The 56169-nt window shown below is 72.2% G+C and carries 52 protein-coding genes (1 of these 52 only partly in view); 24 read left to right on the forward strand and 28 right to left on the reverse strand.

Annotation, left to right across the window (positions count from 1 at the left end; genetic code table 11):
- Positions 1-113: 113 nt before the first annotated feature.
- On the forward strand, positions 114-1349 hold the full coding sequence (locus ACE3QY_RS07520) for an FRG domain-containing protein (RefSeq protein WP_374455387.1): 1236 nt from the start codon (positions 114-116) through the stop codon (positions 1347-1349).
- Positions 1350-1522: 173 nt separating this feature from the next.
- On the opposite strand, the gene ACE3QY_RS07525 is transcribed toward ACE3QY_RS07520, so the two are convergent.
- Positions 1523-3253, reverse strand: a complete 1731-nt coding sequence (locus tag ACE3QY_RS07525) for a hypothetical protein (RefSeq protein WP_374455388.1) — start codon at positions 3251-3253, stop codon at positions 1523-1525.
- A 177-nt stretch (positions 3254-3430) separates the two neighbouring features.
- On the opposite strand from ACE3QY_RS07525, the gene ACE3QY_RS07530 reads away from it, so the two are divergent.
- On the forward strand, positions 3431-3688 hold the full coding sequence (locus ACE3QY_RS07530) for a hypothetical protein (RefSeq protein WP_374455389.1): 258 nt from the start codon (positions 3431-3433) through the stop codon (positions 3686-3688).
- 78 nt (positions 3689-3766) lie between these two features.
- Here the strand turns inward: ACE3QY_RS07530 and ACE3QY_RS07535 are convergent, their stop codons facing one another.
- Entirely contained in the window at positions 3767-4552 is a 786-nt protein-coding gene (locus ACE3QY_RS07535; RefSeq protein ID WP_374455390.1) for a hypothetical protein, read from the reverse strand.
- Positions 4553-5127: 575 nt separating this feature from the next.
- On the opposite strand from ACE3QY_RS07535, the gene ACE3QY_RS07540 reads away from it, so the two are divergent.
- Complete coding sequence (locus ACE3QY_RS07540) at positions 5128-5622, forward strand: hypothetical protein (RefSeq protein ID WP_374455391.1); 495 nt, start codon at positions 5128-5130, stop codon at positions 5620-5622.
- Positions 5623-5683: 61 nt separating this feature from the next.
- Here the strand turns inward: ACE3QY_RS07540 and ACE3QY_RS07545 are convergent, their stop codons facing one another.
- Complete coding sequence (locus ACE3QY_RS07545) at positions 5684-5929, reverse strand: holin (RefSeq protein ID WP_374455392.1); 246 nt, start codon at positions 5927-5929, stop codon at positions 5684-5686.
- 343 nt (positions 5930-6272) lie between these two features.
- Here ACE3QY_RS07545 and ACE3QY_RS07550 point away from each other — a divergent pair, with 343 nt between their 5' ends.
- Positions 6273-6653, forward strand: a complete 381-nt coding sequence (locus tag ACE3QY_RS07550) for a RidA family protein (protein ID WP_374455393.1) — start codon at positions 6273-6275, stop codon at positions 6651-6653.
- Here ACE3QY_RS07550 and ACE3QY_RS07555 read toward each other — a convergent pair.
- Positions 6650-8932 (reverse strand): family 78 glycoside hydrolase catalytic domain, encoded by a 2283-nt coding sequence (locus ACE3QY_RS07555; protein ID WP_374455394.1) that lies wholly within the window; start codon positions 8930-8932, stop codon positions 6650-6652. The genes ACE3QY_RS07550 and ACE3QY_RS07555 overlap by 4 nt on opposite strands.
- 155 nt (positions 8933-9087) lie before the next feature.
- On the opposite strand from ACE3QY_RS07555, the gene ACE3QY_RS07560 reads away from it, so the two are divergent.
- Positions 9088-9951, forward strand: a complete 864-nt coding sequence (locus ACE3QY_RS07560) for an SDR family oxidoreductase (protein WP_374455395.1) — start codon at positions 9088-9090, stop codon at positions 9949-9951.
- 68 nt (positions 9952-10019) lie between these two features.
- On the forward strand, positions 10020-10460 hold the full coding sequence (locus ACE3QY_RS07565) for a hypothetical protein (protein WP_374455396.1): 441 nt from the start codon (positions 10020-10022) through the stop codon (positions 10458-10460).
- On the opposite strand, the gene ACE3QY_RS07570 is transcribed toward ACE3QY_RS07565, so the two are convergent.
- The 6 genes from ACE3QY_RS07570 to ACE3QY_RS07595 are packed head-to-tail and all read right to left on the reverse strand — an operon-like array spanning position 10450 to position 17029.
- Positions 10450-12246, reverse strand: coding sequence for a bifunctional sugar phosphate isomerase/epimerase/4-hydroxyphenylpyruvate dioxygenase family protein (locus ACE3QY_RS07570; RefSeq protein WP_374455397.1), 1797 nt, complete (start codon positions 12244-12246; stop codon positions 10450-10452). The genes ACE3QY_RS07565 and ACE3QY_RS07570 overlap by 11 nt on opposite strands.
- Complete coding sequence (locus tag ACE3QY_RS07575; protein WP_374455398.1) at positions 12246-13235, reverse strand: phosphotriesterase; 990 nt, start codon at positions 13233-13235, stop codon at positions 12246-12248. Before ACE3QY_RS07575 ends, ACE3QY_RS07570 begins: the two co-directional genes overlap by 1 nt.
- Positions 13236-13255: 20 nt before the next feature.
- Entirely contained in the window at positions 13256-14296 is a 1041-nt protein-coding gene (locus tag ACE3QY_RS07580) for a DctP family TRAP transporter solute-binding subunit (RefSeq protein WP_374455399.1), read from the reverse strand.
- Complete coding sequence (locus tag ACE3QY_RS07585) at positions 14296-15207, reverse strand: shikimate dehydrogenase (RefSeq protein WP_374455400.1); 912 nt, start codon at positions 15205-15207, stop codon at positions 14296-14298. The genes ACE3QY_RS07580 and ACE3QY_RS07585 overlap by 1 nt, the downstream gene beginning before the upstream one ends.
- Positions 15204-16466 carry a TRAP transporter large permease gene (locus ACE3QY_RS07590; RefSeq protein ID WP_374455401.1) on the reverse strand — a complete coding sequence of 421 codons (1263 nt, stop codon included), beginning with the start codon at positions 16464-16466 and terminating at the stop codon, positions 15204-15206. Before ACE3QY_RS07590 ends, ACE3QY_RS07585 begins: the two co-directional genes overlap by 4 nt.
- Positions 16463-17029, reverse strand: coding sequence for a TRAP transporter small permease (locus tag ACE3QY_RS07595; RefSeq protein ID WP_374455402.1), 567 nt, complete (start codon positions 17027-17029; stop codon positions 16463-16465). The genes ACE3QY_RS07590 and ACE3QY_RS07595 overlap by 4 nt, the downstream gene beginning before the upstream one ends.
- A gap of 78 nt (positions 17030-17107) precedes the next feature.
- Here ACE3QY_RS07595 and ACE3QY_RS07600 point away from each other — a divergent pair, with 78 nt between their 5' ends.
- The 8 genes from ACE3QY_RS07600 (at position 17108) to ACE3QY_RS07635 (ending at position 26950) form a co-directional block, all read left to right on the forward strand.
- Positions 17108-18112: a LacI family DNA-binding transcriptional regulator gene (locus ACE3QY_RS07600; RefSeq protein ID WP_374455403.1), complete on the forward strand. Its 1005-nt coding sequence runs from the start codon at positions 17108-17110 to the stop codon at positions 18110-18112.
- A gap of 51 nt (positions 18113-18163) precedes the next feature.
- Entirely contained in the window at positions 18164-18730 is a 567-nt protein-coding gene (locus ACE3QY_RS07605) for a TerD family protein (protein ID WP_374455404.1), read from the forward strand.
- A gap of 160 nt (positions 18731-18890) precedes the next feature.
- On the forward strand, positions 18891-20180 hold the full coding sequence (locus ACE3QY_RS07610) for an ABC transporter substrate-binding protein (protein ID WP_374455405.1): 1290 nt from the start codon (positions 18891-18893) through the stop codon (positions 20178-20180).
- Between the two features lie 10 nt (positions 20181-20190).
- On the forward strand, positions 20191-21186 hold the full coding sequence (locus tag ACE3QY_RS07615) for a carbohydrate ABC transporter permease (protein ID WP_374455406.1): 996 nt from the start codon (positions 20191-20193) through the stop codon (positions 21184-21186).
- Positions 21187-21193: 7 nt separating this feature from the next.
- On the forward strand, positions 21194-22042 hold the full coding sequence (locus tag ACE3QY_RS07620; RefSeq protein WP_374455407.1) for a carbohydrate ABC transporter permease: 849 nt from the start codon (positions 21194-21196) through the stop codon (positions 22040-22042).
- 7 nt (positions 22043-22049) lie between these two features.
- Positions 22050-23078 carry a LacI family DNA-binding transcriptional regulator gene (locus ACE3QY_RS07625; protein ID WP_374455408.1) on the forward strand — a complete coding sequence of 343 codons (1029 nt, stop codon included), beginning with the start codon at positions 22050-22052 and terminating at the stop codon, positions 23076-23078.
- Positions 23075-25393 (forward strand): beta-glucosidase, encoded by a 2319-nt coding sequence (locus tag ACE3QY_RS07630; protein WP_374455409.1) that lies wholly within the window; start codon positions 23075-23077, stop codon positions 25391-25393. The genes ACE3QY_RS07625 and ACE3QY_RS07630 overlap by 4 nt, the downstream gene beginning before the upstream one ends.
- Before the next feature lie 183 nt (positions 25394-25576).
- Complete coding sequence (locus tag ACE3QY_RS07635; protein ID WP_374455410.1) at positions 25577-26950, forward strand: MFS transporter; 1374 nt, start codon at positions 25577-25579, stop codon at positions 26948-26950.
- Positions 26951-27014: 64 nt separating this feature from the next.
- Here ACE3QY_RS07635 and ACE3QY_RS07640 read toward each other — a convergent pair whose 3' ends face one another.
- From ACE3QY_RS07640 to ACE3QY_RS07650, 3 genes are all read right to left on the reverse strand, one after another.
- Positions 27015-28424 (reverse strand): MFS transporter, encoded by a 1410-nt coding sequence (locus ACE3QY_RS07640; protein ID WP_374455554.1) that lies wholly within the window; start codon positions 28422-28424, stop codon positions 27015-27017.
- Between the two features lie 105 nt (positions 28425-28529).
- Positions 28530-29819, reverse strand: coding sequence for an alpha/beta hydrolase (locus ACE3QY_RS07645; protein ID WP_374455411.1), 1290 nt, complete (start codon positions 29817-29819; stop codon positions 28530-28532).
- Positions 29820-29918: 99 nt separating this feature from the next.
- Entirely contained in the window at positions 29919-32639 is a 2721-nt protein-coding gene (locus tag ACE3QY_RS07650; protein WP_374455412.1) for an AAA family ATPase, read from the reverse strand.
- 140 nt (positions 32640-32779) lie between these two features.
- On the opposite strand from ACE3QY_RS07650, the gene ACE3QY_RS07655 reads away from it, so the two are divergent.
- A complete protein-coding gene (locus ACE3QY_RS07655) occupies positions 32780-33775 on the forward strand; it encodes an NAD(P)-dependent alcohol dehydrogenase (RefSeq protein ID WP_374455413.1) in 996 nt (331 codons plus the stop codon).
- Between the two features lie 5 nt (positions 33776-33780).
- Here ACE3QY_RS07655 and pcaC read toward each other — a convergent pair whose 3' ends face one another.
- From pcaC to ACE3QY_RS07710, 11 genes are all read right to left on the reverse strand, one after another.
- On the reverse strand, positions 33781-34152 hold the full coding sequence (gene pcaC / locus ACE3QY_RS07660) for a 4-carboxymuconolactone decarboxylase (RefSeq protein WP_374455414.1): 372 nt from the start codon (positions 34150-34152) through the stop codon (positions 33781-33783).
- A gap of 22 nt (positions 34153-34174) precedes the next feature.
- Positions 34175-35137 carry a lyase family protein gene (locus ACE3QY_RS07665; protein WP_374455415.1) on the reverse strand — a complete coding sequence of 321 codons (963 nt, stop codon included), beginning with the start codon at positions 35135-35137 and terminating at the stop codon, positions 34175-34177.
- Positions 35130-35657 (reverse strand): protocatechuate 3,4-dioxygenase subunit alpha, encoded by a 528-nt coding sequence (gene pcaG / locus ACE3QY_RS07670; protein ID WP_374455416.1) that lies wholly within the window; start codon positions 35655-35657, stop codon positions 35130-35132. The genes ACE3QY_RS07665 and pcaG overlap by 8 nt, the downstream gene beginning before the upstream one ends.
- Positions 35657-36427, reverse strand: a complete 771-nt coding sequence (gene pcaH, locus ACE3QY_RS07675; protein ID WP_374455417.1) for a protocatechuate 3,4-dioxygenase subunit beta — start codon at positions 36425-36427, stop codon at positions 35657-35659. Before pcaH ends, pcaG begins: the two co-directional genes overlap by 1 nt.
- A complete protein-coding gene (locus tag ACE3QY_RS07680) occupies positions 36412-37620 on the reverse strand; it encodes a 4-hydroxybenzoate 3-monooxygenase (RefSeq protein ID WP_374455418.1) in 1209 nt (402 codons plus the stop codon). The genes pcaH and ACE3QY_RS07680 overlap by 16 nt, the downstream gene beginning before the upstream one ends.
- A 77-nt stretch (positions 37621-37697) precedes the next feature.
- Positions 37698-38576, reverse strand: a complete 879-nt coding sequence (locus ACE3QY_RS07685; protein WP_374455419.1) for a universal stress protein — start codon at positions 38574-38576, stop codon at positions 37698-37700.
- Between the two features lie 26 nt (positions 38577-38602).
- The gene (locus tag ACE3QY_RS07690) at positions 38603-39553 is read right to left on the reverse strand and encodes a universal stress protein (protein ID WP_374455420.1); all 951 of its coding nucleotides are present in this window, start codon (positions 39551-39553) and stop codon (positions 38603-38605) included.
- Between the two features lie 122 nt (positions 39554-39675).
- Positions 39676-41043 (reverse strand): MBL fold metallo-hydrolase RNA specificity domain-containing protein, encoded by a 1368-nt coding sequence (locus tag ACE3QY_RS07695; protein ID WP_374455421.1) that lies wholly within the window; start codon positions 41041-41043, stop codon positions 39676-39678.
- A gap of 136 nt (positions 41044-41179) precedes the next feature.
- Positions 41180-42379 carry a glycoside hydrolase family 16 protein gene (locus ACE3QY_RS07700; protein ID WP_374455422.1) on the reverse strand — a complete coding sequence of 400 codons (1200 nt, stop codon included), beginning with the start codon at positions 42377-42379 and terminating at the stop codon, positions 41180-41182.
- Positions 42380-42468: 89 nt separating this feature from the next.
- Positions 42469-43353: a LysR substrate-binding domain-containing protein gene (locus tag ACE3QY_RS07705; protein WP_374455423.1), complete on the reverse strand. Its 885-nt coding sequence runs from the start codon at positions 43351-43353 to the stop codon at positions 42469-42471.
- A gap of 96 nt (positions 43354-43449) precedes the next feature.
- Positions 43450-43980 carry a hypothetical protein gene (locus tag ACE3QY_RS07710; RefSeq protein WP_374455424.1) on the reverse strand — a complete coding sequence of 177 codons (531 nt, stop codon included), beginning with the start codon at positions 43978-43980 and terminating at the stop codon, positions 43450-43452.
- A gap of 115 nt (positions 43981-44095) precedes the next feature.
- Here ACE3QY_RS07710 and ACE3QY_RS07715 point away from each other — a divergent pair, with 115 nt between their 5' ends.
- Both ACE3QY_RS07715 and ACE3QY_RS07720 read left to right on the forward strand, forming a co-directional pair.
- On the forward strand, positions 44096-44527 hold the full coding sequence (locus tag ACE3QY_RS07715; RefSeq protein ID WP_374455425.1) for an adenylyltransferase/cytidyltransferase family protein: 432 nt from the start codon (positions 44096-44098) through the stop codon (positions 44525-44527).
- Positions 44528-44566: 39 nt separating this feature from the next.
- On the forward strand, positions 44567-44725 hold the full coding sequence (locus ACE3QY_RS07720; RefSeq protein ID WP_374455426.1) for a hypothetical protein: 159 nt from the start codon (positions 44567-44569) through the stop codon (positions 44723-44725).
- On the opposite strand, the gene ACE3QY_RS07725 is transcribed toward ACE3QY_RS07720, so the two are convergent.
- Positions 44700-45254 carry an N-acetyltransferase family protein gene (locus ACE3QY_RS07725; RefSeq protein WP_374455427.1) on the reverse strand — a complete coding sequence of 185 codons (555 nt, stop codon included), beginning with the start codon at positions 45252-45254 and terminating at the stop codon, positions 44700-44702. The genes ACE3QY_RS07720 and ACE3QY_RS07725 overlap by 26 nt on opposite strands.
- A 96-nt stretch (positions 45255-45350) precedes the next feature.
- On the opposite strand from ACE3QY_RS07725, the gene ACE3QY_RS07730 reads away from it, so the two are divergent.
- The 7 genes from ACE3QY_RS07730 (at position 45351) to ACE3QY_RS07760 (ending at position 52004) form a co-directional block, all read left to right on the forward strand.
- Positions 45351-46565: an acetyl-CoA C-acetyltransferase gene (locus ACE3QY_RS07730; RefSeq protein ID WP_374455428.1), complete on the forward strand. Its 1215-nt coding sequence runs from the start codon at positions 45351-45353 to the stop codon at positions 46563-46565.
- Complete coding sequence (pcaD, locus tag ACE3QY_RS07735; RefSeq protein ID WP_374455429.1) at positions 46565-47341, forward strand: 3-oxoadipate enol-lactonase; 777 nt, start codon at positions 46565-46567, stop codon at positions 47339-47341. Before ACE3QY_RS07730 ends, pcaD begins: the two co-directional genes overlap by 1 nt.
- A complete protein-coding gene (locus ACE3QY_RS07740; protein WP_374455430.1) occupies positions 47338-48126 on the forward strand; it encodes a CoA transferase subunit A in 789 nt (262 codons plus the stop codon). Before pcaD ends, ACE3QY_RS07740 begins: the two co-directional genes overlap by 4 nt.
- Positions 48123-48764, forward strand: a complete 642-nt coding sequence (locus ACE3QY_RS07745; RefSeq protein WP_374455431.1) for a CoA transferase subunit B — start codon at positions 48123-48125, stop codon at positions 48762-48764. The genes ACE3QY_RS07740 and ACE3QY_RS07745 overlap by 4 nt, the downstream gene beginning before the upstream one ends.
- 1 nt (position 48765) lies before the next feature.
- Positions 48766-49305, forward strand: a complete 540-nt coding sequence (locus ACE3QY_RS07750) for a nuclear transport factor 2 family protein (RefSeq protein ID WP_374455432.1) — start codon at positions 48766-48768, stop codon at positions 49303-49305.
- 106 nt (positions 49306-49411) lie between these two features.
- Positions 49412-50761 (forward strand): MFS transporter, encoded by a 1350-nt coding sequence (locus ACE3QY_RS07755; RefSeq protein ID WP_374455433.1) that lies wholly within the window; start codon positions 49412-49414, stop codon positions 50759-50761.
- Positions 50762-50831: 70 nt separating this feature from the next.
- Positions 50832-52004 (forward strand): endonuclease/exonuclease/phosphatase family protein, encoded by a 1173-nt coding sequence (locus ACE3QY_RS07760; protein ID WP_374455434.1) that lies wholly within the window; start codon positions 50832-50834, stop codon positions 52002-52004.
- A 9-nt stretch (positions 52005-52013) separates the two neighbouring features.
- On the opposite strand, the gene ACE3QY_RS07765 is transcribed toward ACE3QY_RS07760, so the two are convergent.
- The 3 genes in view from ACE3QY_RS07765 to ACE3QY_RS07775 are tightly spaced (at most 41 nt apart) and all read right to left on the reverse strand, a layout consistent with a single transcriptional unit that may run on beyond the window.
- The gene (locus ACE3QY_RS07765; RefSeq protein WP_374455435.1) at positions 52014-52607 is read right to left on the reverse strand and encodes a DUF6529 family protein; all 594 of its coding nucleotides are present in this window, start codon (positions 52605-52607) and stop codon (positions 52014-52016) included.
- 41 nt (positions 52608-52648) lie between these two features.
- On the reverse strand, positions 52649-55354 hold the full coding sequence (locus ACE3QY_RS07770) for a LuxR C-terminal-related transcriptional regulator (protein WP_374455436.1): 2706 nt from the start codon (positions 55352-55354) through the stop codon (positions 52649-52651).
- Positions 55351-56169, reverse strand: the 3' portion of a protein-coding gene (locus ACE3QY_RS07775; RefSeq protein ID WP_374455437.1) for an MFS transporter. It continues 546 nt past the right edge of the window; only the last 819 of its 1365 coding nucleotides appear in the window; its start codon lies beyond the right edge, outside the window; it ends in the stop codon at positions 55351-55353. The genes ACE3QY_RS07770 and ACE3QY_RS07775 overlap by 4 nt, the downstream gene beginning before the upstream one ends.

A 56169-nucleotide genomic window follows, 5' to 3' on the forward strand; every position in this document is an offset into this window, starting at 1 on the left:
CGGTCACCACTCAGCTGCATGGAGTTGTCCAGAGCGCCCTCAGTTCACCGAGCACACGAAGGGCGGTTGACAGAGCGGTCGACTCGCACCTTCACGGTGGGTTCCCTGGGATGATGTCGCCTGCTGTCGACAGGGCTGTTTCGAGCGTGCTTGACGAGGCCGTGAAGGGTGCAGTCCTAACCCCAGAAACCCAGGAATCCATCGCGCGTGCTGTCCGCTATCAGTCGGCTCGGATTGGGGACGAAGCGCCTGACCCGGCGCTGGCAGTGATGCTTCGTCAGCAAGGAATTGCGGCGGTCGAGCGCCCGCAGGGTGTGGTGGCCTCGGACGAGGCGGCACGGGTTGTCGTCACCGAAGGTGAGTACTCGGCTGAGTTCGAGGGACCAGATTCATTCTTCTCCGCGCACGAGGTCGTCATTGACTCCTTTGAGTCCCTCACGACAGAAATCTCGGCCATGGCGGCGAAGAACCCGGGGTTGAGGTTCGTTTGGCGCGGCCATCAGGACGCAGGCTGGGGGCTGCACAGCAGTCTGTACCGGCGGCTGATGAGCGAGCGGGGCATCCGATTGCCAGGTGATGCACTCGGCGGCGAGCGTCAGGCCTTCCCCGACGAAGACGCGATGGTACGCGCTGAGGACGCAATTCTGGCTGAAGCAGCCGAATGGCGGATGTCAGATCGATCAGGTTTGGAACTGTTCGCGAGGCTTCAACATCAGGGTGGCCCTTCGCGCCTGCTGGACGTAACGAGAAGCCCGTTCGTCGCCACCTGGTTCGCCGTCGAGGCCAGCCCAGACACGAACGAGAAGGACGCGCGACTGTTCGCACTAGCGACGACAGCGCCCGGCGGAGATTCTTCGTCCTCAAGTGAACCGGTTCTGAACGAGGTCATGACGGGCCAGCGGTACCCATTCTGGTTCTTTCAAAGTGTGGAGGACCGTCGCGCAGCGGATTGGGGCACTGGCGCGCTTCGACGTGTCTGGGTGCCCCCCGTCTACGATCCACGGATCGCATCTCAGAACGCGGCGTTCCTGCTCGAGGGCGTCCCCATGTTCACTCAACAGACCCTGCGCTTGTTCAAGAACGCAGAGAACCAGCGCTGGAGAATTACAGACATCGCCGCGTCGATGTCGATCTACGCGCGACCTGTCCACCCGAAAAAGCCGCTGCGACGTCTCAAGTCAAACCTCGCTCCGCTCTTCACCTTTAGGATCAAGGCAGCAGCTAAGGCCGACATCAGGGCCCTGCTGGAGAGCGCCTACGGCATGACCACGGCGACCGTGTACCCCGATGTTCAGGGTCTAAGTAAGCGTCTCTCCGGTTCCGAGTGGCTCGCCGACGTACTCACGTGAGCGCGGGGGAGGCAGCCGGCTACGCGTGTCAGTTCAGCAAGAAGTCGACTGCTCGCGGGTGAAATCCTCTGCCAAGACTCCGGCGCAAGCCTCTTACTACGAGGTGGCACTGACCATCTCAATCAAGCCAGCCGGCCCTGTTCTAGTTCTCCCGCCGTTTTCGTGCCGGTGCCTCACCTCATTCGAGGCACGGGCCAGTCGGCGGGTAGGTGTTCGCTCGACACGGGCAGAGCCGCGGGATCGAAGGTGTGCAGCAGGGGCGTGCCGCTAACCGGGCGGAGCAGCCAATCGTCGTGATCGTCGTGCTGCTCCCCGCGCTCGGTCGCGACGTCGGCACCGTAGATGTAGAGCGTGCCAAGGGGGTACGCGACGTCCTCCCAAGTAACTTCGATTTCGGTGGTTGCACTGGCGGGGGCTCTTTCTTCTTGGAGCACCGCTCCGGGGTTCATGCACAGTCGCAGCGGGTTCATGTCTTCGACGACCTGTCCGGCCAACAGCTTGCCGAAGTGGATGTACTGCCGCGCGTGACTCATCGGGACTTCGCTCAAGTCCGGCATCAGGACTTGCGTTGGGATGTGTTCCTGGAGCCGGGCGAGCGCCTCTGCAAAGTCGGCGACGAGGTCGTGGTCAGCGTGGGAGGTGCTGTCGTCAGCGGGCGCATTAAGGCGCGGGAGCACTTTGGGGACCGGACCGTACGCGGGCCCGAGTGCCATGTGAGTTCCTGCATGGAGTGCGGCGCTGAACCGCAGCGTAGGCAGCACCTTGGCCGGTGGCTTGCCCGTCGTATCGTCTGGCGTGAATGAGAAGTTGACGTGTTCGTCTTCTCGGAATTGAAGTTCGAGGTTGAGGATCTCGGCGTCGTCAGTGGCGCGCATCCATCCGCCCTTGCCATCTGAGGAGACGGCTCGTTCGCGGATGTTCATCACAATCGAGGTGACAGGTCCGGTCTCACCGGGCGCGACGAAGATTCTCAGTTGAGTCTCGTCTGTCACCTGTTGGCCGCTGAGGCTCAAGACCCCACTGGACTGTTTCCAGCCGAGCCCGAGGGGGAAGTCTGCGGAGACTTCCACCATGTCGGGACCGGCAGTGAACGGTCGGCCGTACATGCGCCACTTATCAAATTCGACGCGAGCGGGCGTGTCTGGCGGGACGTTAAAGGTCACATTCATGGTTACAGGGCGGAATTGGAGGGCCTCTGCAAATCGGGGGTAGACTCCGATTGAAAACCATTGGTCCAGTTGAGGCTGATGCCAGGTCGCGGTGAAGAGTGCGCCGTTGTCCACGACCTCCGGCTGGTGGGGCCAGAGGTGCAGCGCGTAGCGGAAGTGTGGGTCGCTGTCGGTCAGTGACTGGATGGATTCGAGGGCGTCCTTGAGGTCGTCGATGCCGACGAGGGCTTCCCCGGCGCTCTCGACGTTTCGGAGCAATGCAAGATCGCGGACGGCGGCTTGCAGGCGGTCCTTGCTGTCTCGGAGGTAGTAATCGACGACGTTTGGGTACGCGGCAGCGAGTGAGTCGACGAAAGCCAGGCCCCGCCATTCGCAGTTGAACGGAACCGCCTTGGCAAGTTCGGCTAGCCAGGCAAGGTTCGCCTTCGTGGGATCGAGAGGCAGGGTGAGGTACCAATTTCGTACCTTTATGTCGCCTTCGAGGTGCGTGTTGTGGACGCTGTCGAGCGACTTGCGAATCTGTCGCTTCTGCCCACCGGTGAGAGACTGCGCGAACTTCTTGACTTGATAGACGTCATAGAGGCCGTCAACGGCAGTGGGAACGATGACGTCGAGCCCGCCGTCGCCGCGGGCCGGTCGGACGAGCGTTGCTCTGGGGTTCTGCGAGCAGAGCATGATAGCGACCACCGCTTCCACATCGTCGCCGCTGTACCTGGTCCACGGAATCCGGCTCATAGCTCCCTCCCGCTGGCGTCCGTATAGCCAAAGTACGCGGTGCGAGGGACCGCGAGCGCGCGTTCGCCACTGTGTCGAAGAGATCGCCGGTCCTACGGGAATCGTCTAGTAGCCGCGTTTCGGTGACGGCGAGCCGCCTGCCCATTCGGGGTGGGAGCCGGTCCTACTCTGTCGACCGTGCAGAACGAGAGCTGGGACAACGACCTTGATCAGCTTGGCGACGCGGCGGACCGGGTGGCCACCCTGGCTCGCTGTCTCGCCGTCGGGACTGAACTGCGGAATTGGCGAGACGGCGACGACATTGCTGGCATGTCAGCCGCCGACGCGCTCGACCAAGCGCGAGGCGATCTCGAACGACTTGTCAGTGGTGAAGCGGCCGCGCTCCTTGGGCTTGTCCAGCGAGTGGTGAAGGAACTGCCCGCTCCACTTGAGTAGGCGACCGCCCTGGCCCCGCAGTGCGGCGCGGCCTCTCAGGGCGCGTCATTGCGCCGCAAAGCTTCAAGTGACCGACGGCTACCAGCGTGCCCGCTTGGCGTGCAGCTTCTCGACCTCGTTGATGAGGTGGCTCGCGGTCAGAGTCATCATCACGATGCGCGACAGATCGTTGGTGAATTTCACTGACAGCACATCGGGGTTCGGGGTCGGGAAGGTTTCCCTGAGCGCCCACGACAACGGCGCCCACTGCCTACCGTGCGCGAACCCTGAGCACATCCGCCACATGAGCAGGACCTTGACGTCACTGCGTGTGTTCTGGTCGGCGTACTCAACCATCGCCGTGCTGTTGAGCCCTTTAGATAGGACTCTGGCGTCGACTTCACTACGCCCTGCGGCGACCTCGGCGAGCCGCTTCGTCTGGGCGTCCTTTTTCCGGTCAGCCTCGGGGTTGATGCCAGCGAGGGCGACGTACTCGTCGTGTGCATCTTTGGCTCGCCAATGGAGCGCTCTCGTGACCCGAACAGCGCGATCCTTTGGGTGAAGCATCCAGAAGGCCGCTGCGGCGTTCTCCAATGAGCCGCGCACCAACGACGCGGGTGCCGCGAGGTGCATTGCGCCAGCGTCGGCGACGAGAACCTTGCAGGCATGCAGATGGTCTACGGCCGCGACGAAGCACTGCTTCACCGCGTGCGAGACCTGGAACGGGTCAGCCCACGTATCGTCCTCGCCCAACCACGACTTGGGATGCACCTGGAACTCATCGAGGTCGTCGACTCGTGCCATCAACTTCTCGATGTCTGGACAGAGGTTGCGCTCCCAGATCAACTTGAACTGCGCGTCGGTAGGACCAGTTTCCTCAGCCATAGCGACATTCAACTGGACGGCTCCGACTGAAGCGCCGCCATCACCACGTGCTAGCCGCGCGACCCACCCACAGGCAGGCACGGTCCTCATTGCCGAGACCTACCCAGCGTGCCGTTGCCGCAAGTTGCGCTAGACCATTGCTTCGGGCGACGGCGTCACACCGCCGCGTCCGCAGTTCAGGACTTGTCGAGTCCGCCGCGCAGCAGTTCAATCTCAAGTGCGACCGCGCGTGCCCGGGCAAACGCCTCGTGCTCGGCGCAGACCTGCAACATCGTGTGGGGCGGGTGATAGTCGGGGTGGTCAGATGGGACTTGGGACGGCCGATCTAACGTCGGCACGGCAGCGGCCGCGGTATTGCCGCATCCTGCGAACTCACACTCCGCCATATGGCAAATGGTAGTCCGCGGTCCAGACGAGTCTGCGGATCCAACGCTCAGGGCGTTCGATTCGCCTTAGTCCGGCGCGGCAGGATCAATGGGTTGCGGCGAGCCGCGAGTGTTGGCGTACTTCCGCCGCCAGTCAGCCGCGGTGCGGATCGCGTACTTGCGACGCTCGACGATAGGCACACTGACCGCATGAACCTAGCTGGAATGAGTTCCCGCGTGCTTCTTCAGGCCTACGCGTCCATCCTGACCGAGCTCGCCGATCGAGGTGTGACCCGATCGCGGAACGCGCCCGTCGGCGATATTGCGGAGTTCCTTGTGCGCATCGCCTACGACGGCGAGCTGGCGCCTCCATCGGAGAAGAGTTGGGACGTGCGCGGCTCAGATGGGCGAAAGATTCAGGTGAAGTCGCGGCTGGTCGTCCCCGGCTCGAAGGGTACTCAGCAGTACTCGCCCTTCCGGAGTTGGGACTTCGACGTCTGCGTCTTCATCACATTCGATGCTTACACATACGACGTGACGCATGCGTGGGAAGTGCCTTCAACCGGCGTCCGAGCGCTCGCTGCACCAGTTCCTCACGTTGGCGCTACAGCCGCTCGGGTGCACACCAAGACGGCCTTCGCAGGCATAGCCGGAACTGTCGACGTGACCACACGACTTCAAGCAGTGATGGAACACCTGGACTAGCGCTACGACCCTTGAAACCCGCGGCATTCCGCCGCCATCGAAGGACCTTGCTTCGGTCCGCTCAAGTTGTCTCAACTCCAGTGAACGAGGGCCCGTGCCCGTTGCCCGCAGCCCCGCCTGCGACAGCGAGCAGGACTGAAACAATTGCGGCCATGGCAGCGATTGAGAACTTCTGACCCCAGTCTGTGTCCAGGATGCCCGTACCATCCGCCGTGAGTATCGAAGCCAGCGAGGCAGCGAAAGAACGAATTGCGCGTTCGAGCGTTGCTCCCCAAAATTTGCGGCTCGTAAGTTCAGAAAGTGCCATCTTCTGCTCCTCGGTAGTTGGATTTTAGAATCGGGAACTTGCGCCTGCCGTGTGGTCCACCGAGATGCGATCGCACTACTTTCAGCTACACGCGAATTGGCTCGGCACTTCAGTTCCTCCGTGGTGACCTCGGCCTCTGGAGTCTTGGCGCTTCGGCGCGCGAGGTCTGCGCCTCACGAGGCCTGCGGCTCCTTACCCAAGAGGAGGGAGATGGGCCGCGTCTTGATACCTCACCCTCTGCTTGCCTGTCGACGTGCGTCTCCCCGCCTCGTGGGAGCGGGGGGCGGGCGTGCGCCTTCCCCGGACCGTCCGCCGATGGGACGATCGGGCAGGAGGTCCCGAGATGCCGCGACTGATCATCACGACGCCTAATGCACCGAGCTCACCCCTGTTCAGCCAGGGAGTCAGGGCGGGGTCGCAGGTCTTCGTTTCCGGCACCACCGGGATGGATCCGAGCACTGGCGCGATGGCCGGCGACACCATTCAGGAGCAGACCAGACAGGCGTTGACGAACTGCGAGGCAATCCTGGAGGCGGCCGGCGCGACGCTCGACGACGTCGTCGAGGTGGGGATCCTGCTCACCGATCCGGCGGACTTCGCCGGGATGAACGAGGAGTACGCCCGCTGGTTCCCGACCGATCCCCCGACCCGGTACGCCGCCAAGCTCGGGGCCGAGATCCCGGGGTTGCTGGTCTCGATCCGGATGACGGCGTACCTCGGCTAGAAGGTGTGTGACCCCGGGCCGACGTCGTACGTCGTGCCGTCGGGGAGGACGACCTCGGCAGTGCACCCGTCGGGCACGGTGACCGACAGCGAGAACCCACCGGCAGAGGACCACGCCACCGAGATCTCCCCGTGGACGGAGACGTGCGACGTCGACGCCTGCGTGATCCCGCCACCCGGCCGGGGCGCGACGCGGAAACGGGTCCAGGTCGGCTCGACACGCTGCAGCCCCGCGACGTACCGGTGGAGGAACGAGATCACCGCGCCCTTGGAGTAGTGGTTGAGCGACTCGTGGACCGAGCCGTCGGCGCGGACGCCGTCCCAGCGCTCCCAGACCGTGGTGGCGCCGCGGTCGATCATCGTCAGCCAGCTCGGCTCGGAGTCCTGGAGCAGGAGCTCGTAGGCGAGGTCGAGGTGGCCGTGGTCGGCGAGGACGGGCAGCAGGTCGGGCGTGGAGAGGAAGCCGGTCTGAAGGTGGGTCCCGGCCGCGCGCACCAGGGCGGCGAGGTCGTCGGCCGCCTGCTGACGATGCGCAGGAGGGACGAGACCGAAGGCCAGTGAACGAACCAGGTTGGCCTGGGTCTGCGGAGTCACCCGCCCGTCGGGGGCGACGTACTCCGTCCGCCAGGCGGCGAGCGCACCCGCCGCAAGGGCGTCAAACCGAGAAACGTCCTCACCGATCAACGAAGCGATCCGGGCGGCGTGGGACGCGGTCCAGTGGTAGAACGCCGTCGCCACGTCGGACTTGTCGGCGGCGATGAAGGCGGGGAAGTCGGACGGCTCTCCCCCGGGCTCGAGCCACTCACCCCAGTGGAAGCCGGTGTCCCAGAGGTACTGCTCGTGCGGCTCGGGCTCGGGGTGCTTGGCGACGCGGTCGGGGTGGCGTGAGCCGGACGCCATCTGCTCGACCCGGTCGAGCCAGCGCACCATCGCCGGCCAGACCTCGGCGAGCGTCCCGGTGTCGCCGTACTCGCCGTAGAGCTCCCACGGCACCAGCACGATCGCGTCACCCCAGCCGGCGGAGCCGTTCATCTTCTCCAGAAAGCCGGTTCTCTCCGCGGCGGGCATCGGCGCCATGTTGCCGAGGTTGCCGTCGTCCCACTGCGCGACGGCGAGGTCGCGCAGCCACTTGATCGAGAAGCCCTGCACGTCGTAGAGGTACGACGCCGTCGGCACGTAGAGCTGCCAGTCGCCCGTCCAGCCGGCGCGCTCGCGCGTGGGGCAGTCCGTCGGGATGTCGCAGGCGTTGCCGCGGAAGCTCCACACCGCCGCGTCGTGCAGCTTGTTCAGCCGGTCGACGTCGCAGGAGAACGAGCCGCGCGGCTCCATGTCGGTGTGGACGACGACCCCGGTCACGTCGTCGACCGACAAGGGCCCCGGGTGCCCCTCGACGCGGACGTAGCGGAAGCCGTGGGTCGTGAACCGCGGCTCGAAGACGTCGCCGTCGATGCCGGCCGAGACGACGCTGTCCACCTGGCCGGCGCTCAACGGCTCGGGGAGGAACGGCATCGCCGGCTGGAGGTGCGTCATCGTCACGTCACCGTCCGGGCCGAGGGCCTCGCCGTGCGTCAGGGTCGTCTCGGTGCCCGCGGGGCCGAGGTCGGAGAGGCGCACCCGGCCGTTGATGTTCTGGCCGAGGTCGACGACGAAGACCCCGTCCCGTGGCGAGGTGATCGAGACCGGACGCAGCTCCTCCACCGCGCGCACCGGGGGCGCGACGGGGGCGACGAGGAAGTCGAACCCGCGAGCGGACACCGCGACCGGCGACCACTCCCGGACGTGGACCAGGCGCCGGTCCTCCCGCTGCCCCTCGATCAGGTCGGCGGCGACGACGTGCGAACGCGACCATTCCCAGGACGCGTCGGTGCCGACGACGGTCGACGTGCCGTCCTCGAAGGACAGCTCGAGCTGCCCGAGGAAGGCCGTCTCCGTGCCCCACTGGTCGGTGGCCCGCAGGATCCCGACGGAGCCCCGGTACCACCCGTCTGCGAGCAGCGCGTCCAGCGTGTGCGCGCCCTCGTCGAGCAGGTGGGTGACGTCGTAGGTCTGCACCTGCGTGCGCCGGGCGTACTCCGTGAACCCCGGCGTGAGCTCGTCGGTCGTCACGCGCGAGCCGTCGATCGACAGCTCGTAGATCCCGTGCGCGGTCGCGTGCAGCGTGGCACGTCGCACGGGACGGTCGAGTACGACCTCGCCCCGCAGCACGTACGCCGGTCGTCGCCCGGGGGGCTCCCCCGTGGCGGTGGGTGAGATCCACTGCGCCTGCCACTGCGTCGTCACCGCTCCAGCGAACCGTACGACGAGCTGGTCCGGAATCAGCGATGCGTGATGCCAGCCATCGACGACGGGTCCGCTCACCTGTTCCACGTGGTCGGGCTGTTCCCTCCGCACCGGCCCGGGGCTACCGTCGAAGGACCGTCGCCAGAGGAGGTGCCATGGCAGGGGCACTGCGTGACAAGGTCGTCCTGATCACCGGGGCCGCGCGCGGCATCGGGGCGGAGACGGCGCGACAGCTGCACCGCGAGGGTGCGCGCCTGGTGCTCGTCGACGTCGACGCCGAGGCGCTCAAGGAGCTGGCTGCCGAGCTGGGCGACCCGGTGACCGCGACCGCCGACGTCCGCGACCTCGACGCGGTGCAGCGGGCGGTCGACACGGGTGTCGAGGAACTCGGCGGCATCGACGTCGTCGTGGCCAACGCCGGCATCGCCAGCTACGGCTCGGTGCTGGCCGTCGACCCCGCGACCTTCGCCCGGGTGATCGACGTCAACGTCACGGGCGTGTTCCACACCGTGCGGGCGGCCCTGCCGTCGGTCGTCTCGCGCCGCGGCTACGTCCTGGTGGTCTCGTCGATGGCCGCGTTCGGTGCGATGCCCGGCATGGCGGCGTACAACGCCAGCAAGGCCGGGGTCGAGCACTTCGCCAACGCGCTGCGGCTGGAGGTGCGCCACCTCGGCGTCGACGTCGGCTGCGCCCACATGTCGTGGGTCGACACGCCCCTGGTGCGCGAGGCGCGCGAGGACCTGAGCACCTTCGACGAGGCCATCGCGTCGCTCCCGCCGCCGCTGAACCGGACCGTCACGGTGGAGACCTGCGGCCGGGCCTTCGTCCAGGGCATCGCGGAGCGCAAGCGACACGTCTACGTCCCGGGCTGGGTGGCGGCGGTCGCGCAGGCGCGCAACCTGCTCAACTCCCCGCTGGGCGAGCGCGACGCGCTCAAGCACGCGCCCGAGCGCCTGCCCCGGCACGACGAGGAGGTACGCCGACTCGGCAGGTCCACCAGCGCCCGCAACCTCCGCTGATCTACCCCGAGCGCGGTACGTCCGTGCAGGTGGAGACCGGCACCGCAGGTCGGGTGCACACTCCGGAGATGGCGCACGTGGGGCACGTCGAGGGGTGGATGGCCACCGAGCGCCGGCCGCCGTCGCTGCGGTCGGCGTGGTTCGGGCTGGTCCTCGCCCTCACCTGCGTCGGGACGTACGCCGTCTCGCTCCTGCTCCCCTACTACGCCAACGGGCTGCAGGGCTCGTCGCAGGAGGAGCTCTGGGCCAACGAGCTGGTGCAGCAGTGGCCCTACGACACTGCGTGGGGGACGCCGATCGGCCTCGCCGGCCTGTTCGCGATCTCCGTCGGGCCGTTCCTCGCCGCCGGGCTGCTGTGGTGGTCGCTGCGCACCCTGTGGGTTCACCGCGGTGCGCTCTCCGTCCCGGTGCACGCCGTCGTCGTCGCCACGATGCTCGTCTCGGTCGCGGTCCTGGCCTGGCTGACGACCCCGCTGGCCGGTCAGCTGTTCAGCTGGTTCATGGACTGACCGGGCGACCCCGCACGCCCGCGTCCTGCGCCGCGAGCCGTACTCCGGCGTTGGGGGCGCCGTAGCCGTCGTAGCCGTCGACGCGCTGCACCACCTCGAAGAAGACCTCGCCGACCGTGGCGGTGTAGAAGTGCGTGAAGCTGCCGGACGCGTCCCGGTCGTGCAGGAGCCCGAGCTCGGCCATCTCGCCGACCACGTCAGCCGGGAGGTCGAAGCGGGCGACGAGGTCGTCGTAGTAGTTCTGCGGGATCGCGAGCGGCACCAGGCCGCGCTCCACTGCGCCCCGCGCCACCGCGACGACGTCGTCGGTGGAGAACGCCACGTGCTGCGGGAACCCGGCGGACGTCTCCCACACGAGAGGCGCGACGTTGAGGGCGAGCCGGCAGGCACCGGAGGCGGAGCGGACGACCTGGCTGCGCACGAGCCCGTGGGGCGAGGGCACCTCCTGGCTGACGTCCACCCGCAGTCCCAGCACGCTGCTGTAGAAGAGGACCGCCTCGTCGAAGCACTGCCACGGCTCGGCGAGGTTGACGTGGTCGATCCCGGTCAACAGTCCGGTCCCGGGCTCGTGGCCCCCCTCGAACTCGGGGACCCACGGGGCGTCCTCCCCCGAGACCGGCCCGAGGAAGACCTCCGTGCCGTCCGGAGCGCGGAACGCCGGCAGCTCCTGCTCGCTGGCCAGGGTGCGCCGGTAGACGGTGGGAGCCTGCAGCGCGCGGGCCCGCGACGCCGAGACGGCCGGCTCCTCCACCTGGAAGCCGACGGCGGCGAGCGACGGTGCCCGGTCGCGGGCGTGCTGCTCGTTGCAGACGATCCGGGCCGGCCCGTCGGTCCACAGCCTGGCGTCCTTGCTGCGGTGCCGTCCCCGGAAGGTGAGACCGAGCTGTCCCAGGAGCACGTCGACCTCGCCCGTGTCCTCCCCTCGGACCTCGACGAAGTCGAAGCCGGCCGGCTCGGCGACGTGCGGCAGCGGCCGGCTGCCGACCTGGTCCTCCAGCCAGGTGAGCGAACGCCGCGCCTGCCGCGCCGTCCGCGACACCTCGGTCTGGCGGAAGACGTCGTTGAACACCTCCAGGGACAGCGGCCCGTCGTAGCCGGTCCGCAGCACGTGCCCGAGGAACGTGCCGAGCTCGAAGGCCCCCTCGCCGGGGAACAGCCGGTGGTGGCGCGACCACGACAGCACGTCCATGCTCAGCGCCGGCGCGTCCGCGAGCTGGAGGAAGAACACCTTGTCGCCCGGGATCTCCTCGATCGCGGCGGGGTCGTGGCCGCGCGAGAGGATGTGGAAGCTGTCGAGGCAGACACCGACGGCGTCATGGTCGGCGAGCTCGACGATGCGCCAGGCCCGCCGGTAGTCGTCGACGTACCGGCCCCAGGCGAGCGCCTCGAAGGCGATCCGTACGCCGTGCTCCGCGGCCGCCTCGCCGAGGCGGCGCAGCTGCTCGGCCGACAGGGCGTCGTCGTCGATCGTCGCCGTGCCGACATTGCTGCACACGAGCATCGTCTCGATGCCGAGCCGACCCATCAGGGCGAACTTGGCCTCCGCTCGCCGCAGGACCCGTCGGAACTCGTCCGCACTGACGCCCTCGGCGTCCCGGAACGGCTGGTAGAGGTCCAGCGACAGCCCGAGCCGGTCCGCCAGTGCCGCGACCTCCTCGGGGCCGGCCGCCGCTGCGACCAGGTCGGGCTCGAAGATCTCCACCCCGTCGAAGCCGGCCTCCGCGGCGGCATGGAGCTTCTCCGTCAGGGTGCCGCTGAGGCAGACCGTCGCGATCGACGTACGCATCACTGTTCCTCCGGGGCCGACGGGGTGAGCAGCCGCGCCGGGTTGAGCACCGTCATCTGGTGCAGCTGCTCCTCGGTCGCGCCTCCTTCCCTCAGCAGGGGCAGGATCCGCCGGGAGATGTTCTCGAGGTTCCAGTGCGGCACGTGCGCCGCGCGCCACGACGGCGGCGTCACCCGGCTGAAGTACGCCGCGTCGTGGGACAGCACCATCCGGTCGGCGTACTGCTCTCCGAGCAGCGCGAGGACCGTCGCCACCCGCGCGTCGTCCGGGAGCACGTGCTCCATCCCGAAGCGATCCATCCCGATGGTCGCGCCGGCATCCATGAGCTCGCGCAGGTAGTCCAGGTCCTCGCTGTCGCCGCAGTGGCCGATCACCAGGCGCTCCGGCGCGACCCCGTGCTCACGGAAGAAGGCGAGCTGGTCGCGCCCGTTGCGGGACGCGGCATGGGTGTGCGTGGTGATCGGGACACCGGTGCGCCGCTGCGCGGTCGCCGCGGCCTCCATGACCCGGCGCACGTCCGGGGTGATCCCCGAGCGGTCGGTGACCACCTTGAGCATCCCCGCGCGGACGTCGGTCCCCGCGATGCCGACCTGGATGTCGCGCAGGAAGAGCTCGAGCAGCGGGTCCGGTCCCCCGACCAGGCGCCCGGGGCCGTGGGTCGAGAAGTACGCCGGCAGGACGTCGGCGGCGTAGTAGCCGGTCGACGCGACCAGGTTCATCCGGACCCGCCGGGCCACCCGGGCGACGCGGGGGACGTCGCGACCGATGCCCAGGACGGTGAGGTCGACCACGGTGCGGACCCCGAGGTCCCACAACCGCTCCAGTCCCTGGACCGCCGTCTCGATCGCGGCGCCCTCGTCCCACTCGGGATGGGGGAAGTCGACGTCGAGCTCGGGGTGGCCCACGAACACGTGCTCGTGGATGAGCGTCGTGCCGAGGTCACCCGCGGGCACCGGGCCCCGGAAGGTCTCGACCGTCGGCCCACTCACCGACGTGGCACGGTGGGCCGTCACTCGGCCTCGCCGCGGATGCCCTCGTAGACCGTCAGCTGCTCCTCGCCGAAGTTGTCCCGGAGGTAGCTGTCGGCCTGACTGCGGAAGGCCTCGATGTCGACGTCGTCGACGACCTCGAGGTCACCGCTGTCCTCCCACTCGGCGAGGGTGGCCTCCTCGTCGTCGGCCACGCACTCGGGCACCCTCTCCTCGGCTGCCTCGACCGCCGACGCCAGCGCGTCCTGCTGCTCCGAGCTGAGGCCGGACCACGAGTCGCCGCCGATGATGACCAGGTTGGAGTTCGCCTGGTGGTCGGACATCGAGATGTAGTCCTGGACGTCCTGCAGGCTGCTGGCGGCGATGTTGGTGATCGGGTTCTCCTGCCCGTCGACCGTGCCCTGCTGGAGGGCGAGGAACAGCTCCTCGTAGGCCACCTCGGTCGCGTCCGCCCCCAGCGCCTTGGCGTTCATCAGGAACTGCGGGGAGTTGGGGAAGCGCATCCGCAGGCCGTCGAGGTCACCGGGCTCCCGGATGGGCTGGTTGGCCGTGAACTCCCGCATGCCGGCAGACCACGCGCCGAGGGTGTGCACGCCGGTCTCGTCCTCGAAGCCCTGGAGCAGCTCGCCGGCGGCGTCGCTGTCGAAGTAGCGGGCGAGGTGGTCGCTGTCGTCGAACGCGTACGCCGCGTCGAGCACCGCGACCGGCTCGTAGACGGCGCCCAGCGCGGAGGCGCCCTGGATGTCCATGTCGATGTCGCCCGAGATGACCGAGGCGATCCGGTCGGCGTCCGCCCCGAGCTGGCTCGAGGAGAAGATCTCGATCGTCATCCCGACGTCGGCCTTCTCGACCCCGTCGGCGATCACCTGCGCGCCGCACCTGTGCTGCGGCTGGTCCTCGGTGTAGCTGTGGGCGAGCTGCAGGGTGACGTCGCCGCCGCCCTCCTCGCCCCCGCCGCCTTCCTCGTCGCCACCGCAGGCGGCGAGGACCATCGGCAGGGCGACGACGCAGGCCGCGAGGACCGTGCTCCTTCCCTTCGTGCCCTTCGTGCGAGGTGCCATCATCGGTTCCTTTCCTCAGTGGTGTTCCGAGAGGGGTTCGTCTCGGCCGCGACGAGCTCGTCGAAGTCGCGCAGCATCGCGGCACGGTCGGCCGGCCGCCCGGTGATCAGCTCGAAGGCGTCGGCGGCCTGGTGCACGGCCATCCCAGCGCCGGTCAGGACGGTGCACCCGGCCGCTGCGGCGTCCTCGAGGAGGGTGGTGTGCAGCGGGCGGTAGACGATGTCGGCCACCCAGAGCTCGGGCCGGAGCAGCTCCGGTGGGACCGGCGACCCGGGGTGGGCGGCCATGCCCATGGGGCTGGCGTTGATCAGCCCCGTGGCCATGGCGACCGTCGCCCGCAGCCACCCCGCGGTCGGCTGCACGATCTCGACCTCCGTCCCGCTGCCGCCGACCGACTCCGCCAGCCGAGCAGCACGGAGGGGGTCGAGGTCGACGACGAACAGGCGGCGTACGCCGAGGTCGACGAGCGCGTGTGCGACGGCAGTGCCCGCCCCGCCCGCGCCGAGCAGCACCACCCGATCACGATCGACGTCCGGCAGCCCGTCGGTGAAGGCTCTGGTGAACCCGGTGACGTCGGTGTTGTGCCCGGTGGTGCGTCCGTCCCGGAGGATGATCGTGTTGAGGGCACCGATCGCCCGGACCGCGGGAGCGGTCTCGTCGACGAGCGGCACCATGGCCTGCTTCACCGGGTGCGTGACGTTGAGGCCGTCGTAGCCGAGCTCGATCGCCCCGGCGAGGAGGCGCTCGAGGTGGGCGGGGTCCACCGCTCCGTCGGGTTGCTCGATGACCTTGTAGACGTAGCGCAGGCCCTGGCGCTCGGCTTCCCGCTCGTGCATCTCGGGCGTCAGCGACGGACCCACTCCGTGCCCGATGAGGCCGGTGAGCCAGGACCGCTGTTCCCGCGCGCTCACAGCCCCAGCCTCTGGGGGAGGTAGAGGATCGCGTCCGGCCAGAAGATGATCCCGAGGCAGAGCAGCGACAGCGGCACCAGGAAGGGCAGGGAGCCCCAGAAGACCTCGGCCATCTTGGCCTTGGTGATCGCCTGGAGGACGAAGATGACCGTGCCCACCGGGGGCGTCAGCAGGCCGATCATCTGCGACAGGATCATCAGCACGCCGAGCGCGATCGGGTCCACGTCGTACTGCGCCGCGATCGGTAGCAGGATCGGGACGGTCAGGGTCAGCACGGCGATCGCGTCGAGTGCCGTGCCGAGCACCATGGACAGCGCGAAGACCAGCAGGAGGAACACGGTCGCGTCGCTCGTCAGGCCGAGCATCCACTCCGAGATCTCCTGCGGGACCCGCTCGCGCGCCAGGACGTAGCCCAAGAGGTTGGCCGAGGCGACGATCAGCATGATGCTGCCGGTGGTCAGCGCAGCCTCCACGAGCACGCCCGGCAGGTCCCGCAGGTGCAGCGTGCGCAGGGCGAAGCCCAGGAGGAGCATGTAGAGGGCGCCGACGGCCGCCGCCTCGGTGGGCGTGACGAAGCCGCCGAGGATCCCCCCGAGGATGATCACGGGAGCACCGAGCGGGGCGATGACCCGACGCCCGGTCGTCGCCACGCGGCTCCAGCTGAACTCCGTCCTCGGCAGGTCGGGCATCCGCCGGACCCACAGGAAGACCACGAGGCACAGTCCGAGCGCCATGAGGAACGCAGGCACGACCGAGGCGGCGAAGAGTGCACCGGTCGAGATGCCGGCCAGGCCGGCGTAGATGACCGCCGGGATGCTCGGCGGCATGACCGGTGCGATCAGCGACGACGACCCGACGACCCCGAGCGCGAACGGACGGGAGTAGCCCGCGCGCAGCATCGCCGGGATCTCGACCTTGCCCAGCGCGGCCGCGTCGGCCACGGCGGAGCCGCTCATCCACGAGAAGCCGAGACTGACGTAGCCGAGGCTGCCGCGCACCCGGCCGAGCAGCGCGAGCGCGAAGTCGAACAGCCGGTCGGCGATGCCCGCCCGGTTGGCGATCGAGCCGAGCAGGATGAACAGCGGCACGGCGAGCAGCGGGAAGCTGGCCGTGGAGTTCGACACCAGCCGCAGGGCCAGCCCCACGGACTGGTCGCTCGTCATCATGTAGAGGAAGCACGGCCCGAAGAACGCGAAGGCGACCGGGACGCGCACCAGCAGCAGCGCTGCGATCAGGAGGCAGAGGACGAGGACGCTCATGCTGTGGGCATCTCGTGGTCGGCCAGGTCGTCGTACTCCGGCTCCGGCACCCCGTGCACGGCGTAGTCCACGGCGGCGATCAGCGATCGGACCACCACGCTGACGAAGCCCACCATCGACAGCCCGTAGAGCCACGACATGGGCATGCGCATCGCCGGCGACTTGAGCATGTCCTGGGTCTGCACGAGCTCCCAGGCCTCGGCGCAGAGGCCGACGCCGATCAGGGCGACGATCAGGCAGGAGGCGACGCGGACGACCCGCCGCAGGAGGTCGCCCGGGACGAGGTCGATCATCTCGATGGAGATGTGGGAGTCCCGGGTGACGAGGACGCCGGCGAGGACGAAGGTCAGCCAGACGAGGCAGAACCGGGCGAGCTCGCCGCTCCACGGCCACCCGTCGATCGGCAGGTAGCGCTGGCCCGCCTGGACCAGCACCAGCCCGAAGATCAGCAGCAGCGCGAGGACCCCGAGGGTCAGCTCCACGGCGGTCAGGACCCGACCGACGCGCGTCAACCACGGTGGCGTGCGGCGTCCGGAGCCGTCGGGTGGGGTGATGGTCGTCACAGCCCGGGAAGTTACGGAGTCCGGCAAGCCGACGGCAAGGGGTTGCCAAGTTGTTGCCAGATGGGTTCTGCTGGTGCCGTGGCCCGACCCACCATCTACGACGTCGCCACCGCCGCCGGTGTAGCCACCTCGACCGTCTCGCGCGCCTTCAGCAACCCGGGCCGGGTCTCCGCGGCCACCCGCGAGCGCGTGCTGGCCAGCGCGGCCGAGCTCGGCTACCGGCCCAACCCCCACGCGCGGGCGCTGCTGTCCGGTCGACACCACACCGTGGCGATGGTGGTCTCCGACATCACCAACCCGCACTACTTCGAGCTCATCCGTGGCGCCGAGATGCGGGCCCGGATGTCGGAGTACACCCTGCTCCTGGTCAACGCCGAGGAGTCACCGCGGATGGAGTGGGAGCAGATCCAGCGCCTCGCGCCCGCGGTCGACGGGTTCCTCCTCGCCGCCAGTCGGCTTCCGGACGAGAACCTGCGTCAGATCGCCGACCAGCGTCCCGTCGTCCTGATGAGCCGCGAGGTGCCAGGGCTGGCCAGCGTGGTGCTCGACCACGTCGAGGGCTGTCGCCAGATCGTCGCCCACCTCTCCTCCCTGGGTCACGAGGAGCTCGTCTACCTCGCCGGTCCGCGGAACTCGTGGATGGCGTCGACCCGGTGGGCCGCCCTGGACGCGGCCGCGCGGCAGGCCGGGACCACGGCACGCCGGGTCGGCCCGTTCACCCCGAAGGTCAGCCAGGGAGGAGCTGCCGCCGACGGCGCCCTGAACGACGGGGCGTCAGCCATCGTCGCCCACAACGACCTGCTCGCGATCGGCGTGATCCAGCGACTCACGCAGCGCGGCCTGCGCGTGCCCGCAGACGTCAGCGTCGTGGGCTTCGACAACATCTTCGCGGCCGACGTGTGCACCCCGACGCTGACCACCCTCGGCGGCGCCCACGCAGACCTGGGACGGGTGGCCGTCGAGCTGCTGCTCACCGCCGACGACCGGGCGACCGACGACCAGCCCACCGTCGTCCTGCCCACGGAGCTCGTGCTGCGGGGGTCGACCGGACCGGCCCGACCCGCGCCACGACGTGACGGCTAGGACGATGGCCGCTGTACGTTCGAGGGCATCGCCTGACCGGATGGAGTGACCATGATCGAGCTGACCGCGGGCCAGGAGCTCACCCTCGACGCCGTGGACGGGAAGCCCCTGACCAAGGTGCAGATGGCCGTCGGCTGGGACCACTCGCCGACGGCCGGCTTCATCGGCAGCGGAGCACCACCCATCGACCTCGACGCCTCAGCCGTGCAGTTCGCCGGTGGCCAGTTCTTCGACCTCGCCTTCTTCAACCACCTGGCGACCCGGGACGGCTCGGTGGTCCACCTCGGCGACAACACCACCGGGAAGGGCGAGGGTGACGACGAGGTGATCACGGTGGACCTCGGCCGGGTCTACCCCAGGGTCGAGTCGATCCTGTTCCTGGTCAGCAGCTACCAGGGGCACTCGCTGGAGTTCATCCACAACGCCTACTGCCGCCTCGTCGACGACGACGACACGGAGCTCGCGCGGTTCACCCTCACGCTCGGGGTCCGGGAGACGGGGCTCGTGATGGCGAAGCTGTTCCGCGACGGGACGCACTGGAAGCTCGGCGCGATCGGGACCGGCATCGCCCTGAAGACGCCGACGGACTCGATCGAGGCGCTCCTCCCCTTCGCCTGAGGCCCGCGGACCGACTCGTTCCCGGGCGCCCTCAGCACCCCTCCGATTTTCGAAACGGAAAACGTTATCGATAACGATTGACATTCGGTTGCGACTCGAACGAAAGTGCCGGTGTGTGATCCACGTCATACCGGGATGTGGGCGGAGAGGAACGGTCGAGATGCGGAAGCAAGTACGCGGCGCAGCACTGGCCCTGACCGTCGCGGGGCTCTCGCTCAGTGCCGCGGCGTGCGGTGGCGGCGACGACTCCGAGTCGGGCGGGGACGACAAGACCATCACCTGGTGGCACAACTCGAACAACGAGCCCGGCAAGGGGTTCTACGAGCAGGTCGCTGCCGACTTCGAGGACGACAACCCGGGGATCACCGTCGAGGTCACCGCGATGGCCCACGAGGACATGGTCGACAAGCTGACGGCCGCCTTCCAGAGTGGCGACATGCCCGACGTCTACATGGAGCGCGGCGGCGGCGAGCTCGCCGCGCACGTCGACGCCGGCCTGACCCGGGACCTGACGGACGACGCGGCGGACGTGATCGAGTCGATCGGCGGCTCGGTGGCCGGCTGGCAGGTCGACGACCGGACGTACGGCCTGCCGTTCTCCCTGGGCGTCGTGGGGGTCTGGTACAACACCGCCGACTTCGAGGAGGCGGGCGTGACCCCGCCGACGACCATGCAGGAGTGGGAGGACGCGAACGCCTCGCTGAAGGAGGCGGGGCTCACTCCCCTGTCCCTCGGCGCCGGCGACAAGTGGCCCGCGGCGCACTACTGGTACTACGCCGCCGTCCGCTCGTGCTCCGAGGACGTGCTGACGCAGGCGACCGCCGACCTGGACTTCTCCGACGAGTGCTTCGTCCAGGCCGGCGAGGTCGTCCAGGACTTCGTGGAGACCGAGCCGTTCAACAAGGGCTTCCTCGCCACCCCGGCCCAGGAGGGCGCGACCTCGGCGTCCGGCCTGCTGGCCACCGGCAAGGTCGCCAGCGAGCTCCAGGGCCACTGGGAGCCCGGCGTGATGCAGGGCCTCACCGACGACGGCCAGGGCCTGGGCGACAAGACCGGCTGGTTCCCGTTCCCCGCCGTCGAGGGTGGCGCGGGCGACCCGGCCGCGGCGCTCGGCGGCGGCGACGCGTGGGCGGTCTCGGCGAACGCCCCGGACTCCGCGGTCGACCTGGTGACCTACCTGCTGAGCGAGGACGTCCAGCGCGGCTTCGCCGAGAACGACATGGGCCTGCCCACCGTGCCGGCGGCGACCGACGCCGTGAGCAACCCCGTGCTCGGCGACCTCATCCAGGTGCGCGACGAGGCGCCCTACGTCCAGCTCTACTTCGACACCGCCTTCGGCGAGTCGATCGGTGGTGCGATGAACGACGAGATCGCGCTGCTCTTCGCCGGGAAGGCCACGCCGCAGGACGTCGTCGACGCCATGCAGCAGGCCGCCGACGAGCAGGGCTGACGCACCTGTCGTGAGCCTCTCCTCCATCGCACCCACCGCGGCCGGGCCCGAGCCCGGCGACACGGTGGCAGCTCCACCGGGACCACGGCGCCCCCGCCGCCGTGGTCCCGGCCCGGGCGCCGGCTCGTGGCGCACCCGCCTCGAGATCGCCGTCTTCGTCGCACCCGCGCTGGCGCTGATGGGGCTGTTCATCGCGTGGCCGGTCGTCTCCGCGGTCCGGATGTCGTTCTACCGGTGGCGCGGCTTCGGGCCGATGGACGACTTCGTCGGGCTGCGCAACTACGAGCGGGTGCTCACCGACGACGTCTTCACCCAGGCGGTCGGGCACAACTTCGTCATCGTGGTGCTGAGCATCCTCATCCAGCTGCCCCTCGGCCTGGCCGTGGCGCTCCTGCTCAACCGCCGGATGCGCGGCCGCGGCCTGGTCCGGACCCTCATCTTCGTGCCGTACGTCGTCGCCGAGGTGATCGCGGGTGTCATCTGGTTCCAGCTGCTGCTCCCCGAGACCGGCGTCGCCGACGGGCTGATCCGTGGCGTCGGCCTGACCCCTCCCGACCAGGGCTTCCTCGGCACGCCGAGCCTGGCGCTGTGGGCGGTCTTCGGCGTGCTCACGTGGAAGTACCTCGGGCTCGCCATCCTGCTCTTCCTGGCCGGGCTCCAGTCGGTGCCCGACGAGATCTACGAGGCGGCCGCGCTCGACGGCGCGTCGTGGTGGCAGACGCAGGTGCGCGTCGTCGTACCCCTGCTGGGACCGACGATCCGCACGTGGTGCTTCCTGTCGATGATCGGCTCGATCCAGCAGTTCGACGTCGTGTGGGTGCTCACCGGCGGCGGCCCGGCCAACGCCACCACCACGATGGCCACCTACCTGCTGACCCAGGGCACCCAGCGCGGCAACTACGGCATCGCCGGCGCCGCGTCGGTCGTCCTGTTCGTCATCGGCGTGGTCATGGCCGCGCTCTACCAGCGCTTCGTGCTCCGCCGCGACACCAGGCCGGAGGGGTGAGGGCCGCATGAGCACCCCGACCGCCTCCCGCGACCGCGCCACGCGCTCCTGGAACCCCGCGGTGTACGTCATCGCGCTCGCCGTGGTGGCGCTGAGCGTCGGCCCGGTGGTCTACGGCGCGCTGGGCGGCTTCCGCTCCAACGAGCAGATCGCCCGGGACCCGGCCGGCCTGCCCGACCCGTGGCGGTTCGACAACTACACCTCGGTGTTCGGCAACCCGCAGTTCTGGGACTACGCCGTGAACTCGCTCGTGATCGCCGCGCTGACCACCGCGATCGCGGTCGGCGCCGGGGTGATGGCGGCGTACCCGCTGGCCCGCTACCGCTTCCGCTTCCGGGAGTCGCTCTTCATGGTGTTCGTCCTCGGCCTGCTCTTCCCGCTGGCGACGGCGATCATCCCGCTCTCGATCTTCATCAGCCGGGACCTGCAGATGTCGAACAGCTGGTGGGGCGTCGCGCTCCCCCAGGCCGCGTTCGCCCTGCCGGTCACCGTGGTGATCCTGCGGCCGTTCCTGATGGCGCTGCCCCAGGAGATCGAGGACGCGGCGCTCATCGACGGCGCCTCCCGGATCGGGGTGTTCTGGCGCATCGCGCTGCCGCTGTCCACTCCGGCGCTGGTCACCGTCGGCGTGCTCGCGTTCGTGACCTCGTGGAACTCCTACCTGCTGCCGCTCCTGCTGCTCCAGGACGAGATGAAGACCCTCCCGCTCGGCGTGGCGGACTACTCCACCGAGCACTCGGCCGACACTGCCGGAGTGCTGGCGTTCACCTCGGTCGCGATGATCCCGGCGCTGGTGCTCTTCCTCGCCCTGCAGGGGCGCATCGTGAACGGTCTGCAAGGGGCGGTGAAGGGATGACGGAGCGATGAGCAGGACGACAGGGACGACCCGGGTGACCATGCAGCAGGTCGCCCACGAGGCTGGGGTGTCGGTCTCGACGGTCTCCAAGGTGATCAACGGCCGCTACGGCATCTCCGACATCACCTCGGCGCACGTGAGCGACGTCATCGCCAGGCTCGGCTACGAGACGAGCCTGGTGGCCCGCAGCCTGCGCAACCAGCGGACCAACGTCATCGGCGTGCTGGTCGCCGACTTCGAGCCCTTCAGCACGGAGGTGCTCAAGGGCGCGGCCGACGCCATCCGCGACACCGACTTCGAGCTGGTCGCCTACTCCGCCGGCGGCCGCGTGGGCGAGCACGTCGGGTGGGAGCGCCGCTACCTGTCGCGACTCCTGGGCACGCTGGTCGACGGTGCGGTGCTCGTGACGCCGACCGTCACCGACGTCGAGGCCCACGGTGCCGTCGTCGCGATCGACCCGCACACCGGCAGCACGACCATGCCGACCGTCACCGCGCACAACCTCCAGGGCGCCCGGGCGGGCGTCCAGCACCTCCTCGACCTCGGGCACACCCGCATCGGCATGGTGACCGGTCGCGACGACCTGGTGTCCGCGCAGCTGCGCGAGCGCGGCTTCCGCGAGGCCCTCGACGCGGCCGGCGTGCCGGTCGACGAGTCGCTCATCGTGCCCGGCGACTTCGAGGTCGACGTCGCGCGGGCCTCGGCCCGACGCCTGCTCGACCGTCCCGACCGGCCGACGGCGGTCTTCGCCGCGAGCGACCTGATGGCCCTCGCGGTCGGCGAGGTCGCCGCCGAGCTCGGCCTCGCGGTGCCGACGGACCTCTCGCTGGTCGGCTTCGACAACATCCCCGAGTCGGCGATGGCCGAGCCGCCGCTCACCACCGTCCAGCAGCCCATCCGTGAGATGGGCCGCCACGCCGTCGCGCTCCTGATCGACCTGATCGAGGGCCGCGAGCCCGACGAGCTCCACCACACACTCGGCACCGACCTGGTGCTGCGCCGCTCCACCACGCCTCCCGGGGGTCCCACGCCATGACCGAGCAGCAGCCGTCCGTCTGGCAGGACCCGACCGCGCCGGTCGACGACCGCGTCGACGACCTGGTCGCGCGGATGACGCTCGCCGAGAAGGTCGGCCAGCTCGCCAGCATCTGGCTCGTCCCCGACGGCGCGGGCGAGATGGCTCCGATGCAGGGAGCCGCGGAGTCCGTGCCGTCCTGGGAGGACGCCATCGCGCACGGCCTAGGCCACCTGACCCGGCCGTTCGGCAGCGCCCCGGTCGACGCCGAGGCCGGGCTGCGCAACATCGTCGACCAGCAGGCACAGGTGCGGGCGGCCAACCGCTTCGGCATCCCGGCCCAGGTCCACGAGGAGTGCCTGACCGGGCTCAACGCGTGGGGCGCCACCATCTACCCCACACCCGTGAGCTGGGCGGCGACCTTCGACCCCGGGCTGGTCGAGCGGATGGGACGCCAGATCGGGGACCTGATGGCGCGGCTCGGCATCCACCAGGGGCTGGCACCGGTGCTCGACGTGACCCGCGACCTGCGGTGGGGCCGGGTCGAGGAGACCCTCGGCGAGGACCCGTACGTCGTCGGCACCATGGCCGCCGCCTACGTCCGGGGCCTCCAGGCGAGCGGCGTCGCCGCCACCCTCAAGCACTTCCTCGGCTACTCGGCCTCCCGCGCGGGCCGCAACCTGGCGCCGGTCTCGATGGGCACCCGCGAGCTCGCGGACGTGATGCTGCCGCCGTTCGAGATGGCGCTCCGAGCCGGCGCCCGCTCGGTGATGAACGCCTACACCGACATCGACGGCATCCCTTCGGCGGCCGACGAGGCCCTCCTCACCACGCTGCTGCGCGACACCCTGGGCTTCGAGGGCACCGTCGTCGCCGACTACTTCTCGGTCGCCTTCCTGCACCGGCTGCACCGGATGGCCGGTGACCTCGGCGAGGCGGCACGGCTCGCGCTGGAGGCAGGCATCGACGTCGAGCTGCCGTCGGAGGACGCGTACGGCGCCCCGCTGCTCGAGGAGGTGACCAGCGGTCGGCTGGACGAGAAGGTCGTCGACCGCGCCCTGCGCCGGGTGCTCCACCACAAGTGCGAGCTCGGTCTGCTCGACCCGGGCTGGACCCCCGTCGAGCCCGCACCGGTCGACCTCGACCCCCCGGAGGCCCGGGAGCTGGCGCGAGAGCTCGCCCGCCGCTCCGTCGTGCTCCTCGACAACGACGGCACCCTCCCCCTCGCGCCCGGGATGCGGGTCGCGCTCGTCGGCCCCAACGCCGACACCTCCGACGCGATGCTCGGCTGCTACACGTTCCCGATGCACGTGCTGGCCCACCACCCGGGGCACGACCCGGGGCTCGCGATCCCCACGCTGCGGGAGGTCCTCGCCGGCGACGTCGACCTGGTGCACGAGCCGGGGTGCGCCGTCGGCGTGCCCGGTGAGGCCGAGCCCGCCGACGCCGACGCGGTCCTCGAGGCAGCGGTCGCCGCTGCCGCCGGTGCCGACGTCTGCGTCGCGGTGCTGGGCGACCGGGCCGGGCTCTTCGGCCGGGGCACGTCCGGCGAAGGCTGCGACGTCGCCGACCTGCGCCTCCCCGGGCGCCAGGAGGAGCTGCTCGAGCGCCTCCTCGCGACCGGTACGCCGGTGGTCGTCGTGCTGCTGGTGGGTCGCCCCTACGACCTCAGCCGGCAGGCCGACCGGCTGGCGGCCGCCCTCTGCGGCTTCTTCCTCGGCGAGGAGGGCGCGGGCGCCGTCGCCGACGTGCTGCTCGGCCGGACCGAGCCGTCCGGCCGCCTGCCCGTGAGCTTCCCCGGCTCCGGTGGCGTGCAGCCCGCGACGTACCTGGGCGCGCCGCTCGCCCAGCGCTCCGAGGTGACCGGCGTGGACCCGACGCCACTCTGGCCCTTCGGCCACGGGCTCGGCTACGGGCGCGCGACGTGGGAGCGGGTCGAGGTCCGGTCCGGCGACACCTGGGCCACGGACGGCGTGGCCGAGCTCGAGGTCGCGCTCGTCAACGAGTCCGACCGGGAGGTCAGCGAGGTCGTGCAGGTCTACCTCCACGACCGGGCCGCCTCGGTGGTGCGCCCCGAGCAGCGGCTGGTGGCGGCCGTCCGCGTCGACCTGCCCGTGGGTGCGCGCCGTCTGGTGCGCGTCGGGCTGCACGCCGACCTCACCGCGTTCACCGGCCGCGACCTCGCTCGGATCGTCGAGCCCGGCGCCGTCGAGCTGCGGGTCGGCCGCTCCAGCGCGGACCACGTGGCCGTGCTCGAGCTGGACCTCACCGGCGCCGAGCGCTACGTCGGGCCCGAACGGGTGCTCGAGCCGGAGCTCAGCGTCGAGGTGGCCTGAGTCCGCGCCGGCTCCCCCAGCCAGCGCCGCGATCCCGGTCAGTTGACCGGGGCGAGGATGCCAGTGGGCCACGACCGTGGACGCCACACCGTCCACCGCACCCACCTGGAGCCAGCCATGCACGCCCACCACACCGTCCACGACCACCCGACCGGCGTCACGACCGCCCGACCATGGACACCCATGATCGTGGCCCTGGTCGCCCAGGTCCTCGTCGTCATCGACATCTCGGTCGTCAACACGGCCATGCCCACGATCGGCCACGACATCGGCCTCGCGAGCAGCGACCTGCAGTGGGTCGTCACGGCCTACCTGCTGCTCTCGGGCGGCTGCCTGCTGCTCGGCGGGCGGGTCGCCGACCTGGTCTCCCGACGCGGCGTCTTCCTCACCGGGATGGCGCTGTTCACCGCCGCGTCGCTCTACACCGGCTTCGCCGACGGCGCCGCCGAGCTGATCGGAGGCCGCGCAGCCCAGGGTGCGGCGGCCGCGCTCATGACACCCGCCGCCCTGGCCGTCATCAGCACCACCTACACCGGAGCGCAGCGTGCCCGCGGTCTTGCGCTCTGGGGTGCGATCGGCGGGCTGGGCATCGCGGCCGGCGTCGCGCTCGGTGGCGTCCTCACGACGTACGCCAGCTGGCAGTCGATCTTCTGGATCAACGTCCCCATCGGGCTCGCCGCCCTCGCGGCCGCCCTGCACGTCCTGCCGGCCGACCCCAAGGACCGCGCCGGACTCGCGCAGTTCGACGTCCCGGGCGCCGTCACGGGTGTCGGCTCGCTCGCCACGCTGATGCTCACCCTCTCGCGCGCCGAGCAGCAGGGCTGGGCCTCGACGCAGACTGCCCTCGGGCTGACCGTCGCAGCGCTCCTGATGGCAGTCTTCGTGGTGGTCGAGAAGCGTGCCGGGCAGCCGCTCGTGCACCCGCACACCTGGCGGATCCGCAGCCTGGTGTCGAGCACGACGGTGATGCTCGGCGTCACCGGCCTGCTCATGGCGGTGGTCTTCCTGACCTCGATCCTCGGCCAGACCGCGCTCGGCTACTCGCCTCTGCAGTCCGGGCTCGCCTTCCTCCCGCTGGCCGCCGCGCTCGTGGTCGGCACCTACCTCGCCGCCCACGGCAGCGCGCACCTGCCGACCCGCGCCCTCGCCGCGGTCGGTCTCGCGGTCATCGCCGGAGGAAGCCTGGTGCTGTCGCGAGTCGATGCGGCGTCGACGTACGCCGGCGGCCTGCTGCCGGGCCTGTGCCCTGTCGGCCTCGGAGCGGGCCTCGTGTTCGCCGCCGTCGCCGGCACCGCCATGACCGGCATCCCGGCCGGGCACACCGGGATGGCGTCCGGCTTCCTGATGACCGGGCACGAGGTCGGAGCCGCCCTCGGGGTCGCCGCCGTGTCCGCCGTCGCGGGGACAGCGGGCACCTTCACCTCCGCGTCCGGCGCGGTCGAGGCGTACGCCCGAGGCTCCGTCGCGATGACCGTCATCGCTCTGCTGTTCGGCGTCGCGGCCGCGGTCTGGATGCCCGCAGGCAGGGCCGATGCGGCCCAGATGCACCTGCACTGACGACCACTTGCACTGACGACCACGTGCGAGGCGCCGGGCCGACCGCCCGGCGCCTCGTTCGCGGTCAGGCGGCGCGCCGCACGAGTGCGGCACCCAGCGCAGCCGTCGAGAGCGCCACGACCGCGGCCGCGGTGAAGGCCGCGGAGAAGCCGGATGCGTCGAGGACGGTCGAAGGCCGATCGCTCGCGGCGAGCCCCACGACGACGAAGACAGCCGTGCCCAGCGCCCCACCGACCTGCATCGCGGCGCCGGAGAGGCCGGAGGCCAGGCCGGTGTGGGTCGCGGGCACCGAACCGGCCAGCACCATGGTCGTGGGCGTGAAGCTGAGCGCGACCCCGGTGGCGACCAGGAGCAGGCCCGGCAGCACCCCGACGACGTACGCCGAACCCGCCGGCGCGTGTGCCAGCCACAGGTGCCCGGCCGCCAGGACGACCAGGCCCAGCACCAGGCTCCGGGCCGGGCCGATGGCGCGCAGCAGCCGCGGCAGCAGGGTGAGCGAGACCGCGAAACCGGCCAGGGACGTCGGGACCATGGCGAGCCCGGCGCGCTGCGGCGACAGGGCGAGGACCTGCTGGAAGTAGAGGGCCACCAGGACGAAGGTCGAGGCACGTGAGGCGCCGCCGAGCAGCGCGACGATCGCGCCGACCCGCAGGGTCGGCGACCGGAACAGGTGCAGCGGGACGAGCGGGTCGGCCGCCCGCCGCTCGACGACGACGAACGCCCCCATCAGCACGAGGGAGCAGGCCAGCAGGCCGAGCACTCGCGGCGAGGACCACGCGTGGTCGACGGCGTCGACGGCCCCGTGCACCAGGGTGATCACAGCAGCGGTCGCAGTCGCGGCGCCGGCTCCGTCGAACGTGCGCCGGACGCCCTTCTCGTCCGGAGCCAGCACCCGTCGCGCCACGAGGACGGCGGCCGTCGACACCGGCACGGTGGCGAGGAAGACCGCCCGCCATCCGACGGTGCCTGCGAGGAGTCCCCCGGCCATCACGCCCGTCGCGCCGCCGAGCGTGGACGCGGCGCCCCAGGCCCCCATCGCGCGCGCCCGTCGGGCCGGCGGGAAGGCGGCGAGCAACAGCGCCATCGCAGCGGGGCTCAGCCCAGCCGCCCCGACTCCCTGCACCACCCGGCCGACGACCAGCAGCGTCCCGTCCACCGCGGCCGCGCACATCAGGGTGCCGAGCGTGAACAGCGCTGCACCTGCGACGAAGACCCGGCGCCGGCCGAAGAGGTCCGCGGCCCGGCCCGAGAGCAGCAGGAGGCCGGCGAACGCCAGTACGTAGGCGTTCACGACCCAGGTCACGCTCGCTGCGCTGAAACCGAGGTCGGACTGGATCGAGGGCAGGGCGACGTTGACGATCGAGGCGTCCAGCATGACCAGGAACTGCGCCGACACCAACAGCCCGAGCACCACCCGGTCATGCCGCCGGACATCGTGGTCGGGCCCCGTCGTGGCCCTGGTCGTCGTCTGCATCGTCCTCACCGCCTGTTCGTCTCGTCGGCCCGGGTCGGCCTCGACTCCCACGGTGGCGCCGGGCGGCGGTGGTCGGCCCGGCCGAATGACCGGGTTCCGGCCCGGTCAGTCGTCGACGGGGTCGCCGGCCCGGACGGCCTCCACGACCGAGGCGATGGACTTCACTGACGCGGCGGCACCGAGAGGGTCTTCCACGACCCCTGCGTGGCTGGCCTCCACCTCGCGGTGGTCGGAGTCGGAGGACAGGGTGGCCATCCGCACCTGCGCCTCCTCCCAGCCGTCGGTGCTCCGCGCGTTCTCCGCGCTGGTCAGCACCACGAGTGGTCGGTCCCCGAGGCTGGTGAGGGCCCGGGCCTGCCGGAGCACCTCGGGCAGCACCGACAGCTCGTCGCGACCGTTGCGCGCGGCCCGCGGTGTGGCTGCCATCGCGTCGACCGTCGCAGCGTCCTCGGCGGCGAGGTGCGACCCGGCGAGCAGCGAGCCGAGCCCGAGCCGCGCGAGCGTCGGCAGGACGCCGTACGCGCGGCGCATCACGGCGTACTGCAGGGGGTAGCCGGGGACGTCCGTGAGCTGCCGCGGGCTGGTGCCGTCCAGCAGCACCAGGCCGGCCACCTCGTCCGGGTAGCGGTGCGCGTACGCCATCGCGTAGGGCCCGCCGATGGAGTGGCCGGCGAGCACGAAGGGTCCCTGCTCCCCAGCAGCGGCGAGCAGCTCGTGCAGGTCCGCCGCGGCGGCCAGCCCGTCCTGCGGGCGGTCGACGTCGTCGCTCCACCCCTGACCCGCGCGGTCGTAGGCGCAGACGCGGGTCGCCGGGGCGACTCCGTCGACGATCCGGGCCCATGACGCCGAGAACTCACCGAGCCCGCTGAGGAGGACCACGGTCGGACTCCCCTGGCCGCGGCAGTCGAGGTGGAGGCGGTGGTCGCCGACGGACACGGTCGTCCCGGGGGCCGGGTGGGTGTCCGCGAAGGGGTCGGTCGTCGCGCGCGACAGCCAGGCGCCGGCGGACGCGACGACGAGGACGGCGAGCACCGCCGCCACGAGCCAACGGCCGGCCCCTGACAGGCTGCGTCGTGCCTGGACGGACGTCCAGCCGGCGAGGGCCAGGATCACGGGCGGCCAGGCCCACGCAAGGGCTCCGAGAGCGCGGTCCGACGGATCGAGCACGACGAGGAGGACGCCCGCCGCAGCCATCGAGGCCGCCGGGACGAGGGCCCAGCGGAGCGACCTCCCGAGCGTCGCCCAGCCCAGCGCGAACCCCAGGAGGGCGGCGCCGACCGACACGCCCTCGGTGGCGCCGGGGACGACCACCAGCACCATCAGCGAGGCGGCGAGCGCGCCGAGCGCCAAGGACCCGATCACGGCTCGGGTGCGGACGGGGACGTGGGTGCTCATGGGTTTCTCGCTCTCGACGCGGCAGTGGGCACTGCCACGAGCGTGGGCGCGGCAGCAGCCGATCACCCCGGTCAGATGACCGGGATGCCGGTCCCGACGTCAGCCGAGGTCGAGCCGCGCCAGCTCGCCGCGGGACGTCACGCCCGCCTTGGCGAAGATGTTGCGCAGGTGGAACGCGACCGTGCGCGGCGAGATCCAGCACTGGGCGGCGACGTCCTTGTTGGACATCCCGGAGCTCACCAGCCGGGCGATCGTGAGCTCGGTAGGAGTGAGCTGGAGGAGAGTGGAGGGGTCACGCTTGCGTGCCGTCTCCCCCGAGGACCGCAGCTCCTGCTCCGCACGGTCGGCCATCGCTTCGAGCCGCACCTCGCGGAAGGTGTCGAGCGCGGGGCGCAGCTGCTGACGCGCGTCGACGCGACGCTGGCTGCGCCGGAGCCACTCGCCGTACGCCAGCCGGGCGCGCGCCACGTCGAGGCGCCGGCTGCCGTCCTCCGGGGCTGCGACGGCCTCGCGGAAGAACGGTTCGGCCTCGCCGTCGGCCGCGGTCAGTGCACGCCCGAGCGCAAGCGTGGTGACCGCCCATGGACGGCCGGAACCCTCGGCGAAGGCGGCCAGGCCGTCGGTCCACGACGCTGCCGTCGCGGTGTCGCCGGCACGCGCGGCCGCCTCGACCCGCTCCGCCGTCGTCATCCGGACCACGAACGGCATCCTCAGCCGCGCGAAGTGGTGGACCGCGCCGGGCAGGTCGCCCTCGCCCACGGCGCGGGCGCCAGCAGCCCAGCACGCGAGGTCGCGGACCGGGTCGGCGGTGATCCCCAGCGGGTGGGCTCCCAGCAGCTCGTCCAGCCGGCGGGCGAGGTCGGCGTGGTCGTCGCGCCCCTGCTCGGCGGCGAGGAGGGTCAGCCAGGCGACGGGGAGCGCGGTCATGGCGGGCTGCCCGATGGTCTCCGCCAGCGCGACGGCCTCCTCGGCGCACACCCGCACCGCGACCAGGTCGCCGAGGCAGTAGTGGGCGAAGCACAGGCGCTGCAGGCAGTAAACGACGCCGGTGACCGCACCGCTCTCCCGCGCTCGGGACAGGGCGTAGGAGTAGAAGCGGTGCTGGGCCCGGTCGTCACCGAGCTGCAGCGCGGCGTTGCCGAGGTTCCACAGGACGTCACGGTCGTCGACGTGCTCACCCAGCGCCAGCGCGAGGTCGAGGGCGGCCACCGCCTCCGCCCACCTCGACTCGGCGGCGTGGGTCATCGCGACAAGCAGCTGCCGGAGGCACCTGGACCGCGCCGAGTCGTCGCCGTCGGTCGCCTCGAGCAGGTCGCCGGCGCGCAGCGGCGTGCCGCTGTCGGCGCCGAAGGTCCGCATCACGGCCGCCGCCGCACCGATCTCGAGGGCGCGCCCGGGATCGTGGGCCAGCACGTCGTGCGCGGCCTCGACGAAGATCCGGTGCGCCTCCGACGCCGAGCCGATGTTGACCTCGATGTGTCCGCGCAGCCGGGCCAGGTCGCACAGCAGGATCGGGTCCTCGGTCCCGTCCCGCGCCGAGGCCAGAAGGGTCCGCGCCCGTGCGGCCTGCCCGCAGGCCCAGGCGCTGCGGGCGCCGGCCGCGAGCAGGGCGGCGCGACGTGCCCGGTCCGCGGAGAGCTCGGCCGCGCGTTCGTACGCCGCCAGCGCGGCGACGTACCCGCCTCGCCGTTGCGATCGCGCACCGACGTCGGCCAGCGCCTCCACCAGCCGCTCGTCCTGGCCCTCAGCTGCATGAGCCCGGTGCCACACCTCGCGATCGGGCTCGCCGGCCCCGGCGAGGGCGTCCGCGATGGCGCGGTGCGCCCGGCGGCGGTCGGCGCGGGACGACGCCTGGTAGACCGCCGACCGCACCAGCGGATGGCGCAGCGCGACCGAGCCGGCAGCCTCCTGCAGCAGGCCCGAGTCGAGCGCAGCCTGCACGGCGTCCTCGTCGGCGCCGAGGAGGGCCGACGCGCGGCTCAGCACGTCGAGCCGGCCGGTGTCGTCGGCAGCCGCGAGCAGCAGCAGCCGCTGCACCGGCTCGGGGAGCCTGCGACACCGGTCGAGGAAGACCTGCTCGACGTGGTCGGTGAGGTGCAGCTGCGCGGGAAGGGCGGCGGCGCCCTCGAGCTGGGCGGCGGTGAGCTCGCCGGGGAGCTCCAGCAGGGCCAGCGGGTTGCCGCGGGTCTCGGCGACCAGGCGTTCGACGACGTCGCCCGTCGGCCGGGTGCCCCACCGCTCGGCCAGCAACTGTCGTGCCCCGGTGTCGTCCAGGCCACCGAGCACGAGCTGCTCCACCCCCGGCGCGTCGAACCCGCTGCCGGACCGCGCGCCGAACACCAGGGCCACCCGGTCGGCACCCAGCCGACGGGCGCAGAAGAGCAGGGCACCTGCCGAGGCCGGGTCGAGCCAGTGTGCGTCGTCGACGACGCACAGCACGGGCCCCTCCTCGCCAGCGGCGGTCAGCAGCGACAGGGTTGCCACGCCCACGAGGAACGGCTCGACCGCCGTGCCGTCGTCCTCGCCGAACGCCACCGCGAGTGCCCCGGCCTGCGGCCCGGGCAGCTGCTCGCGGAGCCGGGCGAGCGGCCGCAGCAGCCGGTGCAGCGCGGCGAAGGCGAGCGGTGCCTCGACCTCCAGCCCGCGGGTGCGCAGCACGGTGGTGCCGGCCGCCTCCTCCACCACGTCCTCGAGCAGCGCCGACTTGCCCACACCCGGATCGCCCCGCAGGACGAGGGAGCCGGCCGTGCCGTGCCGTGCGTGCTCGACGAGCGCTCGCAGGGCGGCCCGCTCGAGCTCCCGGCCGATCAGGTGCTGCACGCGCCGAACGTACACGCGAGCGGCGCCGCTGCGACCGGAGAAAGCCCGGCGGTTTGACCGGGGCGACGACAAGGCCGGGCGGACAGGCTTCTGGCACGGGCCCATCCGGCCCCGCCGCCACCGATCACGAGGAACCGACCATGTCCGACACCGCCACCCGCACCCAGACGATGCACGCCATCACCCAGGCGACCTACGGGACGTCCGAGGTCCTCCGGCTCGCGCGGATCCCCCGTCCGGAGGTCCGGGACCACACGGTCCTGGTCCGGGTGCACGCCGCCGGGCTCGACCGGGGCACCGAGCACCTGATGACCGGGAAGCCCTACGCCGTACGCCTCGCCACGGGCCTGCGCAGGCCGAGGAACCCGGTGCCCGGCCGTGACGTGGCCGGTGTGGTCGTCGCGACCGGACCGGGCGTCACCCGGTTCGCCCCCGGCGACGAGGTGTACGGCGTCGCGCCGGGCGCGTTCGCCGAGTACGCGCTGGCCGAGGAGGACAAGCTGGCCCGCAAGCCGGCGGGCATCACCTTCGCGCAGGCGGCGGTCGTGCCGATCTCCGCCGGCACCGCACTCCAGGCCCTCACCGGCGCCGGCCGGGTCCGCGAGGGCCAGACCGTCCTGGTCACCGGGGCCTCCGGCGGCGTCGGCAGCTACGCCGTCCAGCTCGCCGTCGGCCTCGGTGCCGAGGTCACGGCCGTGTGCAGCACCGGGAAGGTCGACCACGTCACCGCCCTCGGCGCCCACCACGTCATCGACCGCGGCCAGTCTGACTGGGGCGAGGGGTCTGACCGCTACGACCTGATCCTCGACATCGCCGGCAACCCTCCGGTGCAGCGGCTGCGGCGAGCACTCGCACCGGGTGGGACCGCCGTCTTCGTCGGCGGCGAGGGCGCCGGCGTCCTCACCGGCATGCGCCGGCAGATCGGCGGAGCGCTGCTCTCCCCCTTCGTCGACCAGCGGCTCGTCCTGCTCATGGCGCGCGAGCGCGGCACCGACTACGAGCGGCTGGCCGGCCTCATCGAGGACGGACGCCTCGTGCCTGTCCTCGACTGCGCCTACCCGCTGGAGGACGCCGTGGAGGCGGTCCGCCACCTGGAGCAGGGCATGACCCGGGGCAAGGTCGCCATCACCACCTGAGGGGATCAGCCCAGCTCGTCGCCGAACACCTCGCGCGCGACCCGGAAGGCGGTGTTCGCGTCCGGGACGCCGCAGTAGATCGCGCTCTGGAGCAGGGTCTCGCCGATCTCCTCCATCGTGACGCCGTTGCGGCGGGCCGCGCGCAGGTGCATCGCGAGCTCCTCGTGGTGGCCGCGCGCGACGAGGGCGGTGATGGTGATCAGCGAGCGGGTGCGCCGGTCGAGGCCGGGACGGGTCCAGACGGTGCCCCAGGCGTACTCCGTGATCATCGTCTGGAAGTCGCGGTCGAGGTCGGTGATCCGGTCGGTCGCGCGGTCGACGTGCTCGTCGCCGAGCACCTCGCGGCGGACCTCCATGCCGTCGTCGTACTTCGTCATCTCGTGCTCCTGGGTCGAAGGGTCAGCGGGCCGCGTCGGCGGCGGCGAGGTTGTCGGCCATCCGGTCCGGGTGGACCCGGAGGTGCGCGAGCAGGTCCGCGGTCTGGCTCGCGGCGACGGCCGTACGCCGGGCCAGCAGCCGCAGCGTGTCCCACTCGGCGTGCCACGCACCGTCGGCGCGCTCATCGACCTGGTCGGCCGCGCAGAGGTGCAGCGTGGCGAGCAGCTGGGGCGTGGTCAGCGCGGCCCGCCGGACGAGCACGGACAGCACCGGGTTGGCCTTGTGCGGCATCGACGACGAGCCGCCGCCGACGCCCTCGGAGACCTCGGCGACCTCGGGCCGCGACAGCGAGAGGACGTCCCGCGCGATCCGCCCGCACGCGTCGGTGGCGGCGGTCAGCGCGTCGGCGATCCGGGTGATCGGCCGGCGGTCGGTGTGCCAGGCGGGTACGTCGTCCAGGCCGAGACCCGACGCGATCCGTCCGTCGCGCAGCGTGCCGACCGGCCCGCCGCACTGCGCGGGGAAGGTCAGCCCCGCGAGGTCGTCCGCGGCACCCGACACGCCCGAGCGCCAGGTGGCGACCTTGTGGCCGAAGGTGATCGGCACCGCCCACTGGGTCAGCGTCCGGCCGACCATCGCGGTGTCGCCGTGCTCCGAGGCGAGCCGGTCGAGCGCCGCGACCGAGTCGTCGAGGTGCGAGCGGACCACGCCGACCGCGCCGCGCAGCATCAGCACCAGCGCGGTGTCGAGCACGTCCTGCGAGGTCAGCCCGGTGTGGACGTCCACCCCCGGGTTGGCGTCGCGCAGGGCCGCGACGAGCGGGATGACCGCGTTGCCGCCCGGTTCGGCGTCGAGCGGCCCGGTCGGCGCGGACAGCGCGGTGCCGGCCCACGCCGACTCGACGGCGACCATCGCCGCCACGAACGCCTCGTCGGTGAAGAGGTCACCGGCCCGGCGGTCGCCCGGCCAGAGGAGGTCACTCATCGCCGAAGTGTATGAAGACCGTCTCCGCCTCGCCCTGCAACCGGATGTCGAACACGAAGCCGGTGTCGTCGGCGGTCGTCACGAGGGTCGACCGCCGGTCGGGCGCCAGCCCGTCGAGGAGGGCGTCGGAGGTGCCCGGCAGGTAGGCCCGTGTGAACAGCCGGTGCATCAGCCCTCGCGCGAAGACGGTGATCGCGAAGAACGGCGCCGACTCCCCCGGCACGAGCGTCGTGAAGGAGTAGCGCCCGGTGCGGTCGGTGGCCGAGCGCCCGAAGCCGGTGAACGTCCAGCCGTCGCGGTGCAGCGAACCCTCCTGCTGCACGACCCGGCCGGACTCGTCGGCCTGCCAGAGCTCGATGAGTGCGTCCGGCACGGGTGCGCCAGCGCCGTCGTACACGGTCCCGTGCAGGCGTACGGCGCCGGGCGTGCCCCGCGGCACCAGCTGGTCGTCGCCGTCGTAGGGCAGCGCGTAGTGGAAGAACGGCCCCACCGTCTGGCCGGGGGTCGGGGCGAGCGGCATCAGTGGTCCTCCTCGTCCAGGGGCGTGCGGCGCGATCCCGTCAGCACGATGTCCCACCGGTAGCCGGTGGCCCACTCGTGCTGGGTCAGGTCGTGGTCGTAGGTGGCCACCAGCCGCTCGCGGGCGCGCGGGTCGACGACGGACTGGTGGATCGGGTCCTTGTCGAAGAGCGGGTCGCCCGGGAAGTACATCTGGGTCACCAGCCGCTGGGTGAAGTCGGTGCCGAAGAGCGAGAAGTGGATGTGCGCCGGCCGCCAGGCGTTGTGGTGGTTGCGCCACGGGTAGGGGCCGGGCTTGATCGTGGTGAACCGGTAGGTGCCGTCGGCGTCGGTGAGGCAGCGGCCCATCCCGGTGAAGTGCGGGTCGAGCGCGGCCGGGTGCTGGTCGCGCTGGTGGATGTAGCGCCCGCCGGCGTTGGCCTGCCAGATCTCCACGAGCTGGTGGCGCACCGGGCGTCCCTCGCCGTCGAGCACCCGGCCGGTCACCACCATCCGCTCGCCCACCGGCTCGCCGCCGTGCTGGATGGTCAGGTCGGACTCGAGCTCGCCGACGTCGCGCGCGCCGAAGACGGGCGCCCACAGCTCGATGCCCTCCGGGTCGACCTGCTGGAGGTCCTTGGTGGGGTGGCGCAGCTGGGACGAGCGGTAGGGCGCGTAGTCGCGGCGCGGCTGCGTCTCCTCGACGCCTGCCTCGTCGTACGACGCGGAGATGTCGGCCATCTCCTTGTCGACGACCTCCTGCGGCTCGAGGGCGCTCATGCGGTCGGCCATCCGGTGTATCCCTCCGCGAGGTAGGTGGCGCCGGCCTCGGACGAGACCAGGCTGGTGAGCTCGCCGAGCTGGCGGAGCTCGTCGAAGTCGCGGTGCTCCTGCTGGCCCGGCACCTGGTGGAGCATCGTGGTCATCCAGTAGGAGAAGTGCTGCGCCTTCCACACCCGCGCGAGCGCGCGGTCGGTGTAGTCGTCGAGGACGTCGAGGTCGCCCTTGCCCAGCGCCCGCTCGACGACCTCGGCCAGCACCCGGGTGTCGGCGAGCGCGAGGTTCAGGCCCTTGGCGCCGGTCGGCGGGACGGTGTGCGCGGCGTCGCCGGCGAGCAGCAGCCGGCCGCTGCGCATCGGGGTCTGCACGAAGGACCGGAACGGCAGCACGGTCCGCTCGATGACCGGCCCCTCGTTGAGCTGGAAGCCGTCGGGACCGGCGAGGCGGGCCTGCAGCTCGCTCCAGATCCGGTCGTCGGACCAGGCGCCGGCGTCCTCGGCCGGGTCGCACTGGAAGTACATCCGCTGCACGCTGTCGGTGCGCTGGCTGATCAGCGCGAAGCCTCGCTCGGACCGTGCGTAGATGAGCTCGTCGCTCGACCGGGGCGCCTCGCAGAGGATGCCGAACCAGGCGAAGGGGTACGTCCGGGAGTAGCGCTGGCGCCCCTCCACCAGGTCGCGGCAGGTCGAGCGGGAGCCGTCGGCGCCGACCACGAGGTCGGCGGTCACCTCCTGCGCCTGCCCGTCCTCGTCGGCGTACGTCACCCGGGGCAGGTCGGTGTCGAGGTCGTGCACCGCGACGCCGCTGATCCCGTAGCGCACGTCACCGCCGTCGCGGGTCCGCGCGGCGTGGAGGTCGACGAAGACGTCGGTCTGCGGGTAGAGCCACACCGAGGCGCCGACGAGGTGCTCGAAGTCGACGTGGTGGCTCTCCCCGCCGAAACGGAGGTAGATGCCGCCGTGCCGGTCCCCGTCGGTGATCACCCGCTCGTGGCCACTCTCGTAGACGCCGGTCTCCGCGAGCAGCCGCACGCTGTCGCGCTCGAGGATGCCGGCGCGGTGCGTCGTGCGGATCTCCTCGACGGTGCGGTGGTCCACCACGACGCTGTCGATGCCCGCCCGGTGGAGCAGGTGGGACAGCATCAGACCGGCCGGGCCGCCGCCCACGATGGCGACCTGGGTCCGGGTGCTCGTCACGGCAGGCATGGCAGCGACCGTAGGGGCGCGACCCTCACCCTCGCCCGAGACGGTTCCACTGGGCGGAATCCGCGCAGGTCAGTGGCTCAGCCGACCGGCACCACCATCACCGGCGACCTGGCTTCGCGCAGCACCGTGCGGGCGATCGACCCGAGGTGGTGCGGCTCCCACGGTCGTGACCCGTGCCGGCCCACGACCACGAGCGCGGCCGCCTGCGAGTCGTCGACCAGCACGTCGCTCGGCCACTGGTGGCGGACCTCCAGCTCGACGCGGACGTCGGGGTGGCGCTCGGCCGGGCCCGCGACGGCGTCGGCGAGCAGCCGCTTCTCCTCGTCGCGCCACTGGGCGGTGACGCGCCGGGTGATGATGTCGTCGTAGACGGCGTCGAGGCGCCAGGCGTGGACGACCCGCAGCGTGGCACCGGTGTCGGCAGCCCAGGCGAACGCGGTCTCGAGGACCTCGCGCGGACCGCCCTCCTCGTGCACGCCGACGACGACCTCGCGAGGGGCCGAGCCGGGCTCCCAGTCCGCGGGCACGGACACCACGGGGCACGCCGCGTGGCTGGCGAGGCCGTTCGCCGTCGACCCGGTGAAGAGCCTGCCGAGCCCGCGGTGCCGGTGCTGGACCACGACGAGACGCGCGTCGTGGCTCAGCTCGGCGAGCACGCGTGCGGGCGGTCCTTCGCGCCAGGTGGTGCGGTACGCCACCGCGCCCGCGGTGAGCTCCTTGAACTCGCGGCCGACCTCCTGGGTCACCCAGGGGCCGACGTCGGCGGCGGCGTCGAGGGTCAGCAGCACGCTCGGCGGCGGTGCCGGGTAGGGCGGGTGGACGGCGTGCACGAGCACGACCTCCGCGTCGTCGCGTCGCGCGCACTCGGCCGCGTAGCGCAGCGCGGCCTGCTCGCGTCCGGGTCCGGTGACACCGACGACGATGCGCGGGGTGGTGGTCTCCGGCTGGGTGTTCATGGTCTCCTCCTTCGCACGGGTGACGATCACGAGCTCGCCCTCTCGAGCGGGGCTCCGGCGGCCTCGAGGTCGAGGTCGAGCACCATCGGCACGTGGACCGCGGGCACCACGCGGACCGGGCAGTGGGCGTAGAGCAGGACGGCGCGGGCGGTCGAGCCGAGGTGGGCGGCCGCCGGCACGCCGTGGCTCCGGCGAACGACGACGAGCTCGTCCGCGTCCTCCGACGCGACGACGAGGGCGTGCGCGGCCTGGTCGTGCACGCAGCGCACGTCGACCTCCACGTCGGGGTGGCTAGCCCGCCACGGGGCGATGACCTCCTCGAGCTCGCGCTCGGCGCGGACGGCCCAGTCCTTCAGCGTGCCGGGGTCGCCGGCGAGCAGGTCGTCGTAGGCGATGGGGAGGCGCCACGCGTGCAGCACCGCGAGCCGGCTGCCGCGCTCGCGGGCGACCTCGAACGCCTCGGCCAGCAGCGCCTCGGCGTGGTCGGGGTGCTTGACCCCCACCAGCACGACCCCGGTGGCGCGGTCGGCCGACCAGGTGTCCGGGACCGAGACGACCGGGACCGCCGCCCTGGCCGACAGGCCGGTGGAGACGTTGCCGGTGAGCAGGCGCATCGAGACGGGGCGGCGGTCGCTGCCGACCACGATCACGCGCGCCCGGCGCCCGAGCTCGGTGAGGGTCCCGACGACGTGCCCGCGACGCACGTGCGCGCGGACCGGCACGTCGTCGTCCCGATCGACCTGCTCGAGCGAGGCGTCGAGCGCCGCCGCCCCGGCCTCCATCAGCTCGTCGGGCGGCACCGGGTAGAAGCCGTTCATCGGCGCCACGTCGGGGACGACGTGGACCACGTCGACGGCTCCGCCGCTGCGGGCCGCCTCGGCCCTCGCGTAGCGGATGGCGTTGGCGCTGGCGGGCGAGCCGTCGACGCCCACGAGGACGTCCTGGGTCCGGCGGGCGGGTCGTGCGTTGCTGGACATCTCCTGACCTCCTGCTGGTCCTCTCCCCACCTCCAGCCTCTTCCGGCGCCGCGCGGCAGGGCAGGGCCGGAGGGACCCGGCGTCCGGGACCAAGTGCCCTCACCCGCGCCGCCGGGGCGGCGTCAGTCGAGCAGCACCCGCTCGCCGTACGACGGCACCACTGCCGTCCAGCCCAGCTCGGCCGCGATCCGGGCGGCCAGCGCCTCGGCCGACCGGGGCTCCCCGTGCACCACGTAGACGGTCCTCGGCGCCCGGGGCGCCCGGCTCAGCCACTGCAGCGTCTCGTCGGCGTCGGAGTGGACGGAGAAGTCCGGCACGTCGACGACCTCGGCCCGCACCGGGACGTAGCGGCCGTGGATCTTCACCTGGCGCGCCCCGTCGGCGAGCAGGCGGCCGCGGGTGCCCTCGGCCTGGTAGCCGGTGAGGACCACGCAGTTGCGGCGGTCGGGCAGCTGATGTGCCAGGTGGTGCACGACGCGCCCGCCGCTGGCCATGCCGGAGGCCGAGATGACGATGCAGGGGTGGTCGGGGTTGTTGAGCCGCTCGGACCCGGCCACGTCGTGCACCGCGTGGACGTTGCGGACGTCGAGGTCGGCCATCAGGCGGCGCGCGCCGTCGCGGAACTGGGCGCCTCCGCGGGCGGCCGCGCTGCGGTAGACGTCCAGGCTCGCCAGCGCCATCGGGCTGTCGACGTGCACCGGGACGTCCGGGACCAGGCCGTGCTCCACGAGCCGCCGGATCTCCAGCAGCACCAGCTCCGTCCGGTCGACCGCGAAGGCGGGGACGAGCACGGTGCCGCCGCGCTCCACGGTGCGGGTGATCGCGTCGGCGAGCACCTGCGGGTCGGGTGCCGGGTGGGTGCGGTCGCCGTACGTCGACTCGACCACGAGGGTGTCGGCGCCGGGCGGGTCGGCCGGGGGCCGCAGCAGCGGATGGTGCCCACGCCCGAGGTCGCCGCTGAAGGCCACGTGGTGGCTGCCCATCGCCACCTCGACGGTCGCCGACCCCAGGATGTGGCCGGCGGACCGGAGGGTGACGACCGCGCCGCCGGCCGTCCGCACCGGGACGCCGTAGTCCACCGGCTCGAGGAGCCGGAGGGCGCGCTCGACGTCGCGGCTGTCGTACAGCGGGAGCGCCGGGTCGTGCTTGGAGAAGCCCTCGGCGTTGGCGTAGCGCGCGTCCTCCTCCTGCAGGTGCGCGCTGTCGCGCAGCACGATCGCGGCCAGCTCCGCCGTCTCGCGGGTGCAGGTCACCGGCCCGCGGTAGCCGTCCTTCACCAGCCGCGGCAGGTAGCCGACGTGGTCGAGGTGGGCGTGCGTGAGGACCACGTGGTCGAGGCCGGCCGGGTCACCCGGGAACGGGTCCCAGTTGCGCCGCCGGTGGACGGCGAGGCCCTGGTAGAGCCCGGCGTCGACCAGGACGCGGCTCTCCGGTCCTTCCAGCAGGAAGCGGCTGCCGGTCACCGTGCCGACCGCCCCCAGGAACGTCATCGCCGGTTGCGGGGCGTGCCGCCTGCGTCCTGATGCACCACCGGGGATCATGCCGGCACCTCCCGCTCGACTGCCTCCAGCGTGGCGCGGGCCGGCACCCGGGCGGCAGGGCCGACGTGCTGCCCCCGGGCGGGCCCTAGGTCCCGGTCTCCCAGACCCGGATCCAGTCGACGTACATGTGCTGGGGCAGCTGCCGCTCCCGGATCTTCGGGATCTCGTAGTCGGACGCGATCAGGCTCAGGATCGGGAACTGGCGCTCGGCCGAGACGCCGCGCGTCATCCGGGCGGTCTCCCTGCCGTCGATGCGGTAGACGAGCCGCCGCGGGGTCCACTCCACCGAGAACACGTGGTAGTTCCTCGACCAGCCGTCGCGTCGGCTCCGGAGGTACGACGCGGAGTTGCTGATCCAGCCGCCGGTGGAGACCCGGCGCCGGCCGTCGTAGCGGTGCATGAAGGTGGCCAGCCCGCCCTGCGGGTGGTGGTCGCCGAAGTACTCCACGACGTCAATCTCGCTGCCGAGGGCGCCGGGGTACATCCCACCGGTCGGCTGCAGCCAGAAGGCGCCGTGCTGGCCGCGGAGGCGATGGAACTTCACCCGCGCAGCCGCGACGCCGTAGCGGAACGAGAACTCGCCCTGGGTCCCGACGTGCCCGTTGAGCCGGTAGGCGAACCGGCCCGGGACGGCGTCGCGCCCCCGGATCCGGCACCGGGTCGTGGCGTCCGGGTCCACCAGCACGCTGAGCCGCACCGCACCCCCGCCGACGCTGACGGCCCGCCGGTCGCCCCGCGAGCACGAGCGCCGGTTGGACTGCCCGTGCTCGGGGCTGCGGCTGCTCCACTGCCGGGCCAGCTCGGTGCCGGAGAACTCGTCGGTCCAGGTGGCCTCCAACCAGCGTGCGGTGCTGACCGGGGCGCTGGTCCGCGACCGCAGGCCGCGGAACGCCATCGCCTTCACCCGGTACGCCAGCGCCTCGCCGTCGACCGCGGCGGTCGCGGCGAACTCGGCGCGACCCCGCGCGTCCTGCCGGCGCGTGCCCACCTGCCGCCACACGTCGCCCTCGCGCACCTGCAGCTGCACCCGGCGTCCGACCCGCACCGGGCGGATCGTGGCGGTGATCGCGGCGGACGCGTGGTCGGGGTCGGCGACCTGCCCGCCGAACTGCACCACCTGCGGCAGCGCCTCCAGCCGGATCCGCTGGCCGCCGACGACGCGGACCGAGACGTGCGGTGCGACGACCTCCCCGTCGTCGGCGGTCGCGACGGGTGCCGACCACGTGAGCAGCGTGGTGGGGACGAGCAGGGCGAGGGTGCTCACGAGGAGGCGTCGGGCGGGCATGTGCGGACCTTCGGTTCGGCGGGTCGTGCTGACGCCGGTGGGACGCAGCCGGGACCGTTCTGGTTGTCGGGAGGTCCGGGCGGCGCCCGTCAGGAGCCGGCGATCTCCGCCAGCCGGGCGAGCGCCCGCGCGAGCACCGGGTTGGCGTCGCCCTCACGCGTGGCCACGACGAGGTCCACCCCTGGCGTGCCGACGAGCGGGACGTAGACGACGCCGGGCACGTTGAGGGCCGAGGTCGGCTCAGGGACCACCGCGATGCCGAGCCCGGCCGCGACGAACGTGACGAGGGTGGAGGTCTCCGCGACCTGGTGCACGACCTGGAGCTCGAGGTCCGCCTCGGCGAAGAGGTCGTGGACCAGCGTGTGCATCACCGACCGGCCGTTGCCGGCGTGGATGATCAGCCCCTCGCCGGCGAGGTCCGCGACCCGCAGCCGCTTGCGGTCGGCGTATCGGTGCTCCTGCGGGAGCGCGACGATCAGCCGCTCGTGGCGTACGTCGGTGAGGGTGAGGCCCGACGTGTCGGGCAGCCGGCGCAGCAGGGCGAGGTCGAGCGAACCGTCGTGCAGGGCGGCCGCCTGGTCGGGCGAGAGCATCTCCCCGCGGAAGCCGAAGTCGACGTCCGGCAGCTCGCTGCGCATCCGCTTCGCCAGGGCCGGCAGGAGCGAGTACGTCGCCGACCCGACGCAGCCCACCGTCAGTCGCCCGGTCCGCCCAGCCGCGATCCGGGTCGCGACGGCGCCGGCCTCGTCGACGGCGGCGAGGATCTCGCGGGCGTGCTCGAGGTACGCAGCACCCGCGGGCGTCAGGTCGACCCGCCGGGTGGTGCGGGTGAGCAGGGTGACGCCGAGCTCGGCCTCGAGCTGGCGGATCTGCTGGGAGAGCGGCGGCTGCGCCATGTGGAGGCGCTCCGCGGCCCGGCCGAAGTGCCGCTGCTCGGCGACGGCGACGAAGTAGCGGAGGTGGCGCAGTTCCATCCACTCATACTTGCAGGGTTCCAGTCGGGTGCGTGCGGACGTCGCTGCGTATCGCCGACGGTGCTGCCCGGCTCCAGTGATCCCTGCGCTCGTGCCTCAGCCGCCAAGGACCCACGGACCGAAGGTGCGACGCTCCGGCGCCCAGTCGGTCGACCCCGTGGTCTCGTCCGTGAACTTCACCGCGACCCGGACCCGCTTGGGGTTCCCCAGGCACGCCCTCGGGATCCGGACCGACACCGGCTCGTCGTCGAACATGTCGGCGTGGGCCCGCATGCCCGGGCACTTCACGAAGCGCGACGGCCGCTGGCCGAAGGACTCGACGACCGCGAGCTGGCCGCCGAAGTCCGAGTTCGCCCGGAACTTCACGGCATAGGTCGGTCGCGGCCCGCGGCCGGTGTCGACCCAGAACGTGTAGACCTGTCCCGCCGCCAGCGGGACGACCGACCGGACGCTGACCTTCACCGCGTTGGCGTGGACGACCCGCACGCGCGAGATGTCCACCCCGGTCGAGTCTCCGACCGGGTCGTCGAACACCCCCGTGCCCGCGTGGGCCGTCCCCGGCACCACCAGCACCGCGCCGACCGCGCAGGCGACCACCGCGCGCGCAGCCCCTCTGAGCATGTCCATGCGGGCTCCCTCCCCCGGGCCTCCATGGTCGCGCCGCGTCCCACCCGCCGCAAGGGTCGGCGGTACGTTCGCTGGCACCGAGATGGCACGAGCCCACCGGGCGAGAGGACGTGGCATGGACGAGGAGACCGACGGCACCCGGGTGTACGTCGACATGGTGGGCGACCTGTTCCACGCCGGCCATGTCGCCCTGCTGCGGGAAGCGCGGCGCCACGGCGACCGGTTGGTCGTCGGCGTGCTCTCCGACGAGACGGCAGCGGCGTACAAGCGGCGCCCGATCATGACCCTCGCCGAGCGGGTCGCGGTGATCGAGGCGTGCCGCTGGGTCGACGAGGTGGTGCCTGACGCACCCTTCGAGGTGACCCGGGAGTTCCTCGACGTGCACGCGATCACCACGGTCGCGCACGGGGACGACCTGTCGCCGGAGGGAGCCGCCTCGATCTACGGACCCGCCGTGGCCGACGGGCGCTACGTCGCCGTGCCCCGCGCCAGCGGGCTGTCGACCACCGAGGTCATCCGCCGGGTGCGCGCGGCGGCGGACGACTGATCGGCGACGGTCGTCGCCTGTCCGTGCCACGATCGGTCCGTGACGTCGCAGCCGGTGCTCCACCTGACGGTCGGCCTGCCGGGTGCGGGCAAGACGACGCTGGCGCCGCACCACTGGGCGAGCGAGCGCTGGCCGACCCTGCCGCGCCTCGACCTCGCGGAGGACGCCGGGCTCACGCCTCCGGGGCAAGCAGGGTGAGGTCGGACCACCCGTAGACGGTCTCCGGCAGCGCCACGCCCTCCTCGTCGAAGGTCCGCTGGGCGACCTCGTGGCCACCCATCGCCTCGTAGAACCCGCGTGCCGGCAGGTTGGCGGTGAGCACCCCGACGTGGAGGCGGGAGAAGCCCCGTCGTCGGAGCTCCGCCGCCGCGGTACGCAGGAGCAGGCGTCCGGTGCCGCGCCCCTGGTCGGTCGGGAGGACGTAGAGCGCGTTCACCTGCGCGGTGGCTCCGGAGACGTCGCCCTCGTCCTCCGTGGCCAGGACGAGCCCCACGGGATCACTGGGCTCCTCCTCGGCGACGAGCAGGACCGTCCGCAGCTGGTCACCTGCCGCCATCGAGGACAGCATTCGCGCCCATCCCTGGGCCGACACCTCGGGCGTCCACTCCTCGACCCGCTTCTGCCACGCCGCCTCGGGCATCTGCCCGTGGTGGGCCGACAGCCAGGCCCCGACCATCACCCGGCCCAGCGCCGGGGCGTCCTCCGGCCGTGCGGCGCGGACCTCCATCGTCGCCACCCTTCCGCCACCTTTAGGACGCTCCACGTCTCAGTCGCAGCCAAACGGATACTTCACTGTATCGAACGTCACGATTAGGTTCGATCCATGCCCGACATCGTCATCTGTGAGCCCGTGCGCACCCCGGTGGGACGCTACGGCGGCGCCTTCGCCTCGCTGTCCGCCGTCGACCTCGCGTCGACCACCCTCGCCGAGCTGGTCCGCCGGACCGGCCTGCAGGAGGGCGACGTCGACGACGTGATCCTCGGCAACTGCTACCCCAGCGGCGAGAACCCGGCCATCGGCCGCATCGCCGCGCTCGACGCCGGCCTGGGCACCGGCGTCCCCGGCCTCCAGCTCGACCGACGCTGCGGCTCGGGCCTGCAGGCGGTGCTCTACGCCGCCTCGCAGATCGCCAGCGGCGGCGGCACCCTCATCGTCGCCGGCGGCGCCGAGTCGATGTCCAACGTCGAGCACTACGCGCTCGGCCTGCGCACCGGCGTCAAGGGCGGCTCCGTGGAGCTGATGGACCGCCTGGTCCGCGCCCGCGAGACCGCCGGTGGGAAGGACCACCCGGTCCCCGGCGGCATGCTCGAGACCGCCGAGAACCTCCGCAGGGAGTACGACATCTCGCGCGAGGAGCAGGACGAGCTCTCCGTCCGCTCCCAGCAGCGGGCCGGCGCCGCGCACGCGGCCGGTCGCTTCGCCGACGAGCTCGTGCCGGTCACCGTCCCGGGCCGCCGCGGCAAGCCCGACGTCGTGGTGGACCGCGACGAGCACCCCCGCCCCGAGACCACCCTCGAGCAGCTCGCCGGCCTCCGGCCCGTGCGCGAGAAGATCGACGCCGCGTCCACCGTCACCGCCGGCAACGCCAGCGGCCAGAACGACGGCGCCGCGATGTGCGTGGTCACCACCCGCGAGGAGGCCGAGCGCCGCGGGCTCCGTCCGCTGCTCGCGCTGAGGTCGTGGGCCGTCGCCGGCGTCGGCCCCGAGGTGATGGGCATCGGCCCGGTCCCCGCGACCGCCGCCGCGCTCGACCGCGCCGGGCTCACGCTCGACGAGATCGACCTGATCGAGCTCAACGAGGCCTTCGCCGCCCAGGTGCTGGCGTGCCTGCGCGAGTGGAAGGTCGACCCGACCGACGAGCGGCTCAACCCCAACGGCTCCGGCATCTCGCTCGGCCACCCGGTCGGCGCCACCGGCGCCCGCATCCTCGCCACCATGGCCCACGAGCTGCACCGTCGCGAGTCGCGCTACGCGCTCGAGACGATGTGCATCGGCGGTGGCCAGGGCCTCGCCGCGATCTTCGAGCGGGTTTCCTGATGGGCGCCGTCGAGGTCCACCACGTCGTCACCGGCCGCGAGGACGCGCCCGTCGTCGTGCTCTCCAACTCGCTCGGCTCCACGACGTCCATGTGGGACGCCCAGGTCGACGAGCTGGCCGAGCACTTCCGCGTCGTGCGCTACGACACCCGCGGCCACGGCGGCTCGCCCGTGCCGCCGGGCCCCTACGACATCGACGACCTCGCCGACGACGTCGTCGCACTGCTCGACCGCCTCGGCGTGGAGAAGGCGCACTTCGTCGGCCTCTCGCTCGGCGGCATGACCGGCATGCGGCTGGCTGCCCGCGACCCCGAGCGCGTCGACCGCCTCGTCGTGCTGTGCACCGGCGCCAGGCTCGACCCGTCGAGCGCCTGGCACGACCGTGCCGCGACGGTGCGCGAGGGCGGCAGCCGGGCGGTGGCCGAGGCCGTCGTCGCGCGCTGGTACACCCCGGACTACCTGGAGAAGAACCCCGACGTGAAGGCCGCGTGCGAGGGCATCGTCGCCGCCACCCCCGCCGAGGGCTACGCGTCGTGCTGCGAGGTCATCGCCGAGATGGACCTGCGCGACGACCTCCCCACCATCACCGCCCCGACCCTGGCGATCGCCGGCGCCGACGACCCGGCCACCCCTCCCCCGCACCTCGAGGCGATCGCCGACAGCGTGCAGGACGGACGCCTGCTCGTCGTGCCCGATTCGGCCCACCTCGCCAACGCGGAGCAGCCGCAGACCATCACCCCCGCGATCATCGCGCACCTGAAGGGAGCCACGGCATGAGCATCGACAAGGTCGTCCCCGGCGCCGAGCACGCCGTCGCCGACATCGCGGCCGGCTCCAGCCTCGCCGTCGGCGGCTTCGGCCTGGTCGGCATCCCGTGGACCCTGATCAGCGCCCTGCTCGACCAGGGCGCCGACGACCTCACCGTCGTCTCCAACAACTGCGGCGTCGACGGCGCGGGCCTCGGCCTGCTGCTCGAGGCCCGCCGCATCACCCGCGTGATCGCGTCGTACGTCGGTGAGAACAAGGAGTTCGGCCGGCAGTACCTCGCCGGCGAGCTGACCGTCGAGCTCACGCCGCAGGGCACCCTCGCCGAGCGGTTGCGCGCCGGCGGTGCCGGCATCGGGGCGTTCTTCACGCCGACCGGCGTCGGCACGATGGTCTCCGAGGGCGGCCTGCCCTGGCGCTACCACCCCGACGGCACCGTGGCGCTCGCCTCGGAGCCCAAGGAGGTGCGGACCTTCCACGGCGTCGACATGGTGCTCGAGGAGTCGATCGTCACCGACGTCGCCCTGGTCCGCGCCGCCAAGGTCGACCGGGCCGGCAACTGCGTCTTCCACGCCTCGGCCCGCAACTTCAACATCCCGGCCGCGATGGCCGGCCGCCTCACCATCGTCGAGGCCGAGGAGGTCGTCGAGATCGGCGAGATCGCCCCCGACGACGTCCACCTCCCCGGTGTCTTCGTGCAGCGCGTCGTCGAGCTGACGCCCGCGCAGGCGCACGAGAAGGACATCGAGAAGCTCACCACCCGCCCCCGACCCGTGACCGAGGAGGTCCCGGCATGAGCTGGACCCGCGACGAGATGGCCGCGCGTGCCGCACAGGAGCTGCACGACGGCGAGTACGTCAACCTCGGCATCGGCCTGCCGACCATGATCCCCGCCCACCTGGAGGCGGACTCCACGGTCACGCTGCACGCCGAGAACGGCATCCTCGGCGTCGGCCCCTACCCCTACGAGGACGAGGTCGACCCCGACCTGATCAACGCCGGCAAGCAGACCGTCACCGTGCTGCCCGGGGCGTCCTTCTTCGACTCCTCGCTGAGCTTCGCGATGATCCGCGGCAGCCACATCGACACCGCCGTGCTGGGCGGGATGCAGGTCTCCATGGCCGGCGACCTGGCCAACTGGATGGTGCCGGGCTCCATGGTCAAGGGCATGGGCGGCGCGATGGACCTCGTCAGCGGCGCCCGCCGGGTGATCGTGCTGATGGAGCACGTCTCGCGCAGCGGCAGCCACAAGCTCGTCGCCGAGTGCGACCTCCCCCTCACCGGCCGCCGCGTGGTCGACCGGGTGATCACCGACCTGGGCGTCCTCGACGTCGCGGGCGACGGCTTCGAGCTCGTCGAGCTCGCGCCGGGCGTCACCGTCGAGGAGATCACCGAGCGGACCGGCGCACCGGTCCGGGTCCCGGTCGGGGTCTGACATGTCGTCCCACGAGACCGGAGAGGAGGACCTGGCCGCGCGCGTGCGCCGCCTGGAGGACCTGCACGCCATCGGGCAGCTCCGCGCGCACTACTGCCAGGCCCTCGACGACGGCCGCTGGGACGACCTGGTCGACCTCTTCACCCCCGACGGCGCGTTCGTCGGGCTCTCGACCGCGCACGGCCACGACGAGCTGCGCACCTTCTTCGCCGACCTCCAGGACGGCCCGCTGTCGGCCTGGTGGCACTTCTCGTCCAACGAGACCATCGACCTCGTGGGCACACCGGCCCACGCAGCGACCGGAGCGACGTGGCTCGACCAGCCGTGCGTCGTCGACGGTCGCGCCCACGTCGCCGCCGGGCGCTACCAGGACCGGATGGTCCGCGGTGACGACGGCCGGTGGCGCTTCGCCGAGCGTCGCGTGACGTTCTTCTACTGGGTGCCCGGGGACGAGGACTGGGCGCCGGGCCGCTACGGCTGGGCACCGGCCCGTGCCGCGGCCGACCCCCGCACCCTCGAACGGCTCCCCGCCGACGCCTGACCGTCCGCCACGCCTGATCGCACACGACGAGTCCTGCCCGGTACGACGACGTACCGGTGCTGTCCGAGCGCGCCCTCGTGCGCGCCCACCCGATCCGGAGACCCCCATGACGCACACCCTCACCACCCCCAGCTCCCCGCCGGCCCCCGGGCCGGCGGAGCAGGTCGCCGACCGCCGTACCCTCACCCGCGTCTGCACCGCGGTGCTCCTCGGCTCGGCGCTCGAGTGGTACGACTACTTCCTCTACGGCGCTGCTGCCGCGCTGGTCTTCGGGCAGGTGTTCTTCCCGAGCGCCTCCGACTCGACCTCGCTGCTGCTGTCGCTGGCGACCTTCGGCGTCGGCTTCGTCGCCCGCCCGATCGGTGCGATGGTCTTCGGTCACATCGGCGACAAGCACGGCCGCCGCCCGGCCCTCATCGCGACCCTGATGCTGATGGGCCTGTCCACGACGGCGATGGCGCTGATCCCCTCCCACGCGATGATCGGCGTGGCCGCGCCGGCGCTCCTCGTCGTGCTCCGCCTGCTGCAGGGCATGGGCTCGGGCGCGGAGTACAGCGGCGCCTCGGTGTACGCCGTCGAGTACGCGCCGCCGGGACGTCGCGGCCTCTTCGGCTCGTTCTCCGCAGCGGGCGTCTACCTCGGCCTGGTGCTGTCGTCGGGTGCACTGCTGCTGACGACGTCCCTGACCAGCGACGACCAGTTCGCCACCTGGGGCTGGCGACTGCCGTTCCTCGCCAGCCTGCTGCTGATCGCCCTCGGCCTCTGGATCCGGCTGCGCCTGGAGGAGACCCCGGCCTTCGAGGAGGTCGTCGAGGACGCCGCCCCGGCGAAGGCCCCATTGCTCACCCTCGTCCGCACCCAGTGGCGGAGCCTGCTGCTGGTCATGGGCCTCGTCGCCGCACCGCTGTCCTTCAGCCACCTCTACCAGGTCTTCGCGCTCTCCTACATGGCCGACCACGGCTACGACCGCGTCACCGGCACGACCGGTCTCCTCGTGGCCGGGCTCGTCGTGATGATCACCGCGCCGCTGGCCGGCATCGCCTCCGACCGGTTCGGCCGGCGCCCGGTGCTGATGGTGGGCGCGCTCTACGCCATCGCCTTCGCGTTCCCGTTCTTCATGCTCGTCGACAGCGGCCGTCCGCCGCTGGCCATGCTCGCCCTCGCCCTCGCCCAGGGCGGCAGCGTCGGCATCATGTTCGGCGTGCAGGGGGTGGTGCTGTCCGAGCTGTTCAGCACCGCGAGCCGCTACAGCGGCGCGGCCGTGAGCCGCGAGTTCGCCGCGATCATCTTCGGCGGCTTCGCCCCGCTGATCGCGGTCAGCCTCGCCGCCTCGGCCAACGGCGCCTCGTGGCCCGTCGGGCTCTACGTGGTCGTGCTGGCCGGCATCACCTTCGTCTCGGCGCTGCTCGCGCCCGAGACGTTCCGCGACAGCCTCTCGGAGTCACGCGAGGGGTGAGCGGACCCCGACGCGGGATTGCCCCAAAGTGGGTCTTGCCCGACGGGTGCGGTGGTGCGACGGTCCGAAGATGACCGGACCGCGCCGCCACCACGCCCTGCTCGCCCTCGTCGCCTCGGCGCTCGCGCTGGCCACCGCACTGGTGCCCGGCGCGAGCGCGCAGGCGGGCACACCGGGAGCCGGCCACGGCGGCACGCCGGCCCGGAGCGCGACGGTGATGACGCGCAACCTCTACCTCGGCGCCGACCTCGGCCCGATCCTGGCCGCCCTGGCCACCGGCAACAACACGGCGATCGTGGGGGCCGCCACCCGGACGTGGGGCGCGGTGCAGGCGACGCTCCCGCCCGAGCGGATGGCCGCGATCGCGGACGAGATCATCGAGGCCGACGCGGACGTGGTCGGGCTCCAGGAGGTCACCACCTGGACCACCTACGCCTACAACCCGCAGACCGGAGCGGTCAGCAACCCGACCGTGGCCTACGACTTCCTCGACCTGCTGCTCGACGCGCTGGCCGCGCGCGGCGCCGGCTACTACGAGGTCGCCGGGGCGACCGCGCACAACTTCTCCTCGCCGCCGATCCCGGTCCTGGCCAGCCCGAGCGCCACGTTCCCGACGCGCGCGGTCCAGCTCGCCGACCGCGACGTCGTCATCGCCCGCAGCGACGTGACGGCCACCAACGCCCGCACCGGGACCTACCAGAACATCGTCAGCTTCCCCTTCGGCGGCACCACTCTGCCGGTCGCCCGCGGCTGGGGGTCGGCCGACGTCCGGGTCGGCAAGGCGACCTTCCGCTTCGTGAACTCCCACCTCGAGGCGTTCGGCATCCCCGGCGTCGACGCCGAGCAGGTGCGCGTCGCGCAGGTCGGCGAGCTCCTCGCGGCGCAGGACGCGATCGCCGCGTCCTCCGGTGACCTGCCGATCGTGTACGTCGGCGACTACAACTCGGTGGCCCCGACCGGGGCGGCGTACTCCGCCCTCCTGGCAGGCGTCGGCACCGACGCGTGGACGCGGAGCCACCCCGGCGACCCCGGGTTCACGTGCTGCCTCGGTGCCACCCTGACGGACCCCGACAACCCGCTGACCAGCAGGATCGACCTGGTCCTGCTCGGCGAGGGCGTCAAGGCGCCGCGCGCCACGATCGTCGGTGACGACCCGTCGGAGATGACCGCCTCCGGTCTCTGGCCGACCGACCACGCCGGGGTCGTGGCCCGGTTGGTGGTGCCGGCCCGCCGCTGTCGGTGACCGCCGGCCTCAGTAGCCCCCGGGGCTCGGCCAGCCCCGGGCACCGACGTACCACGCCGCCGAGGTCAGCACGACGACCAGCAGCAGCGTGAAGAGGAGCCCGCCGGCCACCGGGAGGAACCAGCCCGGTGCCCTCCGGGCGCGCACGGCGACCACCTTGACCACGACCGCGCCGAAGACCGCGCAGCCGAGGACGCCGTGGACCACGGCCCGCAGCGGCACCGGCTCGCCGGTGTGGAGCGTGCCGACCTCGAGGCCGAGCGCCCACAGGCAGCTGTAGCCCACGAAGACGGCCAGGAGCAGCGCGAGCGCCCCCGAGACCCGGTGCGCCGTGCCGAGCCACGACGGCGCCCGGCCCCCGATCCGGCCGTAGATCCACAGCGCGCTGAGCAGCTGGAGCACGACCAGCACGCCGATCACCAGGGACAGCGCGACCTTCATCTCGATCACCGTGCGGAAGCCCAGGTCGGTGGTCCCGCGCAGCGTCGGGTCGTGCACCCGCCCGAAGACACCGAGGAGCACCGCCACCACTGCTCCAGCGGCGAAGGCTGCGAGCGGGACGGCGAGGCCCCGGGAGGTGCGCGCTGCCACGTGGTCGGCCATGCGCTCAGGATGCGCCGATCGGCCGCGGTCCGGAAGCCCGGTCAGCCCTCTCCGGTCGGGGCGGCCCGCACGGCGGCCAGCTCGCCGCGTGAGCGGATGCCGAGCTTCGCGTAGATCCGGGTCAGGTGGTACTGCACGGTCTTCGTCGAGACGAACAGCTCGGTGCCCACCTCGCGGTTGGTCATCCCGCGCGCGACCAGGTCCGCGACCAGCTCCTCCTGCGGGGTGAGGGCCACGACGTCCCGGTCGCCCGCGGGGCGACCGATGTGCACGCCCCCTGCCCGCAGCTCGCGGTCGCAGCGCTCGACGTACGTCGTCGCACCCAGGCGGACGTAGAGGTCGCGCGCCGTCTGGAGCACCGGGTCGGCCTCGCGCCGCTTCCCGGCCCGGCGCAGCGTCTGGCCCCAGGCGAAGTGGGTGCGCGCCCGGTCGTAGGGCAGCGGGAGGTCCTCGAGCAGGTCGGCGGACTCCTGGAACGCCGCGCGTGCCGCCTCGAGGTCGCCGGTGGCCCCCAGCAGCCGGCCACGGGCGTAGCGCAGGCGAGCCTGCGCGGACCGGTGGCCACGGTCCGCGGCCCGTTGCTCGTGCGGGCGGAGGAAGGCGTCCGCCTCGTCGTGCCGGCCCTCGAGCACGAGGGCGTTGGCGCACACGTCGGCCCACGGCCAGGCGCCCGGCTCGTCGATGCTGCCGCCGGCCCAGGCCTGCCGGAGCGGGTCGAGGGCGCGCAGCACCCCGGCGTAGTCGGCCCGCGCCTCGGCCACGCTCGCGCGCGCCAGGGCCCCGGCGACCCGCATGATCTCGTAGTCCCGCGGCCCCGCGGCCGCGTCGGACACCGCCCGGTCGGCCAGCTGCCACTCCCCGCGCAGACCGTGGACCTGGGCGCGGGTCCACGCGAGGAGTGGCTCGATGAGCCGCATCCCCGTGCGCTCGGCCAGGCGGGTGCCCTGCTCGGCCGTGCGCAGCGCCTCGTCCCAGTCCCCGCTGACGAAGTGGGCCCGGGCCAGCCACGCGTGGGCCCAGAGGGAGATCCGGGTGGACCCGCTGAGGAAGTCCGTGGGGGTGGCCGACGCCAGGGTCTCGCGGGCGACGTCCACCTCGTCGAGCGCCAGCGCCGTCCACCCACGACCCATCGCGACCCGCTGGGCCTGCGCACCGTGGCCGACCTCCTCCGCGAGGACGGCGTAGTCCGCCAGAGCCTGGGCACCGCGCCCCGTGCCGGCGACGCCGAGTCCCCGGATCGCCGACGACTCGACGGCCGGTGGCGAGCCCGGGGTGGCCAGCTCGAGTGCCCGGTCGGCCCACTCCACGAGCTCGTGGCCGCGGCAGCGAGCCAGGCTGTGCAGCACCCGGCGGTGGCAGATCATGGCGGCGACGTCGGGTTCGCGATCAGCGTTGACCAGGTCCCAGGCGCGCACCAGCCGGCTCTCCGCCTCGGCCGAGCGCCCGCGCACGATGGCGAGGTAGCCCAGCGCGGCGTTGCGCAGCGGGGTCTCGCGCAGGCTCTCCACCTCCGCGACGGCGGCCGCCGCGCCGAGGGTGTCGCCCGACGCGACGAGCGCGTCGAAGGCGCGTGCGAGGCGATCCTCGCGCACGCCCCGCTCCGCGGTGATGCGGGCGGCGCTGGAGAGGAGCTGGGCGACCGCGGCCCACTGCCCCGTCCGGGCGCGGTCGGCAGCGAGCTCCTCAAGCTCGTCCGCCAGCCCGGCGTCGGCCATCGGACTGGCGCTGACGAGGTGATCGAGCCGAGCCACCGGGTCGTCGACGAGGGAGGCGGCCGTGCGGTGCAGCTCGGCGAGCCGGACGCGGCCCACCGACGCCAGCACCGCAGCCCCGACCATCGGGTCCGCTGGCTCCACCAGCGCGGCACCGAGGTGCTCGACCCACCGCACCAGCCCGGCAGCCAGGAGCTCGTCGACCGGTGCGAGCGGGTCCGCCACGCCGGCCAGCGCGGCCGCCAGCGGCACCGGGGCGCGGCCGAGCACGGCAACCGCCTCGGCGAGGGTCCTGGCGGGGCCGCCGGCGGCGGCCAGCCGCCGTCCGACGTCGGCAGCGACCACCGCCGGAGCCGGCAGGACGGGGGCGAAGTCCGCCCACCGCTCCGCCGGCTGCTCGGCCAACAGCGCCAGCACGGGGCCCGGACGGCCGGAGGTGAAGCGGCGGAGCCGGTCGGCGAGCGTCGGGTGCAGGTCGACCCCGGCGAGCGCGGCCAGCTGCTGCACCTGGCCGGTGTCGAGCGGCGGCAGCACGACCCGCTCGGACACCCGGTCGATCACGGACGCCGCCTCCGCCGACGTGACGGGCGTCGTCGCGGCCAGCACGACGAGCAGGCGGGCGTCGGGGCGGTGGCGTACGACGCTCCAGAGCGCCTGGAGCGACGCGGGGTCGGCATGACCGGCGTCGTCGACCACGACCAGCACCGGGTCCTCGGCCGCGGCCACGGCGTCGCCGAGCCGGTCCACGGCCGTGCCCGCGTCCATCGGGCCGACCGGCGTGCCGAGCAGCTGGGACAGCACCCCGAGCCGGACGTCCTGCTCCCACGGCACGCCCTCCGCGCGGAGGCACCGGCCGCCAGCGGCGACGTGGTCGGCGGCAAACCGGCGGACGAGGGAGGTGGTGCCGACGCCCGGGCCGCCGGTGACCAGGACCAGCCCGGGACCGGACTCGCCGACCCGCAGCAGTCGCTGCTGCAGGTCGGCGAGCTGGGCGTCGCGCGCCACGAGCACGGGCGTCGCGTCGGCGTCGGTCACGCAGTCACGGTAGACCTGACCTCACCCGGGACGAGGTCGGTGCGCCGTGACTCGGCGTGTGCCGGACGGGGCACGGCCAGCGCCACCGCCGCACCGGCCAGCGAGACGGCCGCGAAGAGCTGGAAGGCGGTCGAGCCGCCGACCCCCGCCCCGACGAGCACCCCGCCGATGATCGGGCCGACGATCCCGCCGAGCCTGCCGAAGCCGGCGCACCACGCGACGCCGGCGGCACGGGCGTTGGTCGGGTAGTAGTTGGAGACGAGCCCGTAGACCAGCACCTGGGTGCCGATCGTGCCGACCCCGGCCAGGCCGACCGCGAGGAAGAGGACCGCGGCGGGCATCGACAGCGGCAGGACCGCCAGCGAGAGCGCGGCGAGCACGAAGGTGGTGGCGACCACCCGCCTGGCACCGACCCGGTCGGCGACGTACGACGCCACCAGCCCGCCGCCGATGGCCGCCAGGTTGAGGACGAGGAGGAACGTCAGGGCGTGGTTCTTGCCGTAGCCCTGCTCCCCCATGATCTGCGGCAGCCACGTGTTCAGGCCGTAGGTGAGCAGCAGGCCGGCGAAGCTCATCAGGCCGAGCAGCGCCGTGGGGAAGGCGAAACGACGGCTGGCGAGCGCGGGGAAGCCGACCTTCTCCTCGGTCGAGTCCTCGAGGACCGCCTCGGGTGCGGGCACCGGGATGCCGGTGCGGCGGGAGACGGCCTCCGCGTCGGCGAGGCGACCGCGGGCCACGAGCCACTTCGGCGACTCGGGGAGGAAGCGGATCGCGAGTGGGAGCAGCACCACGATCGGCAGCGCGCCGATCCAGAA

This window comes from Nocardioides sp., from assembly GCF_041913365.1.
Classification (GTDB): domain Bacteria; phylum Actinomycetota; class Actinomycetes; order Propionibacteriales; family Nocardioidaceae; genus Nocardioides.

Bases quoted from the DNA above. Each gene is read 5' to 3' on its own strand.
- ACE3QY_RS07565 (WP_374455396.1), top strand. From the start codon at position 10,020: ATGGCGCACGTGGGGCACGTCGAGGGGTGGATGGCCACCGAGCGCCGG.
- ACE3QY_RS07610 (WP_374455405.1), top strand. From the start codon at position 18,891: ATGCGGAAGCAAGTACGCGGCGCAGCACTGGCCCTGACCGTCGCGGGG.
- ACE3QY_RS07570 (WP_374455397.1), bottom strand. From the start codon at position 12,246: ATGCGTACGTCGATCGCGACGGTCTGCCTCAGCGGCACCCTGACGGAG.
- ACE3QY_RS07545 (WP_374455392.1), bottom strand. From the start codon at position 5,929: ATGGCACTTTCTGAACTTACGAGCCGCAAATTTTGGGGAGCAACGCTC.
- pcaG (WP_374455416.1), bottom strand. From the start codon at position 35,657: ATGCCGCTCGCCCCGACCCCCGGCCAGACGGTGGGGCCGTTCTTCCAC.
- ACE3QY_RS07540 (WP_374455391.1), top strand. From the start codon at position 5,128: ATGAACCTAGCTGGAATGAGTTCCCGCGTGCTTCTTCAGGCCTACGCG.
- ACE3QY_RS07580 (WP_374455399.1), bottom strand. From the start codon at position 14,296: ATGGCACCTCGCACGAAGGGCACGAAGGGAAGGAGCACGGTCCTCGCG.
- ACE3QY_RS07625 (WP_374455408.1), top strand. From the start codon at position 22,050: ATGAGCAGGACGACAGGGACGACCCGGGTGACCATGCAGCAGGTCGCC.
- ACE3QY_RS07740 (WP_374455430.1), top strand. From the start codon at position 47,338: ATGAGCATCGACAAGGTCGTCCCCGGCGCCGAGCACGCCGTCGCCGAC.
- ACE3QY_RS07755 (WP_374455433.1), top strand. From the start codon at position 49,412: ATGACGCACACCCTCACCACCCCCAGCTCCCCGCCGGCCCCCGGGCCG.
- ACE3QY_RS07560 (WP_374455395.1), top strand. From the start codon at position 9,088: ATGGCAGGGGCACTGCGTGACAAGGTCGTCCTGATCACCGGGGCCGCG.
- ACE3QY_RS07700 (WP_374455422.1), bottom strand. From the start codon at position 42,379: ATGCCCGCCCGACGCCTCCTCGTGAGCACCCTCGCCCTGCTCGTCCCC.
- ACE3QY_RS07690 (WP_374455420.1), bottom strand. From the start codon at position 39,553: ATGTCCAGCAACGCACGACCCGCCCGCCGGACCCAGGACGTCCTCGTG.
- ACE3QY_RS07750 (WP_374455432.1), top strand. From the start codon at position 48,766: ATGTCGTCCCACGAGACCGGAGAGGAGGACCTGGCCGCGCGCGTGCGC.
- pcaC (WP_374455414.1), bottom strand. From the start codon at position 34,152: ATGACGAAGTACGACGACGGCATGGAGGTCCGCCGCGAGGTGCTCGGC.
- ACE3QY_RS07620 (WP_374455407.1), top strand. From the start codon at position 21,194: ATGAGCACCCCGACCGCCTCCCGCGACCGCGCCACGCGCTCCTGGAAC.
- ACE3QY_RS07665 (WP_374455415.1), bottom strand. From the start codon at position 35,137: ATGAGTGACCTCCTCTGGCCGGGCGACCGCCGGGCCGGTGACCTCTTC.
- ACE3QY_RS07590 (WP_374455401.1), bottom strand. From the start codon at position 16,466: ATGAGCGTCCTCGTCCTCTGCCTCCTGATCGCAGCGCTGCTGCTGGTG.
- pcaD (WP_374455429.1), top strand. From the start codon at position 46,565: ATGGGCGCCGTCGAGGTCCACCACGTCGTCACCGGCCGCGAGGACGCG.
- ACE3QY_RS07525 (WP_374455388.1), bottom strand. From the start codon at position 3,253: ATGAGCCGGATTCCGTGGACCAGGTACAGCGGCGACGATGTGGAAGCG.
- ACE3QY_RS07685 (WP_374455419.1), bottom strand. From the start codon at position 38,576: ATGAACACCCAGCCGGAGACCACCACCCCGCGCATCGTCGTCGGTGTC.
- ACE3QY_RS07715 (WP_374455425.1), top strand. From the start codon at position 44,096: ATGGACGAGGAGACCGACGGCACCCGGGTGTACGTCGACATGGTGGGC.
- ACE3QY_RS07630 (WP_374455409.1), top strand. From the start codon at position 23,075: ATGACCGAGCAGCAGCCGTCCGTCTGGCAGGACCCGACCGCGCCGGTC.
- ACE3QY_RS07765 (WP_374455435.1), bottom strand. From the start codon at position 52,607: ATGGCCGACCACGTGGCAGCGCGCACCTCCCGGGGCCTCGCCGTCCCG.
- pcaH (WP_374455417.1), bottom strand. From the start codon at position 36,427: ATGGCCGACCGCATGAGCGCCCTCGAGCCGCAGGAGGTCGTCGACAAG.
- ACE3QY_RS07695 (WP_374455421.1), bottom strand. From the start codon at position 41,043: ATGACGTTCCTGGGGGCGGTCGGCACGGTGACCGGCAGCCGCTTCCTG.
- ACE3QY_RS07640 (WP_374455554.1), bottom strand. From the start codon at position 28,424: ATGCAGACGACGACCAGGGCCACGACGGGGCCCGACCACGATGTCCGG.
- ACE3QY_RS07645 (WP_374455411.1), bottom strand. From the start codon at position 29,819: ATGAGCACCCACGTCCCCGTCCGCACCCGAGCCGTGATCGGGTCCTTG.
- ACE3QY_RS07725 (WP_374455427.1), bottom strand. From the start codon at position 45,254: ATGGAGGTCCGCGCCGCACGGCCGGAGGACGCCCCGGCGCTGGGCCGG.
- ACE3QY_RS07520 (WP_374455387.1), top strand. From the start codon at position 114: ATGTCGCCTGCTGTCGACAGGGCTGTTTCGAGCGTGCTTGACGAGGCC.
- ACE3QY_RS07635 (WP_374455410.1), top strand. From the start codon at position 25,577: ATGATCGTGGCCCTGGTCGCCCAGGTCCTCGTCGTCATCGACATCTCG.
- ACE3QY_RS07605 (WP_374455404.1), top strand. From the start codon at position 18,164: ATGATCGAGCTGACCGCGGGCCAGGAGCTCACCCTCGACGCCGTGGAC.
- ACE3QY_RS07710 (WP_374455424.1), bottom strand. From the start codon at position 43,980: ATGGACATGCTCAGAGGGGCTGCGCGCGCGGTGGTCGCCTGCGCGGTC.
- ACE3QY_RS07655 (WP_374455413.1), top strand. From the start codon at position 32,780: ATGTCCGACACCGCCACCCGCACCCAGACGATGCACGCCATCACCCAG.
- ACE3QY_RS07705 (WP_374455423.1), bottom strand. From the start codon at position 43,353: ATGGAACTGCGCCACCTCCGCTACTTCGTCGCCGTCGCCGAGCAGCGG.
- ACE3QY_RS07680 (WP_374455418.1), bottom strand. From the start codon at position 37,620: ATGCCTGCCGTGACGAGCACCCGGACCCAGGTCGCCATCGTGGGCGGC.
- ACE3QY_RS07535 (WP_374455390.1), bottom strand. From the start codon at position 4,552: ATGGCTGAGGAAACTGGTCCTACCGACGCGCAGTTCAAGTTGATCTGG.
- ACE3QY_RS07745 (WP_374455431.1), top strand. From the start codon at position 48,123: ATGAGCTGGACCCGCGACGAGATGGCCGCGCGTGCCGCACAGGAGCTG.
- ACE3QY_RS07730 (WP_374455428.1), top strand. From the start codon at position 45,351: ATGCCCGACATCGTCATCTGTGAGCCCGTGCGCACCCCGGTGGGACGC.
- ACE3QY_RS07550 (WP_374455393.1), top strand. From the start codon at position 6,273: ATGCCGCGACTGATCATCACGACGCCTAATGCACCGAGCTCACCCCTG.
- ACE3QY_RS07760 (WP_374455434.1), top strand. From the start codon at position 50,832: ATGACCGGACCGCGCCGCCACCACGCCCTGCTCGCCCTCGTCGCCTCG.